General features: G+C 44.7%; 57 protein-coding genes and 1 other RNA gene (2 of these 58 only partly in view). 11 read left to right on the forward strand and 47 right to left on the reverse strand.

Annotation, left to right across the window (positions count from 1 at the left end):
- Both AB1K89_RS01155 and acnA read right to left on the reverse strand, forming a co-directional pair.
- On the reverse strand, window positions 1-600 hold the 5' portion of the coding sequence (locus AB1K89_RS01155; protein ID WP_413052994.1) for an S-layer homology domain-containing protein. It extends 1,632 nt beyond the left edge of the window; 600 of the gene's 2,232 nt are visible here — the first part of the coding sequence; its start codon is at window positions 598-600; the stop codon falls past the left edge of the window.
- Between the two features lie 174 nt (window positions 601-774).
- Complete coding sequence (gene acnA, locus AB1K89_RS01160) at window positions 775-3,489, reverse strand: aconitate hydratase AcnA (protein WP_413052995.1); 2,715 nt, start codon at window positions 3,487-3,489, stop codon at window positions 775-777.
- Window positions 3,490-3,768: 279 nt separating this feature from the next.
- On the opposite strand from acnA, the gene AB1K89_RS01165 reads away from it, so the two are divergent.
- Together AB1K89_RS01165 and AB1K89_RS01170 are read left to right on the forward strand one after the other, a co-directional pair.
- Window positions 3,769-4,314 (forward strand): cysteine hydrolase family protein, encoded by a 546-nt coding sequence (locus AB1K89_RS01165; RefSeq protein ID WP_413052996.1) that lies wholly within the window; start codon window positions 3,769-3,771, stop codon window positions 4,312-4,314.
- A 110-nt stretch (window positions 4,315-4,424) separates the two neighbouring features.
- The gene (locus tag AB1K89_RS01170) at window positions 4,425-4,679 is read left to right on the forward strand and encodes a GlsB/YeaQ/YmgE family stress response membrane protein (RefSeq protein ID WP_252503379.1); all 255 of its coding nucleotides are present in this window, start codon (window positions 4,425-4,427) and stop codon (window positions 4,677-4,679) included.
- A 51-nt stretch (window positions 4,680-4,730) separates the two neighbouring features.
- Here the strand turns inward: AB1K89_RS01170 and AB1K89_RS01175 are convergent, their stop codons facing one another.
- The 5 genes from AB1K89_RS01175 to AB1K89_RS01195 form a co-directional block, all read right to left on the reverse strand.
- Complete coding sequence (locus AB1K89_RS01175) at window positions 4,731-5,393, reverse strand: lytic transglycosylase domain-containing protein (protein ID WP_413052997.1); 663 nt, start codon at window positions 5,391-5,393, stop codon at window positions 4,731-4,733.
- A gap of 27 nt (window positions 5,394-5,420) precedes the next feature.
- Complete coding sequence (locus AB1K89_RS01180; RefSeq protein WP_413052998.1) at window positions 5,421-6,020, reverse strand: SCO family protein; 600 nt, start codon at window positions 6,018-6,020, stop codon at window positions 5,421-5,423.
- Window positions 6,021-6,129: 109 nt separating this feature from the next.
- On the reverse strand, window positions 6,130-6,258 hold the full coding sequence (locus AB1K89_RS01185) for a YvrJ family protein (protein ID WP_252503382.1): 129 nt from the start codon (window positions 6,256-6,258) through the stop codon (window positions 6,130-6,132).
- Between the two features lie 204 nt (window positions 6,259-6,462).
- Window positions 6,463-6,681, reverse strand: coding sequence for a DUF2922 domain-containing protein (locus AB1K89_RS01190; RefSeq protein ID WP_413052999.1), 219 nt, complete (start codon window positions 6,679-6,681; stop codon window positions 6,463-6,465).
- A 20-nt stretch (window positions 6,682-6,701) separates the two neighbouring features.
- The gene (locus AB1K89_RS01195) at window positions 6,702-6,920 is read right to left on the reverse strand and encodes a DUF1659 domain-containing protein (protein WP_413053000.1); all 219 of its coding nucleotides are present in this window, start codon (window positions 6,918-6,920) and stop codon (window positions 6,702-6,704) included.
- Between the two features lie 119 nt (window positions 6,921-7,039).
- Here AB1K89_RS01195 and AB1K89_RS01200 point away from each other — a divergent pair, with 119 nt between their 5' ends.
- Window positions 7,040-7,462, forward strand: a complete 423-nt coding sequence (locus AB1K89_RS01200) for a DUF2621 domain-containing protein (protein WP_252503385.1) — start codon at window positions 7,040-7,042, stop codon at window positions 7,460-7,462.
- A 24-nt stretch (window positions 7,463-7,486) separates the two neighbouring features.
- On the opposite strand, the gene AB1K89_RS01205 is transcribed toward AB1K89_RS01200, so the two are convergent.
- From AB1K89_RS01205 to AB1K89_RS01250, 10 genes are all read right to left on the reverse strand, one after another.
- A complete protein-coding gene (locus tag AB1K89_RS01205; protein WP_413053001.1) occupies window positions 7,487-8,011 on the reverse strand; it encodes a CcdC family protein in 525 nt (174 codons plus the stop codon).
- The gene (locus AB1K89_RS01210) at window positions 8,004-8,333 is read right to left on the reverse strand and encodes a thioredoxin family protein (protein WP_413053002.1); all 330 of its coding nucleotides are present in this window, start codon (window positions 8,331-8,333) and stop codon (window positions 8,004-8,006) included. Before AB1K89_RS01210 ends, AB1K89_RS01205 begins: the two co-directional genes overlap by 8 nt.
- A gap of 69 nt (window positions 8,334-8,402) precedes the next feature.
- Window positions 8,403-9,113 (reverse strand): cytochrome c biogenesis CcdA family protein, encoded by a 711-nt coding sequence (locus AB1K89_RS01215; protein ID WP_413053003.1) that lies wholly within the window; start codon window positions 9,111-9,113, stop codon window positions 8,403-8,405.
- Between the two features lie 323 nt (window positions 9,114-9,436).
- Entirely contained in the window at window positions 9,437-11,218 is a 1,782-nt protein-coding gene (locus tag AB1K89_RS01220) for an ABC transporter ATP-binding protein (RefSeq protein ID WP_413053426.1), read from the reverse strand.
- Window positions 11,219-11,223: 5 nt separating this feature from the next.
- Window positions 11,224-12,978, reverse strand: a complete 1,755-nt coding sequence (locus tag AB1K89_RS01225; RefSeq protein WP_413053004.1) for an ABC transporter ATP-binding protein — start codon at window positions 12,976-12,978, stop codon at window positions 11,224-11,226.
- A 74-nt stretch (window positions 12,979-13,052) separates the two neighbouring features.
- Window positions 13,053-13,385 (reverse strand): YolD-like family protein, encoded by a 333-nt coding sequence (locus AB1K89_RS01230; RefSeq protein ID WP_413053005.1) that lies wholly within the window; start codon window positions 13,383-13,385, stop codon window positions 13,053-13,055.
- Window positions 13,386-13,553: 168 nt separating this feature from the next.
- The gene (locus AB1K89_RS01235) at window positions 13,554-14,807 is read right to left on the reverse strand and encodes a Y-family DNA polymerase (RefSeq protein WP_413053006.1); all 1,254 of its coding nucleotides are present in this window, start codon (window positions 14,805-14,807) and stop codon (window positions 13,554-13,556) included.
- Window positions 14,808-14,993: 186 nt separating this feature from the next.
- Window positions 14,994-15,794, reverse strand: a complete 801-nt coding sequence (locus tag AB1K89_RS01240) for a DUF6612 family protein (RefSeq protein ID WP_413053007.1) — start codon at window positions 15,792-15,794, stop codon at window positions 14,994-14,996.
- 118 nt (window positions 15,795-15,912) lie between these two features.
- The gene (menC, locus tag AB1K89_RS01245) at window positions 15,913-17,025 is read right to left on the reverse strand and encodes an o-succinylbenzoate synthase (protein ID WP_413053008.1); all 1,113 of its coding nucleotides are present in this window, start codon (window positions 17,023-17,025) and stop codon (window positions 15,913-15,915) included.
- Between the two features lie 67 nt (window positions 17,026-17,092).
- Window positions 17,093-18,184, reverse strand: coding sequence for a branched-chain amino acid aminotransferase (locus AB1K89_RS01250; protein WP_413053009.1), 1,092 nt, complete (start codon window positions 18,182-18,184; stop codon window positions 17,093-17,095).
- A 90-nt stretch (window positions 18,185-18,274) separates the two neighbouring features.
- On the opposite strand from AB1K89_RS01250, the gene AB1K89_RS01255 reads away from it, so the two are divergent.
- From AB1K89_RS01255 to AB1K89_RS01265, 3 genes are all read left to right on the forward strand, one after another.
- Window positions 18,275-18,814 carry a transcription repressor NadR gene (locus AB1K89_RS01255; RefSeq protein ID WP_413053010.1) on the forward strand — a complete coding sequence of 180 codons (540 nt, stop codon included), beginning with the start codon at window positions 18,275-18,277 and terminating at the stop codon, window positions 18,812-18,814.
- 203 nt (window positions 18,815-19,017) lie between these two features.
- The gene (locus AB1K89_RS01260) at window positions 19,018-20,469 is read left to right on the forward strand and encodes a PQQ-dependent sugar dehydrogenase (protein ID WP_413053011.1); all 1,452 of its coding nucleotides are present in this window, start codon (window positions 19,018-19,020) and stop codon (window positions 20,467-20,469) included.
- Window positions 20,470-20,700: 231 nt separating this feature from the next.
- Window positions 20,701-21,093, forward strand: coding sequence for a YmaF family protein (locus AB1K89_RS01265; protein ID WP_413053012.1), 393 nt, complete (start codon window positions 20,701-20,703; stop codon window positions 21,091-21,093).
- Between the two features lie 56 nt (window positions 21,094-21,149).
- On the opposite strand, the gene AB1K89_RS01270 is transcribed toward AB1K89_RS01265, so the two are convergent.
- Complete coding sequence (locus tag AB1K89_RS01270) at window positions 21,150-21,794, reverse strand: HD domain-containing protein (protein WP_413053013.1); 645 nt, start codon at window positions 21,792-21,794, stop codon at window positions 21,150-21,152.
- A gap of 148 nt (window positions 21,795-21,942) precedes the next feature.
- Here AB1K89_RS01270 and AB1K89_RS01275 point away from each other — a divergent pair, with 148 nt between their 5' ends.
- Window positions 21,943-22,146, forward strand: coding sequence for a cold-shock protein (locus AB1K89_RS01275; RefSeq protein ID WP_252503398.1), 204 nt, complete (start codon window positions 21,943-21,945; stop codon window positions 22,144-22,146).
- 51 nt (window positions 22,147-22,197) lie between these two features.
- Here AB1K89_RS01275 and AB1K89_RS01280 read toward each other — a convergent pair whose 3' ends face one another.
- The gene (locus AB1K89_RS01280) at window positions 22,198-22,386 is read right to left on the reverse strand and encodes a zinc-finger domain-containing protein (protein WP_413053014.1); all 189 of its coding nucleotides are present in this window, start codon (window positions 22,384-22,386) and stop codon (window positions 22,198-22,200) included.
- Window positions 22,387-22,465: 79 nt separating this feature from the next.
- Here AB1K89_RS01280 and AB1K89_RS01285 point away from each other — a divergent pair, with 79 nt between their 5' ends.
- Window positions 22,466-22,876, forward strand: a complete 411-nt coding sequence (locus tag AB1K89_RS01285; RefSeq protein ID WP_413053015.1) for a ribonuclease HI family protein — start codon at window positions 22,466-22,468, stop codon at window positions 22,874-22,876.
- 22 nt (window positions 22,877-22,898) lie between these two features.
- On the opposite strand, the gene AB1K89_RS01290 is transcribed toward AB1K89_RS01285, so the two are convergent.
- From AB1K89_RS01290 to AB1K89_RS01335, 10 genes are all read right to left on the reverse strand, one after another.
- On the reverse strand, window positions 22,899-23,495 hold the full coding sequence (locus AB1K89_RS01290; protein WP_413053427.1) for a metallophosphoesterase family protein: 597 nt from the start codon (window positions 23,493-23,495) through the stop codon (window positions 22,899-22,901).
- 24 nt (window positions 23,496-23,519) lie between these two features.
- Window positions 23,520-24,341 (reverse strand): sulfurtransferase, encoded by an 822-nt coding sequence (locus tag AB1K89_RS01295; RefSeq protein WP_413053016.1) that lies wholly within the window; start codon window positions 24,339-24,341, stop codon window positions 23,520-23,522.
- A 1-nt stretch (window position 24,342) separates the two neighbouring features.
- Complete coding sequence (locus AB1K89_RS01300) at window positions 24,343-27,945, reverse strand: dynamin family protein (protein WP_413053017.1); 3,603 nt, start codon at window positions 27,943-27,945, stop codon at window positions 24,343-24,345.
- Between the two features lie 141 nt (window positions 27,946-28,086).
- A complete protein-coding gene (locus AB1K89_RS01305; protein WP_413053018.1) occupies window positions 28,087-30,003 on the reverse strand; it encodes an ATP-dependent DNA helicase in 1,917 nt (638 codons plus the stop codon).
- A gap of 69 nt (window positions 30,004-30,072) precedes the next feature.
- Entirely contained in the window at window positions 30,073-31,200 is a 1,128-nt protein-coding gene (locus AB1K89_RS01310; RefSeq protein ID WP_413053019.1) for a THUMP domain-containing class I SAM-dependent RNA methyltransferase, read from the reverse strand.
- A gap of 418 nt (window positions 31,201-31,618) precedes the next feature.
- An RNA gene (rnpB, locus tag AB1K89_RS01315) (RNase P RNA component class B) lies at window positions 31,619-32,014 on the reverse strand.
- 79 nt (window positions 32,015-32,093) lie between these two features.
- On the reverse strand, window positions 32,094-32,390 hold the full coding sequence (gene gpsB, locus AB1K89_RS01320; RefSeq protein ID WP_252503406.1) for a cell division regulator GpsB: 297 nt from the start codon (window positions 32,388-32,390) through the stop codon (window positions 32,094-32,096).
- Between the two features lie 98 nt (window positions 32,391-32,488).
- Window positions 32,489-33,754, reverse strand: coding sequence for a ribonuclease H-like domain-containing protein (locus AB1K89_RS01325; RefSeq protein WP_413053020.1), 1,266 nt, complete (start codon window positions 33,752-33,754; stop codon window positions 32,489-32,491).
- Entirely contained in the window at window positions 33,744-36,023 is a 2,280-nt protein-coding gene (locus AB1K89_RS01330) for a DEAD/DEAH box helicase (RefSeq protein WP_413053021.1), read from the reverse strand. Before AB1K89_RS01330 ends, AB1K89_RS01325 begins: the two co-directional genes overlap by 11 nt.
- On the reverse strand, window positions 36,020-36,391 hold the full coding sequence (locus AB1K89_RS01335) for a YppE family protein (protein ID WP_413053022.1): 372 nt from the start codon (window positions 36,389-36,391) through the stop codon (window positions 36,020-36,022). Before AB1K89_RS01335 ends, AB1K89_RS01330 begins: the two co-directional genes overlap by 4 nt.
- Window positions 36,392-36,564: 173 nt before the next feature.
- Here AB1K89_RS01335 and recU point away from each other — a divergent pair, with 173 nt between their 5' ends.
- Complete coding sequence (recU, locus tag AB1K89_RS01340; RefSeq protein ID WP_413053023.1) at window positions 36,565-37,203, forward strand: Holliday junction resolvase RecU; 639 nt, start codon at window positions 36,565-36,567, stop codon at window positions 37,201-37,203.
- Window positions 37,200-39,860: a PBP1A family penicillin-binding protein gene (locus tag AB1K89_RS01345; protein ID WP_413053024.1), complete on the forward strand. Its 2,661-nt coding sequence runs from the start codon at window positions 37,200-37,202 to the stop codon at window positions 39,858-39,860. The genes recU and AB1K89_RS01345 overlap by 4 nt, the downstream gene beginning before the upstream one ends.
- Window positions 39,861-39,923: 63 nt before the next feature.
- On the opposite strand, the gene AB1K89_RS01350 is transcribed toward AB1K89_RS01345, so the two are convergent.
- The 15 genes from AB1K89_RS01350 to AB1K89_RS01420 all read right to left on the reverse strand — a co-directional run bounded on the left by AB1K89_RS01350 (window position 39,924) and on the right by AB1K89_RS01420 (window position 54,489).
- The gene (locus AB1K89_RS01350; protein WP_413053025.1) at window positions 39,924-40,262 is read right to left on the reverse strand and encodes a YpoC family protein; all 339 of its coding nucleotides are present in this window, start codon (window positions 40,260-40,262) and stop codon (window positions 39,924-39,926) included.
- Entirely contained in the window at window positions 40,255-40,905 is a 651-nt protein-coding gene (gene nth, locus AB1K89_RS01355) for an endonuclease III (RefSeq protein WP_413053026.1), read from the reverse strand. The genes AB1K89_RS01350 and nth overlap by 8 nt, the downstream gene beginning before the upstream one ends.
- A gap of 10 nt (window positions 40,906-40,915) precedes the next feature.
- Complete coding sequence (locus AB1K89_RS01360) at window positions 40,916-41,623, reverse strand: DnaD domain-containing protein (protein WP_413053027.1); 708 nt, start codon at window positions 41,621-41,623, stop codon at window positions 40,916-40,918.
- A 34-nt stretch (window positions 41,624-41,657) separates the two neighbouring features.
- Window positions 41,658-42,953, reverse strand: coding sequence for an asparagine--tRNA ligase (asnS, locus tag AB1K89_RS01365; protein ID WP_413053028.1), 1,296 nt, complete (start codon window positions 42,951-42,953; stop codon window positions 41,658-41,660).
- A 23-nt stretch (window positions 42,954-42,976) separates the two neighbouring features.
- Window positions 42,977-44,194 (reverse strand): pyridoxal phosphate-dependent aminotransferase, encoded by a 1,218-nt coding sequence (locus tag AB1K89_RS01370; protein ID WP_413053428.1) that lies wholly within the window; start codon window positions 44,192-44,194, stop codon window positions 42,977-42,979.
- Window positions 44,195-44,219: 25 nt separating this feature from the next.
- The gene (locus tag AB1K89_RS01375; RefSeq protein WP_413053029.1) at window positions 44,220-44,699 is read right to left on the reverse strand and encodes a cell wall elongation regulator TseB-like domain-containing protein; all 480 of its coding nucleotides are present in this window, start codon (window positions 44,697-44,699) and stop codon (window positions 44,220-44,222) included.
- Window positions 44,700-44,768: 69 nt separating this feature from the next.
- Entirely contained in the window at window positions 44,769-47,546 is a 2,778-nt protein-coding gene (gene dinG, locus AB1K89_RS01380; protein WP_413053030.1) for an ATP-dependent DNA helicase DinG, read from the reverse strand.
- A gap of 137 nt (window positions 47,547-47,683) precedes the next feature.
- Window positions 47,684-48,064, reverse strand: a complete 381-nt coding sequence (panD, locus tag AB1K89_RS01385) for an aspartate 1-decarboxylase (RefSeq protein WP_413053031.1) — start codon at window positions 48,062-48,064, stop codon at window positions 47,684-47,686.
- On the reverse strand, window positions 48,039-48,917 hold the full coding sequence (gene panC, locus AB1K89_RS01390; RefSeq protein WP_413053429.1) for a pantoate--beta-alanine ligase: 879 nt from the start codon (window positions 48,915-48,917) through the stop codon (window positions 48,039-48,041). Before panC ends, panD begins: the two co-directional genes overlap by 26 nt.
- Before the next feature lie 10 nt (window positions 48,918-48,927).
- Complete coding sequence (panB, locus tag AB1K89_RS01395; RefSeq protein ID WP_413053032.1) at window positions 48,928-49,773, reverse strand: 3-methyl-2-oxobutanoate hydroxymethyltransferase; 846 nt, start codon at window positions 49,771-49,773, stop codon at window positions 48,928-48,930.
- 238 nt (window positions 49,774-50,011) lie between these two features.
- On the reverse strand, window positions 50,012-50,995 hold the full coding sequence (locus AB1K89_RS01400; protein ID WP_413053033.1) for a biotin--[acetyl-CoA-carboxylase] ligase: 984 nt from the start codon (window positions 50,993-50,995) through the stop codon (window positions 50,012-50,014).
- Complete coding sequence (locus AB1K89_RS01405) at window positions 50,973-52,163, reverse strand: CCA tRNA nucleotidyltransferase (RefSeq protein WP_413053034.1); 1,191 nt, start codon at window positions 52,161-52,163, stop codon at window positions 50,973-50,975. Before AB1K89_RS01405 ends, AB1K89_RS01400 begins: the two co-directional genes overlap by 23 nt.
- The gene (bshA, locus tag AB1K89_RS01410; protein ID WP_413053035.1) at window positions 52,160-53,293 is read right to left on the reverse strand and encodes an N-acetyl-alpha-D-glucosaminyl L-malate synthase BshA; all 1,134 of its coding nucleotides are present in this window, start codon (window positions 53,291-53,293) and stop codon (window positions 52,160-52,162) included. The genes AB1K89_RS01405 and bshA overlap by 4 nt, the downstream gene beginning before the upstream one ends.
- Before the next feature lie 24 nt (window positions 53,294-53,317).
- Window positions 53,318-54,118 carry a 4-hydroxy-tetrahydrodipicolinate reductase gene (gene dapB, locus AB1K89_RS01415; protein WP_413053036.1) on the reverse strand — a complete coding sequence of 267 codons (801 nt, stop codon included), beginning with the start codon at window positions 54,116-54,118 and terminating at the stop codon, window positions 53,318-53,320.
- On the reverse strand, window positions 54,118-54,489 hold the full coding sequence (locus AB1K89_RS01420) for a nucleotide pyrophosphohydrolase (protein ID WP_413053037.1): 372 nt from the start codon (window positions 54,487-54,489) through the stop codon (window positions 54,118-54,120). Before AB1K89_RS01420 ends, dapB begins: the two co-directional genes overlap by 1 nt.
- A gap of 175 nt (window positions 54,490-54,664) precedes the next feature.
- Between AB1K89_RS01420 and AB1K89_RS01425 the strand changes: the two genes are divergently transcribed.
- A complete protein-coding gene (locus tag AB1K89_RS01425; RefSeq protein WP_252503425.1) occupies window positions 54,665-55,537 on the forward strand; it encodes a YitT family protein in 873 nt (290 codons plus the stop codon).
- 104 nt (window positions 55,538-55,641) lie between these two features.
- Here the strand turns inward: AB1K89_RS01425 and AB1K89_RS01430 are convergent, their stop codons facing one another.
- The 3 genes from AB1K89_RS01430 to AB1K89_RS01440 all read right to left on the reverse strand — a co-directional run.
- The gene (locus AB1K89_RS01430; protein ID WP_413053430.1) at window positions 55,642-56,283 is read right to left on the reverse strand and encodes a zinc metallopeptidase; all 642 of its coding nucleotides are present in this window, start codon (window positions 56,281-56,283) and stop codon (window positions 55,642-55,644) included.
- Window positions 56,284-56,390: 107 nt separating this feature from the next.
- Entirely contained in the window at window positions 56,391-56,990 is a 600-nt protein-coding gene (lhaT, locus tag AB1K89_RS01435) for a lipoprotein heptaprenylglyceryl N-acetyltransferase LhaT (RefSeq protein WP_413053038.1), read from the reverse strand.
- Between the two features lie 120 nt (window positions 56,991-57,110).
- Window positions 57,111-57,671: the 3' portion of a menaquinol-cytochrome c reductase cytochrome b/c subunit gene (locus AB1K89_RS01440; protein WP_413053039.1), read on the reverse strand. The gene runs 201 nt beyond the window's last position; 561 of the gene's 762 nt are visible here — the last part of the coding sequence; the start codon falls outside the window, past its right edge; it ends in the stop codon at window positions 57,111-57,113.

Raw genomic sequence — 57,671 nt, forward strand, 5'->3', positions numbered from 1 at the left:
AACGGATACTTCCATTCTTTGATCGGCGATGGAAATTTTGTTTTCCGTACGTGTGTATGAAAATGAGTAGCGTACCGGCTCTGTTAAGATCTGTTGCGGATAATAGTTGAACGTATCCGTTTCTAACTGATACTCTTTTCCGTCAAGAAATTTCTTCATGAAATCTTCTGCTATTTTTCTTGCTTCCTCTTTTGATACTTTTGCAGGGAATAAAGCATCCGTGACGTTAGGAGGCTGATAGGAGAAGTACTCAATGTCCAATTCCTCGCCGACAAACCCTATATTCCCATCTACCCGCTTGCCATTAATGGTTTTGGTGAAATATAGATCATGCCGTACCGTTTCGTCCTCTGGGAAAATATGCGCACTGCTCATTTGAAAATCACTGTTCGTCAAGAAATCAAATTGATTGGGGAACATCTTCCGAAACTTATTGATCAATTGATCTTTCGTGATGGCAGTATCAGTGGAAGCGACTTGGATTCGTACTTTTTCTGGTTGTCCATTCTCTGAAGTTGAAGCATTGACCATTGATGAAAACATACCAAAAGACAAAACAGAAGAGGTGACAATCAAACCTAGTTTTTTTATTTTCGCCAAAATAATCCTCCTAAAATTCATATATTTGTACGTTTGTAAGCAATCTTTAGATTATATGATTGTCCGTCGGAGAATAGAACGAGACGAAGTTTCATAGCAATGAAGAGCATCTTGAGTAAAGATTAATACACAAAAAAAAACGCCCGATTTTCTCGGGCGCCTTTGTTGTTTCTATTAGTTGTTTTTCATTTTATCACGAAGAACCATTTGAAGGATTCCGCCGTGACGGTAGTAGTCGACTTCTACATCAGAGTCGAAACGTGCCAACACGTCGAACTCTTTGACGGAGCCGTCTTTTGCAGTTGCTGTCACTTTTAGGATATCGCGTGGTTTTACGCCTTCCGCGATGTTTACGCTAATTTCCTCTTCTCCTGTAAGGCCAAGTGTTTCTGCACTTTCGCCATTCAAGAATTGAAGTGGAAGAACACCCATCATGACAAGGTTTGAACGGTGAATACGCTCGTAGCTTTCAGCGATGACTGTTTTGATACCTAGTAGTGATGTACCTTTAGCAGCCCAGTCACGTGAAGAGCCCATACCGTAGTCTTTACCTGCAAGGATTACAAGGCCTGTTCCATCTTCCTGATAACGCATAGCTGCGTCATAGATCGGGCAGATTTCTTTTGTCGGCCAGTACGTTGTATAGCCGCCTTCAGTGCCTTTCGCAATTTGGTTACGGATACGGATATTCGCAAACGTACCGCGCATCATCACTTCATGGTTACCACGACGGGAACCGTAAGAGTTGAAGTAACGTGGCTCTACGCCGTGTTCACGCAAGTATTTACCAGCTGGCGTATCTTTACCGATGGCACCTGCAGGAGAAATATGGTCCGTTGTGATCGAATCGCCGAATTTACCGATGACGCGAAGTCCTGAAAGAGCTTGAATATCAGCAGGCTCTTTGGATAGACCTTCGAAGAACGGCGGGTTTTGAATATATGTCGAGTTTTCATCGAAATCGTACAACGAATCGTCTGTCGTTTCAATTGCATTCCACGCTTCGTTTTCTGTGAATACACGAGCATATTCTTTACGGAATAGATCAGGTGTTACTGTCGCTTTTACGACTTCCTTCACTTCTTCCGAAGATGGCCAGATATCTTTGAAGTACACATCTGTACCGTCTTTCGCTTTACCAATTGGATCTTTCTCGAAGTCGATATCGACAGTTCCAGCTAGCGCATAAGCGACGACAAGTGGCGGTGAAGCCAAGTAGTTTGCTTTTACGAGCGGATGGATACGTCCTTCGAAGTTACGGTTACCGGATAGTACTGATGAAACTAACAGGTCGTTTGCAGTAATCGTTTTTTCGATTTCTGGAAGAAGCGGACCGGAGTTTCCGATACATGTTGTACAACCGTAACCGACTGTGTTGAATCCGATTTGATCCAAGTATTTTGAGAGACCGGAGTCTTCTAGGTATCCTGTTACGACTTTTGAACCCGGCGCCAGTGACGTTTTCACGTATGCAGGAGGTGTAAGCCCCTTTTCGACAGCTTTCTTAGCAACAAGACCTGCCCCTAACATAACGTAAGGGTTGGACGTGTTTGTACAAGAAGTGATCGCTGCAATCGCAAGGTCCCCTGTTTTCATACCGACTGTACGGCCATCTGCGAACTCGACTGTTGCTTTCTTTTCGAATTCTTTGGGCGTCAAACCGAATCCTTGGTTCCCTTCAGGAGCAACAACGGATTCCTTGAATGAACGTTGCAACTCTGAAAGTGGAATCAAGTCTTGAGGACGTTTCGGCCCAGCAAGGTTCGCTTCAATTTTCGTAAGATCGATTTCAATTACTTCTGTGTATGTCGGATCTTCTTTATCCGTAGTGAAGAACATGTCGTTCTCTTCAAGATATTTCTTGACGACTTGGATGTGATCTTCATCACGGCCAGTTAAGCGCATGTAATCTAGCGACTCTTCGTCGACCGGGAAGAATCCGCAAGTAGCACCGTATTCAGGTGCCATGTTCGCGATTGTTGCACGGTCCGCAAGAGGTAATTTGGAAACTCCAGGTCCGAAGAACTCGACAAATTTACCGACTACGCCATGCGCACGAAGTGTTTGTGTCACTTTAAGGGCAAGGTCAGTCGCTGTCGTTCCATTTGGAAGTTCTCCAACGAGTTTTACACCGATAACTTCAGGAATCGGGAAATATGAAGGCTGCCCAAGCATTCCAGCTTCGGCTTCGATACCGCCAACGCCCCATCCTAGGACACCGATCCCATTGATCATCGTCGTATGGGAGTCAGTACCGACAAGTGTATCAGGATATGTTTCAAAAGTGCCGTCTTCGTTTTCCACTTCATGGACAACAGCAGCAAGGTACTCAAGGTTTACTTGGTGAACGATACCTGTCGCAGGAGGGACAGCACGGTAGTTATCATAAGCTTTTTGTGCCCAGCTCAGGAATTGATAACGCTCAGCGTTACGTTCGAATTCAAGTTCCATGTTAAGGCGGAGTGCATCCGGTGTACCGTAGCGGTCAACTTGTACGGAGTGGTCGATAACGAGATCTACCGGGATTTCGGGATTGATTTTATTTGGATCGCCGCCCATTTCAGCCATTGCTGAACGAAGCGATGCAAGGTCAACGACAACTGGTACTCCAGTGAAGTCTTGCAGGATGACACGGGAAGGTTTGAAAGGAACTTCTGCGTCCTTATCTGCATCCTTGCCCCATTTTGCCAAGTTTTCAACGTGTTCATCTTTGATCACATAACCGTCATGTTGGCGCAAGACGGACTCTAGTAGCACTCTAACTGAGTAAGGTAGTTTGGAAATATTCGCAATGCCTGCTTCTTCGAGGGCTTTAAGACGATAATAGTTATACGTCTTGCCATTCAATTCGAATGATTGGCGGCTATTGTGCAAATTGCTTTTTGCCATTGTTATTCCTCCTTTATCTATTGAAAAGGTTGTGTGTAAGCGTTTCTCTACTCCATCATAGTACAGCTTTGTTGATAAGTAAAATACATATAAATTATAGTCTTTCATAAGAAAACATGATGACCATATGTATGAAGGCATATAGAGTCCGCTCATTGCCAAGTATATTCTGAAAGACTTGTTCGTGCAAAGTTTTAGATTCAAATGTTAGTATTCTACTGAATTTTTTCTATATATGTGGCATGATGGGTAGGAAGATATGTAAAGGGAGTGGGATTGTTGAAAAAAGCATTGTTAGTAATCGATTACACATATGATTTCGTTGCGGAGGATGGTGCTCTGACTTGCGGTCAACCCGGCATAGACCTCGAAACGTATATCGTCGACTTGACGAAAGAATTTTTGAATCAAGGCGATCTTATCATTATGCCTGTCGACCTGCATGAAAAAAACGATCCGTATCATCCAGAAACGAAGATGTTTCCTCCCCATAACATTAAAGGGACTCCAGGACGGGATTTATATGGCACACTTCAAACTTTATATGAAGAGAACGAGGATCAGATTGTTTGGATGGATAAAACGCGTTTTAGCGCCTTTGCAGGAACTGACCTTGAATTACAGCTGCGCGCACGTGGGATAACTGAAGTGCATCTTGTCGGCGTCTGTACGGACATCTGCATTCTTCATACATCGGTCGATGCATATAATCGGGGCTTTGATATCGTCATCCATGAAAAAGGTGTGGCGAGCTTCGATCCGGCCGGCCACGAATGGGCACTGCGACATTTTGAAAAGACGCTAGGAGCCAAAGTCATCCGCTAATTATGATTTTTTTTAGTAATTCTATTGCGATATATGTTTAAGGTATGGAAAAAACGGATATCCAAATACTACATAAGCAATTATGAATTACTAAAAAGGAGATGGAGTAAATGAGTTTTATTTGGTTTCTAATTATCGGAGGAATTATCGGTTGGCTCGCAGGCCTTATTTTAGGAAAAGACATTCCAGGCGGAATCATCGGTAATATCATTGCAGGTATTGTCGGTGCATGGATCGGTGGAATGTTGCTCGGATCGTGGGGTCCTAAAGTTTCAGACTTCTACATCCTTCCTGCATTGCTCGGTGCGATTATTCTAGTGTTTATTGTGAGCTTGATTATGAAGTCGATGCGCAGAGCTACTTAATTGTAAAAAGGTAACAAAAAGCGTCAAGGGATTTTTCCCTTGACGCTTTTTTTATTCGTTTTCGAGTCTTTGATTTTCAAATTCATTGAAGAACCACAAGACATCTTCGACATATTTGTCGCTATGGTTATAATGGAAAATCGCTTTTTCAATTTCCCCGTCGGCCGCCCCACTTTTGGACAAATAATGCGCGGCACTAAATATGGCATCTTCAATGTCAAAAGGATCGGCAATTCCATCCCCGTTTGCATCAACGCCATACCCGCCATATTTTCGAATGATCGCGGGATCGGTCTTGTCCTTATCCGGTATATTTCCTTTTCCAAGCCCTTCACAGCCCGGATATCCCCAACCTACGAATGTGCAAGGCATGAACTGCATATGCCCTTCCGCACCTGCAGGGGACAACAAAGGATCCATCGTTGAAAAACGGGTTTCAATCCGATGATGGGCGGCGAGAAGAGTCCAAGGTATATTGTACTCCTCTGCAGCCGCTTTATAGACCGGAATATACTTTTCAGGAATGACCAATGCAGTGTGCCTATCCTGAAACTCGAGCAAAGTGCTTGCGGATTTCTTAATGAGTTCGGGATTTTGGATGCCTGTCCAAATGATTGCCGATAAGGTGAAGGTGGTTACAGCGACGGGGATCAGCAAAACGATCATGAATATTTTCGTTTTAATCGATAATCCCTTTTTCTTCTTCTTTTTCACTGCACCACCCTTTTCCGTTCTTTCTCGTTACGATTTAGGCTCTTCTTTGATGAGCGCTTTCATATCACTTACAATTTCCTCGTATGGCACGTCTTCCGCACCATTATACGTCTTTACGGACACTCCATCTTTATTGACCAAGCTGAATGCAACCCCGTGGGTGACTTGGTCTACCCCTGGCGTTTTGCTGACGAATGTCTTGAAAGAGCTGATTGCCAATTTTTCAATCGCTTCTTGGCTATACCCCGTCAACATTTCCCATTTGGTTTGATCGACAGGATCGAATGTATCCAAGTATTCTTGCAAAGCTTCGGGCGTATCATTTTTAGGATCTACGCTGAATGAGACAATTTTATAATCTTCGACGCCTTCGTCATGCAGCATCTTCTGAAGATCTGCCATATTAGCCATCATCGGCAGACAAACGGTTTCACAATTCGTGAAGACAAACTGGGCAATCCAGACAGTTCCCTTCAATTCGTCGAGAGATACTTGCTTATGATGCTGATTCGTGAACTCGAACGGGGCAATCTTATACTTATGATCCGCTTTGAATCCGCCCATTGAACATGCGCTCAATAGTAGCATAAGTATCATGACGGATGATAAAAATAATTTTTTACGCATATACAGACTCCTCCACTTTCCATACTTACTTTATCATAGAGGATGGTTTGTTATCAAACAACCGCATGGCCTAATCGTTCTTGTCCAAACATTGACGTTTCAGTGAAGTTCATTTCACATTTAATGAAACGAGCGCTTTGTGAATTGCTTCCAGTTTCGTCTCAAGCCGGTGCAACAGGTAGAATGATACAAAGATCGGAAAACCGATCTGCTGTATGAAATCCAGCCATTGTTCCATTTTGAAACCCTCCTTTCTTATAAAGCGCAGGGCGCCTGCCTAGAGGCGACAGGCATAAGGCGAAGATGCGAAGTGGTGCCCTTTGCCACACAGCATCTTTGACTTATGACCCCGAGCCTCTGGCGTCCGGAGCTAGATTGATAATGTAACTAAATATGAACTTGAAAAGCCCCCAGTCCGGGACTGGGAGCCAACTGCACATTATTATTCGTTTACTAGTTCGGTGACATTCCGTTCGATGATCCGGGCGCTTTTGACCGATTCAAGCGGGGAGCCATCCACTTCAAACACACCTGAATTGATGATTTGCTGCATGGCAGCTTCCACCTCTGACGGCGTCAACCCGTCTTTCGGTTCGTCCACTGTAAGCGACGTCTGCTTCCCTTTGGCTGTCGTGAAGCTCAATTGTAATGTCTTCGCCATTCTTTATTCCCCCTTTTCCATTAGTTCATAATGTCTGCTGTTTCCACTTTCTCCGCTCCGATAAATGGATATGCGGAGAGCTGCGCCAATTGTGAAAGAGCATCATACAGATTTTCCGCAGTTGCGCCTGCTGCCAGATTACGATAGGTTTTTGACTTGCGGATCATTTTCCCGTCATCTGTCCTACCACCGTCGAAATAGACTCTTCCGACTGCATGTCTAAATTCGATTGTCGCCATTTGCTTTCCCCTCCTTTCACCCTCTATATAGACTAGGAAAGAGAGAAAGGATACTTTGTCCGTGTATTTTTTTGAAAATGCTCTTATAATGGGGAGTAGAATGGAAGAGGTGAAGATAGTTGCAAGACTTGTTTATATGGTTCATCATTTTTTGGTGTGTCGTCCTGATCGGGCTTTTCGGAATCGGGGGCTTCTTCATGTTCCGCAAATTCCTAAAAGTGTTTCCGAAGGCAGACGGCAAATCGACGCTTGACTGGGAAGAACATTATGTAAATGAATCCCTTCATCTCTGGAATGAGGAAGCGAAAAGTTTATTGAATGAACTCGTCAGCCCCGTTCCGGAATTATTCCGTGACGTCGCCAAACAGAAAATCGCCGCTAAAATCGGTCAGATTGCGTTGGAGGACCGCGCTAAGACAATTGGCTTTGATCATATTATCCGCGGTTATATTGTCGCCACCCCAAAACGCGATCATAAATTTTTACGAAGGAAATTGGATTCCATGGAAATCGATCTCACTCCTTACGAGCATTTATTTTAAGACTCAAAAAAGCCTCCTTTTGAATTAGGAGGCTTTTTCAATGCGATTTTTCAGTTTGAAATATTTCACAAGCATTCCGATGCGCCATGGCACGATCATGCCGAATGCCAATATCCAGAACATGCCGCCTAGCTCACCAACGTCGATGGAGCTACTTAAAATCAATTTTGCAATAAAACGTACAATGAGTAGACCGAAGAGGATGATCAGGAAAGCTCTCGACTTTTTGACGTAAAGCTTTTCATCCTTCTCCTCAAAGTTCGTCGTTTTAATTAATACAATTGAAAACAATAGTCCGACACAGAGAGATTCGATGACTTGAGGTAATGGCACCCTGAATTCTTCAAACAGAAACATGAGCGCACCTGTCGACATGAACAGCGGTGGCAAGATGATTTTTTTGGGCGAAATCGGCCTTTTTGCCGCTTTCGTACGCACAATGAACGCCAACGTCCCCATGAATAGAAACAGCAGCGTTGAACCGATAATCAAGTAAACGGAAGGGATTTCATTGAAAATGTAATCAATGATTTCCTGAAGTTTAAGCATGCTCGTCCCCCCACTCCACCAATTCATCCAACCGGTACTTCAGCTGTTCGATCTGAACAAATCTGGCAAACCTGGCCGTTTCCTTTTCTTTATGGAATAGAAGAACGACGGGGGCGGTGAATAAAGCGAGCTGTCCCGCCATTTCAGGGACTTGCGCCGCATTCACTTTATAAAATGGGATTGGATATTGTTCTTGCAAGCTGGCCACTTGCGGATAAAGCCCTTCGCAGACGGAACAATGATCCGTTTTTACAAACAATAATAGCTGTGGCTCACTCGCCGATATATCCAACCATTGTTTAAAAGATCCGATCTCTTCCATCGGCAGTTCCTCCACTTCAAAATCAATTATGCCTCCAAGCAAAATGCTCGGAGGCCTCGGTAGTCGTTGTTAAAACCCTTGGAAATCCCCGAATATCGGGCTTAATAAGCTTGTTAGATAGACAATGCCATCAAAGAATAGCAACAATCCGAAGGCAATCATAATATAACCGCCGACTTTCATGATTAGATTGCTGTTTCTGCGAATCCAGCCAAGCCTTGTAATGAAAAATGACAAGACGAAAAATGGAATCGCAAAACCGAGCACATACATCATCATATACAACATGCTGGATCCTGGATTTGCTGCTGCGAGCCCGATAATCGCACCGATGATCGGTCCCATGCAAGGTTGCCATCCTGCAGAGAAGGCGAGCCCGATTAAAGCTGTCCCTAAATAACCGGCGGGACGATTTTTAAATTGCAGTCGATGCTCTTTCATTAAAAACTTCGGTGTAAATAGACCGATGACCATAAGTCCGAACGAGACAATGAAAATGGCCCCGATTTGTCTGAGTAGATCCTTGTATTGAATGAAGAAATTGCCAACAAAAGATGTACTGAATCCTAAAAAGACGAATACGACCGAAAAACCGATTAAAAAGAAAATTGTATGGAGCATGCCATTCCGATTCATCCGTTTCGAATCAGACTTCAGCTCTTCAATCGACATGCCGGTAATGTAAGATATGAATGCTGGATACAATGGCAGGACGCAAGGTGAAATGAAACTGAGAAAACCTGCGCCAAATGCTAGAAAAATATTTAAATCAGTTGCCATCATTCTCTCCCCTTCATGTTTCTTTCCCCATCGTATCAAATCCGAAGCCGAATTTCGCTCATTTTGACTGTGAACAGTTTTTGAACAAAGAAAAGCGGAGGGTGGCGGTTAGTTGCGACAGGCGCTGGAGAGCTTGAACAAAAGGCGTTTTTTGCCTTTTGCTTCAAGACCGAAGCGACCCGAGCAAATCGAACTACGAAGGGTTCGATTTGCCGTATTTCTGCGGTTTTTGCAGAAATTAAGGCATCCTTTCAGCACCCGGAGCTAGACAAAACAAATAAACCGGCTCGCCTCCGCAAGAGATGCGTTGGCGAACCGGTTCGTTACATGGCGTCTTCCACGAGACCGTTTTGCAGTTGGTACATCATATAGTAAAGCCCTCTTTGCGCCAGTAATTGCTGGTGGTTTCCGCGTTCGACGATTTCGCCTTGGTGGAGGACGAGGATGAGCTCCGCGTCCTGAATTGTGCTCAACCGATGGGCAATGGCAATTGTCGTACGACCCCTCCGCATTTTTTCCAAGCTTGCTTGGATGGCAACTTCCGTTTCCGTGTCAATGTTTGCAGTCGCTTCATCCAACACAAGGATTTTCGGGTTTGTCGCAATTGTGCGGGCGAATGCGACAAGTTGGCGCTGTCCGCTTGAGAACGTTGATCCCCGCTCAGTCACTTTCTGTGAATATTTATCCGGCAGCTTTTCAATGAACTCATTCGCTTGGACGAATTCTGCTGCGGCCCGAACTTCTTCCGAGGACATACCTTCATTATGCAGACGAATGTTGCTCTCAATATCCCCATAGAAAAGGAATGGATCCTGAAGGACAAGGCCGACTTTCTTCCGTAATTCCGCTTTCGGCAAATCTTTCAAGGAGACTCCATCAATGAAGATCTCTCCTTTGTCATATTCATAGAACCTCATGAGCAAGTTGATGATGGAACTTTTTCCGCTTCCCGTATGACCGACCAATGCAACCGTTTCGCCGGCATTCGCAGTGAAGGAGATGTTTTTCAATACATCATTTTTACCGTCGTATGAAAACGTCACATTCCGGAACTCAATTGTTCCTTCATGGATTTTCTTATGCTCTGTTTCCTGTTGTGCAGGCTCCATATCCGGATCATCCATCAATTTGAATACACGCGATGCCGATACGAGTGCCTGTTGGAAGATGGACATCCGCTGCATTACTTGTTGGACCGGTTGGAATAGACGGCCGATCAACGTGGTGAATGCATAGATGATCCCTACTTCTACTGCACTGTCCAATGACATGAATCCGAAATAGCCAAGGACGAAAACGATGGCGAACGCATATAACAAATCGATGAATGGTCCTAATAGCACACTATCGAATTTGATGTTCCGCATTCCTGCACGATAATGTCCTTCATTTATGTCATCGAATTCCTTCGACAACCGCTCCTCTTGCCGGAAGGCCTGGATCATGCCCATGCCTGATAGTGATTCTGCAATCTTGGCATTCAATTGGCTCAGTCGCTCACGGATGTCCTGATAGAAATCAGCGCTGTATCGACGATAGACAACGATGATCGCCATAAACAACGGCAAGAGCACCATGGAAACAATCGATAGTTTAACATCAAGTGAAAAGAGCGCAATATAGACGCCGATAATGACGAAAATCGCTTGCAGAAAAGTGACGACGACGCTGACGAACATTTCCTTGATCGATTCCGTGTCATTCGTCACACGCGATACGATGCTTCCAGCCGGGGTCCTATCAAAATACCGCATACCGAGTCCTTGGACCTTCGTGAAGACATCAATCCTCATTTGTTGAATGACTTTTAAGGCGATGTCCTGGAAACGGAGTTGTTGGAAATAGGACACAACGACAATGAAGATTTGCAGCCCGATATACACGAGGGCGAGCGTCATTACTTCGTTTTTCGGGAAGTGAAGCGGCGTCAAATAATTATCGATGAATGATTGGATGATGAGTGGTCCGACAATGCTTCCCGTAATCGTCAAAACTAGGAAGAACAATGCGATCGAGATACTCGCTTTATGCGGGATTGCATAGCGCATTAACCGCTTGAACACTTTCCATTGGTCCTTCGCTGTCAATTTTGGCTGTTTTTCCATCTGCATCATTCTTCCCCTCCTTGCTCGACAAGCACTTCCAATTGCTGCAAGTCATACATTTCTTTATACCTTCCATCCAAAGCAATTAATTCTTCATGCGTACCCGCCTCAACAATCGTTCCTTCATGCATGACGATTATTTTATGGGCATGTTGGATGGCGCTTAGTCTGTGTGACGTAATGATCGTCGTCTCGCCTGTTCGTGTCTGCTTTAGCGACTCAAGGATTGCTTCTTCAGTTTTGGCATCGACAGCTGACAATGAATCGTCCAGAATAAGCAATTCAGGTTGCATAATCAGCGCACGTGCAATGGACACCCGTTGCTTCTGGCCGCCGGACAATGAAACGCCCCGTTCTCCTACGACTGTCTCATAGCCTTCCTCAAATCCTGTAATATCGTCGTGGATATGTGCAAGCCTTGCCGCCTCGTAAATCCTTTCCCGATCGATTTTCGGATTCGTGAAGGCGATATTTTCTGCAATCGTCGTTGAAAATAGGAAATGGTCCTGTGGAACGTATCCAATTGATTCGCGCAAACGTTGTTGCTTGTATTGATTGATCGGGTGCCCGCCGTAGACGATGCTTCCCTTATAGCCTTCAAACTCCCTTAGTAATAGCTTCAAGATTGCCGTTTTACCGGAACCGGTCTTCCCGACAATTCCAAGCGTCTCCCCCCGCTTCAAAGTGAAATGGACGTCGTAGAGCGCCGGACTTTCATCGTCCGGGAATTTGAATTCTTCGATATCGAAGAACAGATCCCCTTCCGGACGGCGATCAATTGCTCCTGTGACGTCTTTAATATCAGGATCAATCGACAACAGCTCCATAATACGGCTATACGAAGCGTTCCCGCGTTCCACAATGTTGAATAGGAATCCGAAAGCGAGCATTGGCCAGACAAGCAACCCTAGGTATGTACTGAACGCAACCATGTCACCGATGGACATTTCCTCTGCAATGATGAATTTTGTTCCAAAGTAGAAGGATAGAATATAAGATACCGCAAATATGCCTGTGATGGTCGGATCAAAAAGCGCATCGACTTTTGCCACTCTCATATTTTTCGCAACGACATCTGTTGAAAGATCCGTGAAATCTTCAATATCTTCCTTTTCCTGACCGAATGTTTTGATTACTTTGATGCCAGAAATGCTTTCCTGCGTCTTATCGTTCAGATTGGAGAACGCCTCCTGCGCAAAGCGGAAACGCCGGCGCAGCAATCTTCCATAGTAGCTTGTCAAGAAAATCATGAATGGAAACGGAATAAGTGCAATGACTGTCAATTTCCAGTTGATTGTTAATGCCATCGTCAAAATGACGAATCCGCCCGTTGAAATGGAATCGACGAGCGTCAATATCCCCATTCCTGCCGTCTGTTGTACGGCATTGATGTCGTTTGTCGCATGGGCCATTAAATCCCCGACACGCCTCTTTTGATAAAAAGAAGGTGACATCCTTGTAAAATGATTGAATAATTTCTCACGCATCGTCCTTGATAAAAGAACTGCGGAGCCGAAAATCATGACACGCCAATAATAGCGGGACACGTACATTAAAATTCCGGCAAGCCCCAGGATGATGAGCCACTTCGTCAGCTCGGAAGCTGACAATGTGGCTTCCGTAATATCATCGACGATCAAGCCGATGATTTTCGGAGGAAGCAATTGCAATAAGGAGACGAACACAAGCGCTGCGACACCGAGTCCATATTGTTTCTTCCTTTGTTTAAAAAACCAGCCAAGCTGCAGTAAGACTTTCAAAGTAATCCCCCTTTTTCTCTATCTTTGAATAGTCTATCAAAAGTCTGAACAATAGAAAAGGTACGAAACTCAAATTATTCGGATTCTGAAATACTTTTCAGGTCGACAAACAGAATCCGATGTGTTTCACCATTCTCGGAAAAGAGGTGAAGCATCCCTTCTAACGTATCAATTTTTCGGATATGCCCTTTCACCTCCGCCACTGTTTCATCGTCCCAATAGTGCACGAAAATCTGTAAATTCTTTTCTGCGGCTTCATGGATCTGATAGTTCCATTGTTCGAGTTGCTGTTCATCGGGCTGTTGCCTTGTCGGCAGCCCATCTTCCTTCTGCCATTCCCGTAGCTGTGCGACATGTTCCGGCAGCATCATCGCCGTCCATTTGATACGTCCACGGTCACGGATCATCTGATCATCTCCCTTTGCAAAACTGTTGATTTCCGTTCCAGGCGGACGCTTTCCGCGGGCGAGCGGAGAGCCTCCTCAGTCGCTTCGCTCCCTCCGGGGTCTCCCCTGTCTCGCTTTCCCGCTGGAGTCGCCGCCTTCCACTCCAATCAACGGAGCTTACTGTAACATTTATTTGTAATGTCCCCCAATCAACTTTGACCGATGGACGGCTGTTCCTGCGTTTGTGTAGGAAACTGCTCGCAATACAGCGGTGGAACCGTATTTTTTCCGCAATGAATCCATCGTCTCCCCAAGTTGGCGGTTGCGCCACTTATGCTCATCGAAAAAGCTGAGTTGCATGGCATATTCGTTTTCCAAATTCGCCAGACTAATGGCGATGCGCCGCACCGGACGGCCGTCGTGGAATTCGTCGAGCAGCTTTGTGCAGAGCCGATAAATAGTCATCGTGTCATTCGTTGCTTCATGCATTGAACGGGAGCGTCCGAAGCCTCCTCCGAGTGAATTCTTCGAGTATCCGATCGACAGATGGACTGTCCGCCCCGCTTTGCCCGCTTCCCTCGCCCGCAATGCGACGTCTTCACACATTTCAAGGATGACCGCGAGGATGTCTTCTCGCTTCGTGTAATCGCGGTATAGGATCTGCCCTTTACCGTAGCTGATTTGCCCTTCGACAAGCGGCGCCCCAAGGTCGGACAAGTCGATGCCATGTGCATGATGATACAACTGGTTGCCCATGATGCCGAATTTCGTTTCAAGCCGTTCGAGGGGCGTGCGGGCTAAATCACCTACTGAGAAGATCCCCATATTGTTCAACGTCCTTTCGAGCCGGCTGCCGATGCCCCACATCCGGCTAAGTGGCGCGACCGGCCATAGCCTCGAAGGTATATCGGCATACGTCCAGCGGGCAAAGCCGGTCTTTTTTGCATCCAAGTCAAGGGCCAGCTTCGCCATGAGCATATTCGGTCCCATGCCGCAGGCGGATCTGAGCTGGAATTGGCTGACAAGCTCATCTTGGATTCTCTCGACCGTTTTTTCAGGGGGACCCCATAGACGTTCCGTTCCTCCTAAGTCAATGAAGCTTTCATCGACGGAATACACATGGATTGCCTCCTTCGGCACGTAGCGGTTCAAATTGCGCGCGATTTCCATGGAAACATCGATATAAAACTGCATTTTCGGTTCAATAAGCCGTATGGACGGGTCATCAGGAATTTCATATAGCCGCATTCCCGTCTGCACGCCGAATTCCTTTTTCAAGGCGGGAGAAGCAGCCAGGACGATGCCTCCTTTCCGTTCTTTATTGCCGATGATGGCGATTGGCGTATCCATGACATCCAATCCTTCCATTGCAGCCGCACAACTGGCGTAAAAACTCCTCATATCCAGGCATACAATTTTCCGGTCCGGCAAATTCTCGTACATAGCGTGTATCCCTCCGTAAAGAACACTTGTTCTATACAGTATACCCGGAACGAATGTTCATATTCAATGGTCCTTATTGCCAATTGGCCATAATGGAAAGTGGACTGCCACGGAATAGTCTTTTAGCCCCGTTTTTTGCAAATAAAAAAAGCATCCATCCTGTTAAAGGATAGATGCCTCTGCAGTTCATTCCGCTGCCATATTACTAACTTCCTTTGGCAACTTGAAGTCTTCGATGTCGTTGAAATAGCTATATGTAGCATTCAGCTTTTGGCGGGCCCGATAAGAGTTCCCTCCGCTGTAGTTTCTCATATCCAATGACATTTTGAAGCTAGTCACATAAGAAGTGCTTTTATTGATGGTGATGACCAATTCCATTTTGTCGACGATGCTGAAGCCGTCCTCACGCGGACCGGCATCCGGGAAAAGCTCCTTGAACCGCTTGAAACCATCGCGATTCAAAGTTAAATTCAATGCATATCCGTATTCGATCGGCTCCAAAACAAATTCGTCTTCGAACTCTTTGAACTTGGACAAGTCAAGAATCGGATAGGTTTCCGAAACTAATGTGCCGAATAATTCTTCAATCGAACCAGACGGTAATTCTTCCCATTCGCCTTTGCGGTCGTCAGTGACAAACACTTGATCTCCCACTTGGTACAAATCCATATTATATGCTTTCACGCCACGCGGAAGGACTTTTGATTGGACATGCACTTTAGCAGGATTAAGGAAAGCCTCGACTTGCATATCGTATTTCATGCCAGCTTTCTCGGGATTTTCAATATCGCCGTCATAGACGGTCACCGCGTAATCATCAAACACAATATGAGAACGGACAGCTTTTAATGATGTGTCCATCGCCTCTTGGGATTTGTCCAATAAATCTCCGGCTGTCATTTTCTTTTGAGCCCCTCCCGAATTGGTGCAAGCAGCCAAAAGAAAAACGAGCGAACCAATCGCAAGGGCACTAACTATTTTTTTCACATGTAAACTTCCTCTCTTCAAAACCTACGTTCATTTTACTGGAAGATGCATACTTCATCAATCCATTAGACGGATATTTCGCAAGAGAAGTTGCATTGCACCGAAAATCGGAAATGTTTCAATCTCCCCGAAAATGCCATATGTCTGTCGTGAATTCCGCAATGGTGCGGAGATCTGGCATAAAACCGATACCCGGAGTAGTCGGAACTGTTATATATCCATCTTCCACAATCACTTCGGGCTCAATAATATCCTTTTCCCAATAATGGGACGAGCCCGCTGTATCTCCTGGAAGGATGAAGTTCGGGAGCGATGTCAATGCAATATTATGGGCGCGCCCTATTCCCGCCTCCAGCATGCCGCCACACCAGACAGGAACACCTCTCTCCATGCAATAATCATGGATTCGCTTCGCTTCGGACAAGCCGCCGACTCTCCCTATTTTCACATTAATGACTTTCGTGCTTCCGAGCTCGACCGCTTTCCGCACGTCTTCCAATGAATGGATGCTTTCATCGAGGCAGATCGGCGTCTTCAATTGTTTTTGCAATACGGCGTGATCAACAATATCATCATGTGCAAGCGGCTGCTCAATCATTAGAAGGTCGAACTCGTCCAACTGCTTCAATAAATCGATATCATCTAGTGAATAAGCTGAATTTGCATCCGCCATAAGAGGTACGTCCGGAAAAGCAGACCTCAATCCTCGGAGAACGTCAATATCAGCTCCTGGCTTGATTTTCACTTTGACCCGCTTATAGCCTTCCTCCAAATACCTTTGCACTTTATCGATCAAACTCGCAAGATCCTTTTGAATCCCGATACTGATGCCGACTTCGATTCTCTGACGTTGACCGCCTAACGCTTCAGCCAATGGAATCCCTTTCCGTTTTGCGAACAGGTCCCAGACGGCGCATTCAAGGGCGGCTTTCGCCATATTGTTTCCGCGTATCGGCGCAAAGAGGGGGCCAGTGTCATCAGGATGTCCAATTTCCTTTCCAAGCAGCAGAGGGATAAGGAAATCACGGAGCATATGCAAGTTCGTTTCCACAGTTTCTTCCGTATACCATGGGGCATCGAAAGCGACCGATTCTCCCCAGCCTATGTTCCCCAGCTCATCATGAACTTCCAGCAACAGAAATTGCTTATCCTGCATCGTACCAAAACTTGTTGAAAAAGGTTCCCTCATTCTCATTTTCATCTTACGGATCGTCACTTCTGTAATTTGCAAAATGGATTCCCCTTTCTTTTACATATACGCGTAAAAAACACCCTGCCGTAGCGACAGGATGTCTGCATTATTTACCTACTGTTTCAACATCCACTGTCATCCGCCATCCAAACGGGTCTTCCGCTCTTCCAGTCTGGATGCCTGTCATCGTATCATAGATCCTTTGTGACAGTTCTCCAATCTCCCCATTATTAATGGTGATTTTCTTTTCATTCCAATAAAGTTCCCCAATTGGAGAGATGACCGCTGCAGTACCCGTGCCGAACGCTTCCTCCAATATTCCGGACTGGTAAGCCTCGTAAAGCTCCTCCATGGAAATCTTTCGTTCTGTAATAGGAATGTCCCAGTGCTGCAGCAATTCAATGACGGATTTCCGTGTGATTCCCTCTAAAATGCTTCCATTAAGCTCGGGTGTGACAACTTCCCCGTTCAATTTGAAGAAGACGTTCATCGCACCGACTTCCTCGATGTATCGGTGTTCCTTCCCATCGAGCCACAGTACTTGTGAATAGCCTTTCGCTTCCGCCACTTCCTGCGCTTTCATTGCACCTGCGTAGTTGCCTGCCGTTTTCGCACTGCCTGTCCCACCTGTTACGGCACGGACGAATTCGGATTCGACCGCTATCTTGACGGGGTTGATGCCTTCCTTGTAGTAGGCGCCGACTGGCGAAAGAATGATCATGAAACGATATGTTTTTGAAGGAGCGACCCCTAAATACGGCTGCGTCGCAAAAATGAAAGGCCGGATGTAAAGGGATGTCCCTTCAATATTCGGAATCCAACTCTTATCGACTTGGATGAGCTTCCGAAGGCCGGAAAGAGCGAGTTCCTCATCGAACGCCGGGATGCAGAGCCTTTCATTTGAACGATTCAATCTTTTCATATTCTCCTCAGGTCTGAAAAGAAGCACTTCCTCATCTTCCGTCACATACGCCTTCAACCCTTCGAACACTGTTTGACCGTAGTGGAATACCATTGCCGCAGGATCGAGCATGATCGGCTCATACGGAACAATCTTCGGATCATGCCAGCCTTGCTCCTCTGAATAATCCATTGTAAACATATGGTCAGTAAAAATAGTGCCGAACGAAAGTTGATCAAATGCCGGCTTCGTTTTCGGGTTTAAGGTCTTTTCAACATGGACTGCTAAATTCGTCATCGTAAATCCCCCTTTTACTATGTATTTTTTCATTATACACGAAACAGTGGAAACAGATATGGTAAAATGGATGAAATGGAGGGATGACTTTTGACTGGAACTGAGAAGATGCCCGGGGAAGAACGCCGGCAGTTGATACTCGAAACATTGCAGAAAGCCGACAACCCGATGACAGGCAAAGAGCTTGGAGAACTGACGAATGTCAGCCGCCAAGTCATCGTCGGAGATATCACTTTATTGAAAGCGAAGAATGAACCTATACTTGCGACAAGTCAAGGGTACATATATATGCACGCGTCGGCAGGTCCTGAGAGAATTGAAAAAGTGCTCGTCTGCCACCATACACCCGAGCAAACGGAGGAAGAGTTGAATATCCTCGTCGATCATGGGTTGACTGTGAAAGATGTAAAAATAGAGCACCCTGTCTACGGTGACTTAAGCGCCTCCATCATGGTGGCAAACCGTCTGGAAGTGAAGGAATTCATGAGGCGGGTCAATGAAGCCAATGCAGCGTACCTGTCCAATCTAGCTGAAGGAGGCATCCATCTCCACACAGTCATCGCTGATGAACAACATCAAATCGACAATGCCGAAATCGCATTGAAGAAAGCGGGCATCCTCGTCGACTGACGGATAGTAATCGAAAGAAAATTTCATAACAAGTTTTATCGTACCTACATCATCTTTCAGCAGATGATGTTTTTTTGTTGTTAATGAAATTCGATTGTTCTCTAACCTATCCTCAACTTATCTCGCTGGGAATTTGGTGCTAATGGAACAAAACTAATCATATTCTTAACATAGAAAACAATAAAAAAGGAGTGTAAAGGTTGTTGAGAAAAGTCAAGGTTGGCTTACGGCCCATCGTAAACAACATAAATTTACCTACCGTTATGAAAACAGCAGTGCTTCCGGGTGACTCTATTGAAAGATTATTTATTGCAACCCAGATAGGAGAAATCTTTTACATAGGAAACGGAGAGGTAAGAACTTTTTTAGATATTCGCCCGCGAATCTTAAAACTTGGTGTTTCTGGTGGTGGATATGATGAACGGGGATTATTAGGTCTAGCGTTTCATCCCGGTTTTTATTATAACGGTCTTTTTTATCTTCATTATTCAGTAGCCGGATCACAAGGTCCAGGCGCTCTTCCTCAAACAGAAGCTGAAAGACCGGCTCAAGGTGGTCTTCCCGAATTTTTTAAGCCTAACCCGTGTGACCCCAGCACTTTAAACTTAAAGTGGCTAAATAGGGAAACGCAATATGATCATATTGATACAGTTGAAGAATGGACTTTACAATTGAATGGTCAACCTCAAAAACGACGGACATTGCTCAATTTAAGAAGACCATTTTTTAATCATGACGGTGTTAATAGCTTAAATTTTTCACCTGAAACAGGAAGACTTGTTTTAACAACCGGAGATGGCGGATCAGGTTATGATCCATTTAATCTAAGTCAGAACAATATGGAAATAGCTGGTAAAATAATTGAAATTGATGTAGATAGGAATACATTTATTCAAAATCCACCGGTAGTTACACGTTTTACTGAACTTCCCGCAACTATTCAGGAAACACTTACGGTCATTGCCAAAGGGGTTCGAAATATACCAGGCATTTCATTTCAACGGTTTTATAATCAATATATTAAATATGTAGGAATTGTCGGGCAGGATTTAGTAGAGTCGATTTTTTCATTCGTTCAATATAAACCAATACCGGTTACACAGCTTATTCAAGCTTCTTTAATGAAATCTCAGCCTGACCAAGAAGGATTTATTAACTTTGGCTGGCGTGGGTGGGAAGGAGCTTTTCCTACTTCGATCATAAGGAGCTGCTCTGCAAATCCGACTCTTGATGAGAAAACAATGGCCTATTTCAATGATGCAGTAAAAACTTCATCAAGACGTCTTCAACCGTTAACAAGTTATTTTCATCAAGATCCCCGACCAGACAAGTTTGGAGGAACTGCACTTACGGGAGTGCAAGCCTATATGGGGAATGGAATCACTGATTTAACGGGAAGCGTACTGTTTACCGATATTGCCCGAGATGAGGGAACTCTTCCTGGTAGAGGGGTTTTAGCTTATACGAGGGTAAGAGCAGATGGTAAACAAAATGATTTTAGTGTTATTCAGACTGATTATAATTTTGGGTCTCAATCGGCTTATTATGTTAGTTTAGGAGCGAATATAGATCAAACAAGACTATATTTAGGGGTTTATGGCTCAATGAATGTGACTGATTTTAACAAAGGTACTGTTTTTGAAATTGTCCAGTGATTAATGGAATCGAATAAAACAAAAAAGAGAGCAATCGGGCTCCCTTTTTTGTTTGTTTTTTCGGTTATTTAAAAGCTGAACACCTTGATTTTATGAATTAATAAACGAAACGGGACTGAAAGTCTGTCCAAATGACATCTAAATGAAATTAGATCCCTATATACCACTTTATCGACATAAGCTCCAACTCCCATACATATAGTATTGAAAAAGCAAAAAGGAGTTAAATTTTTGGAAATACCGGTTTCCGGATTCATGTATCATTCAGATGATTCTAATCCTACGCATTCCCATCAGCTTTTTATTACTCGATGGGATGGAAGACCCGTTCCTGCTCATGTCCACGAATTTAAGGGTGTCACTTCTTTTGAAGAAGGACATACGCACAGATATGCCGGACTTACTGAACCAGCCCCAAGTGGTGTACCCCACACTCATAGATACTTTACATTTACATCTATCGATGATAGACATCAACACGAGATTCATGGAGTTACAAGTCCGGCTATTAACCTTCCTAATGGTGGCCATTATCATGAATTTAGTGGTTTTACTACTGTAAGTGAGAGTGTTACTACTAATCCCCATAGACACAGTTATAGCGGACGAACAAGTTTAACATAGCGTTTTCTGACTCAAACCCTTTGGACCTCCAAGGGGTTTTACTCTTTACTATCAGCTTATTTTCCTTTTCCATCAAACCCGGTTTCGGTCTTGAATTGTTCCAAGAAAGCAAGCATGAAGGCATGACGCTCCTCTGCAAGACGCTTTCCTTCCTCGGTCACCATCAAATCCTTCAATAAAAGCAACTTCTCATGAAAATGCGTGACGGTAGACGTGTTTTTGGATCGGTATTCATCCTCGGACATGTTAGTTCTCGTGATTTCGTCCGTATCATAGAGTTTTCTTCCTCTCGCCCCTCCAAAAGCGAAAGCGCGGGCGATGCCGATAGCGCCAATAGCATCGAGGCGATCCGCATCCCTGACAATTGCACCTTCAATGGAGACGATTTCTTCTTCGTTTCCGCCATTAAATGATACGCTCTTAATTGTTTCCGAAACGTTCATCTCCATTTCATCGTCTGCACCTGCGGAACGCAGCACTTCCATAGCGGACACGTTGCCACCCTCTTTATACTTTGGATCGTCGATATCATGCAGCAGGACGGCAAGCTTAATGATCACCATATCTGCGTTAGGCATTGTCCGTGCAATCTCCTCTGCATTTTTCATCACCCGTAAAATATGGTCATAATCATGGCTGGCGTCGAACTTCCTATAAATATTGACCACCTGGTCCGTTACGTTTTGCACTATCGTTTCCATAGCATCCACCTTTTTCTTATAATCATATTAAAAATCAATTCGACAGAAAATTTAGGCATGACATTGACGTATATTGTCGATTCATGTATAGTTAATGCATCCATGTTAATAATGGGAAAGACATTGAAATGCCGAGGGAGGAATAAACATGTACCAAGGTAAAGTAAAATGGTTCAGCAATGAAAAAGGATATGGTTTCATTGAAACGGATAACGGTGAAGATGTGTTTGTCCACTATACTGGCATTATGTCAGAAGGATTCAAGACGTTGGATGAAGGCCAATCCGTATCCTTTGAAATCGTAGAAGGTAACCGCGGACCCCAAGCGGCAAATGTCTTGACTATAACATGAATGATGAATGACAAACATGCAATATCCCGCCGAGGAAATCCTGGCGGGATATTATTTTGTCAATTTATTCATTTCATTTCCTAAAAATTGAAGCTGTTCCCCAATCGTGCACGTTCGGATGCAAAACTGATGCGCCCCTGTTTTTCCGATATCCTTCACTTGTTGCCTTTTCACAAAACATCCTTCACAATACGTATCAAGCACTTCATTGATTTCATTCATGACTGTCAATTTATCCATAGCAACCTCCAAGTCAGGTCATTCATTCATTTTAATATGGTTTTCTGCGGGTTGCAACAAACAGAAGGAGAGATGGAATATGATCGAATTATACGTAGATGGCGCAAGTGCCGGTAACCCAGGCAAAAGCGGCATCGGAATATACATCAAAGGGGAAGGCAAAATCGTCAAATTATCCGAACCGATCGAGCCGACAAACAATCATACAGCCGAATTTCTAGCCCTTCTTCGCGGAGTGGAAGAAGCCGCAAAACTGACGACCGGAATCGTTTCAGCCCGTTCGGATTCAAAAGCTGTCGTCTCGGCTGTAGAAAATGAATTTGTGAAAAACGAAGTACATAAGGAATATTTGAATAAAATCTTATCCATTGCTGAAACGTTCGATTTCTTTTTCATTAAATGGATACCGGACACCGAAAATCGAGCTGCTGATGCACTCGCCCGGGAAGCAATCCATAAACAGGTGGATAAGGATCATGGCGGGAAATAATGAGAAGCATTCGCTCCACCCCTTACTTCGCTTTCATGAATGTTACAGTGTTCTCCATGTTGTCATAATGCACCCATTCCTTGTCGGAAACGACAGCCCCGACATTGACAAGAGTCTGGCCGCCTCTCACATCATAAGGATGATCGAAAAGGACGGCCTCCTCTTCCCTGCCGTTGCGCAATAAGCCAGAACGATGGCTATGGCCGTAAAACGTCAGGCCATTAGACACATCTGCCTCCAGTAACGACCAAGGTTCGCCGCCCCACTTCCACTGATGGCCATGAATCACTTCAGCCACACCCAATTCAATTTTCTCCGGCATCACCGAAAGCATTTTGAGCAATGGATCATCTGTTTCCGTAATGAGCAATATCCGCTCTTCCTGGTTCCCTTTCACCGACGGGAAATTGAGCAGCTCATCAAAACCCTCTGGTAAAATCATCACTTCTTCAAGTGTGCTATATGTTCGCTCATTCACATATCGCTTGCTAATCGTGCATTCGAACAAATCCCCTGTCCCGATCAAAACGGCCTCTGGTGCTCGTTCTTTAATATGGGACAGGACATCCTCCAAATCCCCTTTGGAGGAATGTATATCCCCTATAATTGCAAATTGCATTTCCAAAGCACCTCCGCCTTCGTTTTAGCCTTTTTCTACTTCAATGACTTCCCTTGAAATCCAGTCACTGTAACTTCCTACATATAGTTTGACGTTGTTATAGCCATTCTGCTTTAGCATCGCAAATAACGGGGCGGCCGTAACACCACTGCCACAATACACAACGACTTCATCATCATGCTGCACTACTTGTGAAAGTTGCTGACCTACGTCAGCGTCCAAGTTGAAAGAGCCATCCTTCTTCAACCGTTCCCAGTCGAAATTCAATGCGCCCGGAATATGACCGGCAATCGGATCGATCGGTTCGACTTCACCGCGATACCGTTCAGCTGAACGCGCATCGAGCAACACATTGCCGGTTTTCCCTTCAACCGTCTGTTCGATGAATTCACGAGGAGCAAAAATCGTTTCATCCCAGACAGGATCGACCGAGGATCGGTTAGGAACTTCCGCTTTTCCGGAGATAGGGACACCCATTTCTGTCAACGCCCTAAAACCTTCCGATATAATGAATGAATTTTTAAATCCGCCATATTGAAGGATCCACCAGGCTCTTGCAGCAAAAGGGCTGCCGCCGTCGTCATAGATAAGGATCCGGTCATCGAGTTCAAGACCGCTTTTTCGGAATAGCTCCGTCAACGTCTGCTTATCGGGCAGTGGATGCCTTCCCGTATTTTTAGTCATGTCGGAAAGATCATCCTCAAGATCCCAGTACAATGCCCCTTTAATATGCCCCTCTTCGAAATTTTTTCTCCCCGCATCGCTCTCTTGCAATGAAAGACGGGCATCAATCCATTTTACATCGTGGATCTCCACATCTTTAATCGACTTGAACACTTCACTCATTTCAACCCATCCCCTTCAGTTGGATTTTCTTATGAATCGCGCGCCATTCATCCAATTGCTCCGTATCTTTCAAGATGGATCGTTCCGATTCAATCTGCTTAAGGCTTTGATTCAGTAAATGGAGACATAGCCCTTCCGCTTCCGCCTCAATCCACTGCTCCGCCCAAAACTCGATACGTTCCTTCTCCTTGCCCAAATAGATCGAAGCATCTTCTTTCAACCGTTCTTCTAACCGGTTTTTCAATACGAGACGCTCGCCTTTTTCAAAAAACGACTTCTGGTTTTTGAATGAACGGTTGACATCTTTATAGACTGCGGGATTTTCAAAAGGCGCGGCGAACGACAGCATTTCTGCATCTTCCGCTTCGTACGGGGAAGGTGAAATGGAACTGTCCTTTTCGGAAAGGAACCGCATCTCTGACCTCTCCCGCTCTTTCATTAATTTAATCATGAAGTTCAGCATACGTAAATTGGTCACTTTCAATTCTTGTGTCAAGTCAAATCCTACCATCTGCACCGTTTCAGTGAGCGCCATAGTTAACGCTCTTTCAGCGGGGTGATTGGCAAACGTCGACGGACTGTAGCCTTCCTTGAAGAAGTCCCCAAAACGAAGGAAAACACGCTGTAAAATGTAATAGACCAATTCATTCAATTCATTGCTGGAGGCCTTCCGGATCACTTCTCCAAAACCATTTGCATAACGTGCGCGAACTTCTTGCTCAAATCGGTCGAGCTCCACCATACGTTCCGCCTTGCGAGACCTGTTCACTTCCGCACGCTCAATCAATATCGCAAGCCGATTGACAGCTTTAACCGCCTCTTCTTCCAAAGCTTGGACGGCAAGACCTTTCAAATCGTCCTTCAAGAAATGACCAAAATGCTGCTCAAAAGCTTCCATCGCGGCATCCTGACAATCATCCAGCTTCGCTTCCAATGCTTGCAAGCTTGAAATTCCGTGTACACGAGGATGACGGATTCCGAAAGCTGCCAGTTCCTGTTCAACGAAAGAAAGAACTGTTTCCGCTTCATCTGCATTATTTGCCAAATCGATCGCATTCACGATAAAGAACATCTTATCCAATTCAAATGCATCTTTCACACGACCGAGTTGAATGAGGAATTCGCGATCGGCTCGCGCGAATGCGTGATTATAATATGTGATGAAGAGGATTGCATCCGCATTCCTAATATAATCGAAAGCGACATCGGTATGCCTTGCATTGATGGAGTCTGCCCCTGGCGTATCGACGAGTGTTATCCCTTGCCTCGTCAACGGACAGTCGATATACAAATCGATGGAATCGACGAAGCAGCTTCGCTCCTCCTCCGCCACGAACCGAGTAAATTCAGTTTGATCGACATTTATGACAGAACCTAATTTATCTCTATAAACCGGGTAGCCCGTCTCAAATGCGCGGATGAATGTTTTATGGATATGCAAGCTTTCATCTTCAAGCTCTTTTCCTAAGACTGCTTCGGCTTTATCGAACGCTTCTTCCAATGTTAAGATCGGCAACCCGAGCGCTTCGAATGAAAATGCAACATCTTCAGTCATCTGATTGATTGTTTTTAAATGAACATCCGCTGTCCTGTCCTCTTTGCCAGAAACAAGTGGCCTGATCCGATTAATGGCGGCTGTCGTCGGATTCGGTGAAACCGGCAACACGCGGTCACCGATCAAAGCATTGGAGAAGGACGATTTCCCAGCACTGAACGCCCCGAATAAGGCGACGGTGAATTCCTGATGGGAAAGACGGTCAGCCTTGTTCCGCAAATAATCGGCCGTCTCCGAAAAACCCGGGATATCCATCACCGACTGCGCAATATGAAGCGCCTTGTCAATAACACTCCCCTCATCTGGTACGTCGGAAGTCATTTCTACTGTATTTGCCAGTTCCTGCTGGACGACTTTGTGCACCGTTTCGTTTTCCGCAGTCTCCAACTTATCAAGTTCTACCGTTTCTATTTCCGCTTTCTTCTCCCATTGCTGGAGCAACAATTCGCTGGAAGTTTTTAAACTTGCAGTTGGAGCAACAAGACTATTGGTGAAGTCGGCTCGTTTTTGATCTATTTCATTCACTTGTGCAATGGCTGCCAACTTTTGTTCAAGCGATTGTATCGCTTGAAGCAGCGGCTCTGATTGTTCATTGCCCGCAGATGTTGCGATTGCCGACATTTCTTGTTTCCAATCGTCCGTCAATCTCCGGAAAACTTGCTGGATTGCAGTCTTCATCTGCTCCGTCATATTCAATACAGTTTCACCCGTAACGACATCCGAAACATTCAACTGCTTGTCGATTTCCTCAAACGGAACGGACATATCCATTTCGTCAATCGTAATCGACCGTTCATCAGTCATCAAACCTGCTTCTGTAAGCGTCTTTTTCATAAGAGCTTTTAAATGCACTTCAATCTGTGTATGTATTAGTTTCGATAAGTTTTTAGCTAAGGAATTCTTTCGCTTCGCTTTTTCCTCTGCAGTCTTCTTTGCACCGAATAATAACCCGACTTTGAATCGCGGGGATTTCGACTCCAAATAGTCCTTCAATAGCTCACGCGTTTCAAAAGGGCTGATCGATGCATTGCGCAGCAAATCATTCCGCTCCCTTTCAAAAGTCGCGTAAAACTCATCCCCTGACAAAAGAGAGGCCCGCTTCTTCAGCTCATCTAATTCCAAAGAAAGTTCTTCGAATGCATTCCACTCATCTTCTGAGACAATCTCGGAATATGCCGATTTACAGTCAGCCCGCTCACTTTCTAGAAATTCCATATGCTCTTCCTTCAATTTCAAAAGGGATTGCTCGGCGTTATCCAAGAAATGATCCTTCCAATTCACAATTGAACCTTCGACGATACTTTTCACCTTTTCAAAATCATTGAATGGAAGGTCATCAGATTTTAAAGATGTGTAGAAGATCCCTTTCGGTTCAACACCCCAAAGTTTGAAAGAATCTTCAACCGATTTTTTGAATTGCTCAAAAGACAATTCACTTTCCCGGTGCTTGTCAATTTGGTTAATAATCAAATAAACATTGGAGTTATAACGCAAAAGTTCTTTCGTGAACTTAAAATTCAATTCCGATTGGACGTGGTTGTAGTCCATCGTGTAAAAAACGAAATCGGCTAAATGAAGTGCCGATTCTGTCGATAAGCGATGAGCATCATCCGTCGAATCGACCCCTGGTGTATCCATGACTGTTATCGCTTCTGGCAAGTTGGACGCGGGATGACCAATTTCAATTAGGGAAATTTCTGCGCCATCCTTACTGAAGGACTTGATCGCATCAAAGAAACGATGGCCCTTGTATTTGACGAGTGAGCCGTCCGTCCGATGGATGATCGCAAATTCCTCAGCCGTCTTCTTTACTTTGACAATATTGGCGCTCGTCGGAATTGGACTGGAAGGCAAAAGGTCCTCCCCTGTCAACGCATTGATCATCGAGGATTTGCCAGCCGAGAAATGACCTGCGAATCCGATCACAAACTCTTCATCCATTAATTTTCGTGCTAATGAAGCTGCTTTCTTAACACGTTCCTCATCGTGATTCTTGTTAAATAAATGACCGTAAATAGCTGTTCGTTCTAAAATATCATTAGTAAACATAATATTCGATCCTTCCTAACATTCTCTATCTACTATACCATTTTTCGTAACTGATGGACCTTGATTGAAAATTCGGAGTTTATATATGCAAAAAGCTGTCTTTAATCAAGTTTCCTCGATAAGAAAGACAGCTTTTATTACTTATTTCTTGACGAATGTCTGTAGATCCACCGGGAATATCCCAGCAATGACATCTTTCATTTTTTGTTCTTCACCTTCTAAAAGAATATGCACGGTCCCGGAATCTTCCGACGTCCGAATGAGGCGTCCAGCGCCTTGCCTTAGACGTAACAACATGAATGGTAAATCCACTTCCTCGAACGGTTTTTCCGCGTGCTTCCTCCGCGCATCGAATAAAGGATCTTTCGGTGGAAACGGCAAATCATAAATGATGACCCGGGTCAGTGCGTCTTGCGGAATATCGAGTCCTTCCCATAGATGATAGGAGCACAAGACGGAAATTTCCTTCTGCTGGAACTCGCGGACAATCGAAGATAATTCCCGTTCCCCTTCAAACGCAATTCCCTTTCTTTGCTCTTCATTCAACGCTGATTGGAACCGTTTCATCGACTGTTCAGATTTGAATAGCAACAATGTTTGTTGCCCATCCTTCAGCAAGTCGAGCACATATTTAGGCTTCTCCCCTTCATCCATATCAGCTGCAATAACTTCCATCTTTTCCTCATAATCGAAAGGTGATTCAACTGAAAATGAGAGGAAATCATCGATGCCGAGACTATCCAAAATATATGAAAAATCCTGTCCGACCGAAAGTGTAGCCGATGAAAAAACAATCGGTATATTGGATGAAAACAGCTTTTCTTGTAATATATCCGTGACGAGACGCGGCATGATGATGAGCGTCATCCCATCTTTATTAACTTCCAGCCAGTCGACCGCATCATTTTCGGACACGAATAATTCCATAGAATAAATATATTGCTCCAAGTATTCTTCGACCATTTTCAAGTCATATTCCGGAATGATATATAATTCACCTTCAAACACGAACTCTTCCAGCAAAGCGGTTGAAATCGAGATCGCTTCCCTTCCGACTGAAAGGATTTCCCCGTTTTTCCGAATTGCTTTCCGTTCATCTCCGCTTTCCTTTGTTGCCGACTGTAGAAGACGGAAGAAATGTTCATGGATGTCAATTAAGCGTTCCATCAATTGCAGGGTCTCTTCCCTGACACCGTCAACCATGACCCGTTCCAGCAGATTAAGCAACGTATTATCTTGAACTTCATACGTAAGTGCGCGTTGGGCGGAATACTCCAGCAGATGCCCTTCATCGAAAACGATCATAGACACATCAGGAAGAAGTGGCAACTGACCTTGACGCTTCCTCGATTCCTTCGTCCAAATATGTTCCATATAAAAATCATGTGAGCAAATGATCAGATCCGCTGCTTCGCGATAATGATTCCGATGGATTGTCTGTCCGCATCTATTTCGAATATCGCACGCCGCGCATTGTTGAACAGGATGGAAATTCATTGTTTTCCATTGCTCGTCGTTCAAGTGAGGATAGTCCGAACGTTCCCCATACGGGAAGATCGATTGCAACGACACATTTCCACGGACAAAATCAGGCAAACCGGTTTGCACATTCTCCGCAAAGTCTTCTATCGATGCATCTACCGCTTCATCTAATCTCTTCAAACATAAGTATTGATCCCTCGCTTTGGCGAGACGGACGTCAATATCGATTTGCAATGCATCACTGATTTTGCGAATATCGCCTTCTTCTTTCACAAGCTGATCAATTAACGTTTCATCTGCACAGGAAATAAGGGCAGGTTTTCCCGTATACCTCGCATAAGCTATGGCCGGCAATAAATAGGCGATCGTCTTCCCGGTTCCGACTCCTGCTTCTGCCAAGAGAACTTTCTTCTCTTTTAGCGCTTGTTCAATTTGAAATGCCATATAGATTTGTTCGTCTCTGCATTCGAATCCCTTTTCAGTCAAATCGTCATATAATGTATCGCCAATCCAATCATTCAACGATTCATAGAATGATTTTTCCTTTGTTAATGAAAATGGCATTTTCCTTTTCATTTGCGCTCCCCTTTCCTTTTCGCACATGGAAACGGAAGAGGCAGGACCTCTTCCGTTTCATCTGACCGCTTATTTTCGTTGACCCCAATATTGATAAAAGTCTGTTCGAATAAATCCGTTGAACAGCTTGCGCTTCTTCGTAGCTTTCTTGCCGTACATTGTTTCGAAGTTTTCCAATGAAGAGAGCATGTATACGGACCATGATGGATACCTATCCATTATATGACCGATCACACCGGCAAGTTCCTCAGCTTCCTCAATTTCACCTAATCGTTCCCCATAAGGAGGATTGCCGACTAATACACCATTCAAACCTTCGACAGCTAAATCCTTGACGTCACGCTGCTCAAAGCGGATTAAATCCATGAAGCCGGCTTCGACTGCGTTTTGTTGGGCAATTTTGATCATACGAGGATCCACATCGAATCCTGTAATATCAAGCGGTTGATCATATTTCGCAATGTCTTCAGCTTCTTCCCTCACGCGGTCCCAAATCGCCTGATCGATCCAAGGCCATTGCTCACTGCTGAAATCACGGTTATACCCCGGCGCGATTTGCTGCCCGATCATAGCTGCTTCGATCGCAATTGTTCCCGATCCACAAAACGGATCGACGAACGGTCTATCGGGATTCCAGCGTGTCAATTTGACGAGAGCCGCCGCCATAGTCTCTTTAAGCGGAGCATCCCCTTGTCCGACACGATAGCCTCGCTTGTGCAAACCAGCGCCGCTCGAATCGATTGTCAATGTGACTTTATCTTTCAATATGGATACTTCGAGCTTGAATAAAGGACCCGTTTCATCTAAAAAGCCGATCCGGTTATATGCAGATTTCATACGTTCCACGATTGCTTTCTTGACGATTGCCTGGCAATCGGGTGTGCTGTACAACGTTGATTTTACCGATTTTCCTGCGACAGGGAATTTCGCATCTACAGGCAAATATTGCTCCCACGGAAGGGATTTTGTCTGTTCAAATAGCTCATCGAATGTTGTTGCTGTGAATTCACCGACGATGATGCGGACACGATCTGCGACACGAAGCCACATGTTTGTTTTGGCAATTGCTGTTTCATCGCCTTCAAAGTAGATCTTTCCGTTCTCTGTTTTCGTCTGGAAGCCGAGTTCTTTCACTTCATCCGCAACGATCGATTCAAGCCCCATGGCAGATGTGGCGACCAATTTATAGTTTGTCATGCATTTCCAACTCCAATTCTGAGTTCAATACCATTGCTGTGGTGAACAAAAATGTAACAGGATTTCCGCTACAGACGGACGCTTTCCGCGGGCGGTCCGTGAGCCAATCGAACAGCGAAGGGTTCGATTTGCCGTATTTCTGCGTATTTTGCAGAAATTAAGGCATCCTGCTCCCAACGCTTTGCTTTTGCTCGCAAAAGCCGTTCTTCGTTACGGCTTTCGCAGGAGTCGCCGTCTTCCGCTCCAATCCAAATCAACAAATTGCCACCCAGCAAAGTATAGAATTTACCTTAATCAATCCGTTTATGTAGTCTTTCTGATTATAATACAATTTATATCCTCAATAACGAAGAAATAACGAAGAAATGCTCTCCAAACGAGAAGGAGAGCACTGATTGTTATGTAGAACCATCGTAAATTCGATAAGCCATGTTTTGTTCCCGTGTACTCAAACGGCTTGCGCCTCGTACTTAGGGTGGTAATCATCTATCTACAGACTCATCTCAAGAAGTCGTCTGTCCCTTCATCGGTTCAATTCCTTCAGAAGAGTGCCCCTACCATAATTTGGGTTTCTCGCTCGTGGGGTTTACCGCGTTCCATCTGAGCCGTTTCCGGATCAGCTACGTCACTGTGGCACTTTTCAGGGGACCTCATCCATATGTGCAAGCACACTTAGGATTTATCCCCGCCGTCAATGCGCATTGCGCAAAGCCCCGGCTTATTTTTTCGCCGAGCACGAACACTACGGTCATCTCAGAACCGTGCGAGCATGGACTTTCCTCTACAACTGATGTTGCAGCGATTACCTGAATTCACGCTATGGTTACAATAGTATACTGCAATTTTCGACAAAAATCAACGTTTTTCTCTGTGAAGCCAAAGAATCTGCTTATTTATTCGTGATCGTACAATTTGCTTCCGAATACGTGCTTCTCCAAATTCGAAATCCTTTTTAATAGATCAAAGTTCGTCGTATTGGCGTTAGTAGCCATTGGACGTTTAGCTGTTGATGCAAGTTCATCCTTCAGCTTTTCATTTTCCATACGTAATTCAGAAATTGTTTTTTTGAAAGCTTCATAATCCTGAATGACTTGATCCAGGAAAAGATCCACATCTTCTTGATTATATCCTCGTAAACCAGTTTTGAACTCTTTTTCAAGAATTGTTTTAGAATCAAGTTTTATTTCCATGAAATGACGCCCTTCCATCAATGTTTACATGTCGCAAGTATAGCATATTTTGTACAACCTTGTCTTTCTATTTCCGCTAATAAGGAGGATTTTGTCGGTTAGTGCGCTTCCCCGGGAAATAGCTTTTTCGTTAATCTTATTTCCCTATGAGTAAATTCATTTCCCATCCGGATTTTAAATCGGTTCGTCATATCCGGATCATGTCGCAAGTGACAGATCGCTGCCTTTGTGTAATGAAGTGCTTTTGCCGGATCTTTCATTTTATGCTCGAACAGCTTCGCCAATTCTTCGTAGGCGATGACTCTTTCCCTTCCCGTCAAACTATGTGCGGCAATTTCAAATGATTCGATGGCTTCGATTTGACGCCCTTCCTTTTTCAGGAGAAATCCGATGTGAAAATGTGCCTTCGGTTCTTCTGTTCCGTATTCCGCTATGACATCCATAAGAACATCTTTGCTTCGGCTAAACGATTTCAGATCCGTATACCATTTTCCGATATTCGTTTTCGCATTCGCGGAAGAAAGTGAGTCATCTCGCAACAGAAGGTCTGTTGAACGAATATATAAGGTGACGAGGGAAAGGATATCCCATTCATTATGAAGAAGGACTTTCATCAATAATTCGGCGCGGCCATTTTTCACCGCATCTTGATAGATGATCGGCGCCATATGGCCGGGAATATCGCCTTCACGGAAGAACCCTAGCTGTTCTTCTTCGACTGCCGTCAATTTGAATGTGTCCATTTCATTTTTCCAAATCCTTTTCGAGCCATGCAGCAAGTCGATTTCAGTATGCTTCAGCAACTGGGGAAGTACATTTCTATTCATCGTCCATCTCGTCTGCACTTGTGGCATATCGAAGCTTTTACCGTTGTACATGACAATCGACATCGGTGTTTTCCATAGATCTGTAGCATAAAGGAATGCGGCTTCATGATCCGGACCCGGCAACACATATTGTGTCAATGTGAATGTTTCTTCCGTATATTCAATGAAGCCCATAAGGAAGATGAGTGTGCCTGCGCCTTTCAAGCCAGTCGTCTCCGTATCGAAAAAGACGAGCGGTCGTGAAAAGTCGGGCGCGAGAGGATGTGGTTCCTGGGATTCACGCCATCTTTCCACTGTGCCCAACAATCCGGAAAGCGCAAACTTCCCATGTTGGTGTTGTGGTTCATAGACGACAGTCCGTTTATAGACGACTCCGTATTCGTTTTCCTCTTTTGTCAACCCCGCCGCTAACCATCTCTTCTCATAAGGAGGAGGTGGAGGCGTTTGGCGTTTCGGTGCATCGGCTTTCACTTCGGCTATAGGGGCTTTCTTTTTCAGCAGTTTCTTCATTGCCATCATTTTAGCTTCATACGACATCGGTCTTCCCCCTAGTGAGAGCATGTAGAAGGGAAATGACATCCCGTTTCATTCGAATCCCTTCTTCCTGCGCGCCTATACAGACCGGACATCCGTTTTCACAATGGCATCCCCGGACGTGCTCTGCCGCCTTTTTCAGCAGTTCATCCCAACGGCCAAAGATCTTTTCACTTAAGCCGATGCCTCCGGGATAACTATCGTAAATGAAAATTGTCGGTTTACCCGTATGGATTGCCTTCACTTGAGGGACGACATGGATATCCGACCGATCACAACGTACAAATAAGGGGATGAACGATTGGATTGCGTAGGCAGCGCCTGTCAACGCATCCGTTAAATCGGACTCCTTCCATCCGTCCGGTGCATCGAATGAATACCAAGTGGATGATGTATGGAGTTCCTCAGCAGGCAGCGAAATTGGACCGGATCCGATGTTGTCATGCGTATCAAAACGGATTTTCTTGAAAATAGTAGGAATGGCCAATACAGCAATATCTCCGTACGCTGCGGCCGCTTCACCCAACTGTCTGTTTTCGTCTTCGCTGATCACTTTCAATTCAACGGCCAAGTTGGCATCCGTATAATAATCGACATCAACTTCGGTCACATATGCCTTTTTCTCTTCCCAATCTAGCATCTCGACTTGATATTGCTTTCCTTGATGGATATAAATCGCCTCTTCGTGCAGCAAAGTCATTGCACTATAGCGGTCCATTTCCCCGATTACGACGGTCCCTTTAGGAATCGTCTTATCGATAATCACGACATTTTCCTGCGAAGCTGAGCGTAGACTGATTTCGCTAGCTGGGAATCGGTCCGTCATCCAATGCCATTTATCCGATGTCTTCACGAGCACCCCTTCGGCTTCCAAAAAGGCGAGCAGCTCCTGGACTTCGAATTCCCCGTATGTTTCTGTCATCGTGAACGGCAATTCAAATGATGCGCATTTCAGATGATCCATAAGGATGAGCATGTTGTCAGGATGGATTCTCGCTTCTTCAGGAGTTTGACCAAGTAAGTATTCAGGATGCTGGATAATGTATTGGTCAAGTGCCATTGATTGAGCGACGTAGATGATCAAAGCGTCATCCTGCCTTCTTCCCGCTCTTCCTGCCTGTTGGTAGGCGCTCGCGATGTTTCCCGGGTAGCCTGTCATGATGCAAGCTTGCAACTGCCCGATATCGATGCCGAGCTCTAGCGCATTTGTGCTCACTACAGTCTTTATTTCCCCGTCGCGCAGCCTTTTTTCGATTTTTCTCCGTTCGGAAGGCAAGTAGCCGCCCCTGTAACCCATAATCGTCTGATCGAACAGTTTTTTCTTCGTCAATTCCTTCATATAAGTGACAAGCATTTCAACGCGCACCCTGCTCTTTGCGAAAATAATCGTTTGAATTCCTTCTCTGTACAAAAACGATGCAATATCCCTTACTTCGAGAATGGCACTGCGGCGGATGCCGAACGTTTTATGGACGACCGGCGGATTGTAGAAAATGAAATGCTTGACTCCCGAAGGAGCTCCATTTTTGGATATGAGGCGCATCGGTGTGTTTGTCAACGCCTCGGCAAGCTCTTTCGGGTTGGCGATTGTTGCCGATGTGCAAATGAAAGTCGGATTGCATCCATAATAATTGCAAATGCGCTTTAACCTTCTTAATACATGTGCAACATGGCTTCCGAACACCCCTTTATACGTATGCAACTCGTCTATGATGATATACTTCAAATTTTCGAATAGAGAAACCCATTTTGTATGGTGTGGCAAAATGCCGGAATGCAACATATCGGGGTTCGTCAAAACGATATGGCCTGATTTCCGCACTTTCGTACGCAGTCCGGGCGCTGTATCTCCGTCATATGTGTAACTGAGAATCGTCTCCCCGCTCGCCTCGATTAGTTCATGCAAGTCTGCCAGTTGGTCTTGAGCAAGAGCTTTTGTCGGAAACAGATAAAGCGCGCGTGAAGCGTCATCCTCCAAAATGCTTTGCAAGACAGGCAAGTGATAGCATAATGATTTACCTGAAGCGGTAGGCGTCACCGCCGTAATCGAATTGCCGGAAGATGCCAGATCGAATGCTTCGCGCTGATGACTGTATAAGCGTTCAATTCCTTTTTCCGAGAGCGCCTTTACGATGGATGGATGAAGCTGTTCCGGAAACATTGCGTATTCAGCCGATTTCCCCTCCATCTTTTCATAGTGACGAATATTAGTAGATAGCTCAGGATCTGCTAAAAAACGATCCACTGTTTCCCGGACGCTTGTCTTCTTCATCCTTCCTCCCCTCCCTTACGCTGCAATTCGTCTAGAACCGTTCGTAATGTGTACGTCGCGGAATTGATGGAAAGGACAAATCGTTTCTTTCCTGTCTTCGGGTAAAAAGATTGGACAATAAATTGTTTCATCGATTCGTTCAATGATTCAATTTGATGTAAATGAACATATTTCGGTCTTTCTTCTCGAATCAACGTTCGGATCTCCTCTGTCCATTCATCCAGTAATTTATGATTTGTATCTGCATAAGGTTTCACTTCTGTAAAAAAATCGGGCTCCCTATCTAATTCACGCATTGCTGGGAGTCTTTCCAAGCACTCTTCACAAACAGATAGGAGCCGTTCTGTTTTTTCTATTAAGCTTAACAAGTGATCTCTTCCTTTCCGAAGTCTCTCCTATAGTTTATCAAAAACTGCAGGTGGACACCAATCCCTAACGAACGTGCATTCTTCAAAACTATTTGGACAATATTTCCGCGGAACTTTTAGAGTCATAATGCGTCTACTCATTATGGTATGATAGGAAATGCGAGGTGGTAGGAATGACAATCCGATATCCAAACGGAAAAAAGTATGTTCCGGTACAACGCTCTGCCAGAGTGGATAATAAAAATCTTTCGTTCAGCAACCGGGGAAAAACATTAGAGGACGAATTGAACGAAACGAATGAATATTATTTGTCCCACAATAAAGCCGTCATCCATAAGAAGCCGGTCCCTATCCAAATCGTACACGTGAAATATCCAGCCAGAAGCGCAGCCGTCATAACCGAAGCATATTTCCAATCTCCTTCTACAACTGACTATAATGGAGTTTGGAAAGGGAAATATATTGATTTTGAAGCAAAGGAGACGAAGAATACGACTTCCTTTCCGTTGCAAAATATTCATGAGCATCAGGTCGATCATATGAAAAAAGTAACCGAGCAGGCAGGCATCGCTTTTCTGTTGGTGAAATTCACCGTTCTCGACCGATATTTCATCGTTCCCTACGAGTACTTTGAAAAAAAGTGGGAAAGAATGATAGCAGGAGGAAGGAAATCTATTACACTCTCCGAAATGGAAGAGATATCCATAGAGATAAACGCAGGTTACCATCCTAGGCTCGACTATTTATCGGCTTTGGACATTCTGTTGAATAAACCTGAATTAGATACGATTGAAAGGCAGGAAAACGTATGAGTGATCAAACAAAATCCCGAGCAGCCCGACGCCAGCAGTTGGAGGCGGAACGGAAGCACCGGAAGAATAAAAATAAGAAGAATGGCAGCAATATTTTCAAGAAAATAATTCTTAGTGTAGTTGCCCTAGGCTTTGCGATATTAGTCGGCGGAGCAGGATTATTCGCTTACTATGCGAGCAGTGCTCCAGCACTTGATGAAAGTTTATTGAAGGATCCGCTTACGTCCGATATTGTCGACCGCGACGGAAATGTGTTCATGAAATTCGGTGCCGAAAAACGGGAGTTCGTCCCTTTCGAAGATATACCGAAAGAGATGGAAGCTGCCGTCCTTGCGACAGAGGACGTCCGATTCTACAAACACCATGGAATGGACTTTTGGAGACTTGGCGGTGCTGTTTTAGCTAACTTCCAAAGCGGCTTCGGTTCACAGGGTGCTTCCACTCTTACACAGCAAGTCATTAAGAACTCTTTCCTATCACATGAAAAGACATTGAAGCGGAAAGCGCAAGAAGCATGGCTCGCCTTTAAACTTGAGAGAGAGTATTCAAAGGAACAGATTTTCGAAATGTATTTCAATAAAATCCTTATGTCCGGCAACATATACGGAATCGGAACAGCTGCAAGAGAATTCTATGGCAAGGATTTGGATGAGCTTGAGTTACATGAAATGGCGTTGTTGGCTGGAATGCCTCAATCCCCTAACGGATATAATCCTTTCAAGAATCCAGAGCGGGCCGAAAAACGTCGGAATACCGTACTGACTCTAATGTACAAACATAAAAAAATAACGAAGGAACAGATGGAAGAGGCAAAAGCCATCCCGGTAACGGAAACACTCCTTCCCGAAAATCAACGCGAACAAAATAAGGATTCAAAATATCTAGCTTATGTTGACATTGTATTGGATGAATTGGAAGCGGCTGGAATGATGGACGTCCTATCAGAAGGTGTGACCATTCAGACAGCTCTAGACCCGGCAGCACAGCAATCCGTCGAAAAGGCGATTAACTCGCCGATCTATGAGTCTGATGAAATGCAGGCAGGGATGACTGTTCTGAATACGAAAACTGGGGAAATCGTCGCAATCGGCGGAGGACGAAACTTTACCGGTCGGAATCTAAACTTCGCTTCAGGTGACAACCGTAGACAGCCTGGTTCGGTCATTAAACCGATCTTGTCTTATGGTCCTATTATCGAACATGAGAGCTGGTCAACCGCACATATCGTAAAAGACGAACCATACAAATACAAAGGAACAGATCTATCAATCCGAAACGTTGACGGTAAATACCAGGGCCCGATTTCAATAAGGGAAGCATTATACCGGTCTAGGAATATTCCAGCAGTCAAAGTTTTTGAAGAAGTCGGAACGAAAAAGGCGAGTGATTTCGCAGGCAAACTTGGTCTTAAGTATAAAGAATTATATTCCTCGGATGCACTCGGAGGAGGAAAAAATGAGTTTTCGACAATTGAAATGGCAGGCGCCTATGCTCCTTTCGGCAACGGAGGTATTTATACAAAGCCGCATGCTGTTAAGAAAATCATTTTCCGTGATGGGAAAACCGAGCGCAACTTGGCACCAGACCCTGTCACGGTCATGAAAGATTCGACTGCTTATATGGTGACTGATATTTTACGAGACGTCACCACATTAGGGACAGGAAAGAATGCGCACGTATCCGGATTGGATATGGCCGGAAAGACAGGTACGACAAACTATTCGTCAGATACAAAAAACAAACACGGCATGAAGAATACAGATGTGCCGGATAGTTGGTTCACCGGTTATACGACGGAATATACAATTTCCGCATGGGGCGGCTACAAAAACTATACGACACCGATTACAACATATGACCGCGGTCGCTATGTGCCGCAAATCCTTTTCAGAACAGTCATGACTGATCTCGTGGCCGGAAAAAATACGCCGCGGTTCAAAAAGCCAAGTTCTGTTGAAGAGGCGGTCATCGTCAAGGGTTCCAATCCAGCAATTCTGGCAAGCAATTCAACGCCTGATGCGCTTAAGAGCACTGAACTGTTCGTAAGAGGAACGGTTCCGACAGAAATGGATGAAGAGGTAATTACTGAACTGCAAGCGCCAGGCGGCTTGTCTGCACAATATAATCCAGAGACGAACTCGGTCTCATTGAATTGGTCATACGACAATCCAGATGAATTTAATCTTCCGGAACCTGTGCAATTCGATGTATCCGTGGCAGTGGATGGCAGCGAACCACAAAGTATGACAAAGACTTCCGAGCATGCCGTGACGTTCTCTGGAGTTGAATTGGGTCGTACGTACGTCTTCTATGTGACAGCCGTTTCCGGGGAAATCAAAAGTAGTCCAGCTTCCACTTCCCTGCTGATTGAAGGGCAGACTGAAGATGACCCTGGCATGCAAGACGATAGTGAAAATGAAAATAATAACGGAAATAATGACGGCAACAATGGAAATAACAATGGAAACTGGAACAATGGCAACAATGGAAATAACGGTAACAACGGAAATAACAATAACGGCAATAATAATGGCAACTCCGGAGACTCCGATAATACTGGAGACGGTTCCGGCACTCCGGGTGATGAAACGAGCGACCCTGGAACTGGCGGAGATGAAGGTTCCGATGACGGAACTGACGACGGCAGGAACAGATGATCACATAATATAAAATAGCCGGAAGGGATTTAACCAATCCCTTCCGGCTGTTTTATTTTACTTTTATTTTTTCATTGCCAATCGGCTTACCGCTTTTTTCATCGCCTCTGTATACAGTGCATCCAACTGAACGTATGCAAAATGCCCAGTTATCTTACTTCGGATGAATTGTAGCCGCTCTTTCCCATTCAATGGTTCAATTAATGATGTTTTATCTCTATGCACAGAAGAAGCTGCAGGCAAAAATGCACTTAGCATTGCAGAATAATTATCAATGGCCTTTTCCATCATTTTGATTGCCCGAGGATCCTTTTGCTCATAGGCCTCCTCAATTCTTTCTCTCATGGCTAACCAATTGTTCCAGAAAAAATAAAGCGTTTCCTTCTCGTCCGAATTATGCAATGCCTTTCATCCGTTTCTTCCCTTCCCTGCACAGCGGGAGGAGCGGACATTCACCGCATGCTGGATTTTGGGCTTTGCAATGATACCTTCCAAAGAAAATGATTTGATGGTGCGTATCCGTCCATTTTTCCCTAGGCGTCCATCGCATGATTTTCTCTTCCACCATGAGAGGAGAATCTTTCCAACGATTCATGCCTAGTCGTTTGGCAACACGCTCAACGTGTGTATCGACAGCCAATGCCGGGATGCCGAACGCATTGGAAACGACGACATTTGCAGTTTTCCTTCCAACACCGGGAAGTGTCGTGAGCAAATCCCGATCAGCCGGCACTTCTCCATCAAAATTCTCAATGAGGAGGGCACATAACGCTTGAATGTTTTTCGCCTTATTCCGATACAAACCGATTGAACGGATATCATTTTGCAGTTCCTCAATATCGACTTCCAAATAGTCTTCGGGTGTTTTATATTTCTGGAACAAATTCGCGGTTACACGGTTCACAAGCACATCCGTACATTGAGCGGAGAGCAATGTGGCGACGAGCAGCTCAAAAGCGTTTTCGTGCACCAGCTCACAATGAGCATCCGGAAACATCTCCCCGAATTGTTCGAGACAATATTCCCATTGTTTCTTCGTCAACATATGCAATCACCTATTCCCGTTCTTCCAGCCAATTATAAAAAGGAACTTTCTTTACGACAGTTTCCTGATTTTGAACTGGACGCATCATTGATGTCCTGAACGACCTGGATTGCTTTTCCACGTCATTCAACGTTCTCACTCTTTTCTTCTTCCATTCAAACAGAATCCGATCAATATAACGCAAGCTAAGTTTTTGGGCAAGTACGGCCTCTTTCAATGCCGCCTTGATAATCTGGACAGCATGTCCATCCTCATCCAGCCACATTGTAATCGTTTCGCATTCCATCGGAGATAAGAGACGGCCGAATTCCTGCTCGAACAACGTGAAGATTTCACCTTCTTCATCCTTGTCCTTCTTTTCTTCCTTTACATTCTTTTCAGCTAACACGATATTCACAAGCCTGTTCCATAATGGCTGCATCGAAAACTGTTCGAATAGTACTCCATTTTCATCCTGGCCCTGTTGGATCTCCAATAATCCACGTTGCATGAAACGTTGTAGGATTTCGGACACTTCATTCTCGGTTAGATGCATGCGTGCAGCTAGATCGGATGGTGTAGGGAATTGCGAACCACCCGCCTGAAATGCACACATATGAAGCAGAAGTACTGCATCTACATCTTTTATATCCAACGCTTTATAGTGCTGAAAAAAGAGCTGGGGAATGGTGACATTCCCCTGCTCAATCCAAATACGGAGCCGTTCTTCATCTTGCATGCCGAACACCTCACTATTAATAAATCTGTTTACCTTAAGGATATAGACGGTTCAAGAGACGTGGGAACGGAATCGTTTCCCGTACGTGTTCCACTCCGGAAATCCACGCCACTGTCCGTTCCAACCCTAGCCCGAAGCCAGAATGTGGAACAGCGCCGTATTTACTTAACTCCAAATACCATTCATAAGCTGATTCATCCAGATTATGCTCTTGGATGCGTTGCTTCATCAATTCATAATCATAAATACGTTCTGAACCGCCGATAATTTCCCCATAGCCTTCCGGAGCGATTAAATCAGCGCAAAGGACTACATCGTCGCGATCTGGGTGCGGCTGCATATAGAATGATTTAATATCTTTCGGATAATTTGTAATGAAGACAGGCATATCAAAGCTTTCGGCAATCGCAGTTTCATGCGGCGCCCCGAAATCATCGCCCCATTCGATATCATCAAAGCCTTTTTCGTGTAGGAACTTGATTGCGTCATCATAAGTGATGCGCGGGAATGGCGCCTGGATTTTTTCAAGTTTCGATACATCCCTGCCAAGCCGCTCGAGTTCCAATGGGCAGTTTTGCAATACGGACTGGACGATATGCGAAACATATTGCTCTTGGATTTCCAAGCTTTCCTCGTGTTGCACGAATGCCATTTCAGGTTCGATCATCCAGAATTCGATCAGATGGCGGCGTGTTTTCGATTTTTCCGCACGGAACGTCGGTCCGAAAGAAAACACTTTCCCAAGTGCCATTGCGGCTGCTTCCAAATAGAGCTGCCCGGATTGGGATAAATAAGCGTCCTCATCGAAGTATTTCGTATGGAAAAGTTCCGTAGTTCCTTCAGGCGAAGAGCCCGTCAAAATAGGAGGATCAATTTTAACAAAACCGTTCATATGGAAGAATTCATATGTGGAACGGATGATTTCATCCCGAATTTTCATGATGGCATGCTGTTTGCGAGAGCGTAGCCATAAATGACGGTTATCCATCAAAAACTCAGTTCCATGCTCCTTTGGTGTAATCGGGTAATCAACTGCTTCGTGAATAATTTCAACATCTTTCACTTGCAGTTCGACGCCGAATGAAGAGCGTTCATCTTCCGTCACTTCTGCTGTGACATAAAGCGACGATTCCTGGTGGATTGATTTCGCTTTAGCGAAAATTTCTTCTCCTACAACATCTTTGACGACAACTCCTTGGACAAAACCTGAACCATCTCGAAGTTGTAGGAAAGCGATCTTGCCGCTTGATCTTTTATTCGATAGCCATGCTCCGATCCGGACAGTTTCGCCTACGTGATCAGGCATTTCGTGAATCATGATTGTTTTCATGTAAGTACCTCCGTCAGTGACTATTATTCTTTCCAGTTTGCTTCTACATATGACCGGATGCGTCTTACCGCTTCCTCCAACAGGTCGATCGATGTCGCATATGACAATCGGATCGTTTCAGGTGAACCGAAGCCGGACCCCGGTATGACCGCCACTTTTGCTTCTGTCAAAAGCGCAGATGCGAAGTCATCCACATTTGTAAAACCAGTTTTCTCCATTGCCTCTGTAACTTCCGGCAACAAATAGAAAGCTCCTTGCGGTTTCACGACTGTAAAGCCAGGAATAGCTGCGAGCTGAGGGTAAATACGCTCGAGTCTAGACTCAAAATCCAACCTCATGTTTTCCACTGCATCTTGAGGACCATTATACGCTTCAATCGTAGCGTATTGTGAAGTTGTAGTCGGATTGGATGTGGAATGGCTCGCCAAATTCGTCATCGCGCTGACAACTTCCGAATCACCTGCGATATATCCGATCCTCCATCCAGTCATTGAATGGGATTTGGACACTCCATTAATAATGAACGTCCGCTTTTTCGCATCATCAGAAAGCTGAGCAATCGAAACGTGCTTCTCTCCACCGTAAATCAGTTTTTCGTAGATTTCATCCGAAATGACCCAAATATCCTTTTCTTGACAAACTTCTGCAATTTGTTGAAGTTCATCGTTAGAATAGATCATGCCTGTCGGATTTCCTGGAGAATTGATAATGACCGCTTTCGTTTTAGACGTAATTGCATTGCGGATTTGATCAGCAGTCACCTTGAACTGGGATTCTGATGTGGCTTCGACGAATACAGGAACACCTTCAGCAAGCTTCACTTGTTCAGGATAACTTACCCAATATGGAGTCGGAATGATAACTTCATCGCCCGGGTCAAGCAGAACTTGGAACAGTGTATATAAGACATGCTTCGCACCGATTCCGATCATGATTTCCTTCCTGGAGTACTCCAATTGCTGATCCTTTTTCAATTTGGCAATGACAGCATCCTTTAATGCGGGAAGCCCTCCGGATGGGGTGTATTTCGTCTTGCCTTCTATCATGGATTTGTAAGCCGCTTCCAAAATGTTTTCAGGCGTATTGTAATCGGGCTCACCTGCACCTAATCCGATGACGTCGATGCCCGACTCCTTCATCTCTTTCGCTTTCGCCGTAATGGCAAGGGTTGTGGATGGTGATAACGTACTCACTCTTGCTGCTAATTTCTTTGTCAACTGAATCTCTCCCTTTTGTCCCATCATCTATCGAACGGAACCTCTTCTTTTAGAGGTTTAAAATCCGTTTCCACCATTCTCCGTTTTCAAAAAAGACATACACATAATTTAATTTACCATTGTCACTTTTAAATGCGACTTCCCATACAGGATGGCCATCTTCCAAGCCAAGGGCCACATGAAGGATTTTCTCCACTGAAAGCTCTGCTTTAACTGTCTCGATTGCAGCCTGAGCTCCAATGCCATCTTTCATTGCCACTTCATCGAGGATCTCTCCTGTTTTCCCTTCAATGAAAACCGCTTTCTCATTGCCTTCGCCATCTTTGCCAAAAACGGTCACCATCGAAACGGTCCCATTGTAAATGTCTGTGCGTTCAACGGATGTCAACGCACCAGACTTCAACGCACCCGACTCCGCTTTCTGTCGAGCGTCCGAAAATGGTTCATTGGCATTATAAAAAACGATGACAGTAATGATAAGTGATAATGCTAAAAGGAAAGCTGCGATGAATTTGACCCAATTCATCATTAGTCTCACTTCCTATACACAAAACTGCAATTTGGAAATGCTTTACGCATCCCACTTTCTATTGAATTCCTATTTATTATAACAATCTTCGAGCTCATTCACCATATGTTCCAATGACACTTTCTGAACCGGGACAGCAGGCAATGCATCCAAAAAACGTTTCCCATATGATTTTGTATCGATCCGTCTATCCAATATGATGAAGAAGCCCCTGTCTCCCGACGAACGAATCAATCGTCCGAACCCTTGCCTGAACCTCAAAATTGCTTCCGGCAAGGACAAATCGGTAAAAGGATTCGATCCACTAGCGGCAAGTCTAGCAGCTCTCGCCTTGAAGACGACTTCATCAGGCGATGAAAATGGCAGTCTGACTATAATGACAGCAGACAATGCCTCACCTGGAACATCGACGCCTTCCCAGAAGCTGTTTGTGCCAAACAGTATCGATTTGCCGAACTGACGGAACGATTTCAATAGTTTCATCCGGCTACCTGAGCTGACCCCTTGCGCAATGAGGGCATAGTCATTCAATAATTCACTTTCCAAAATCAGCTCATACGTTTTGCGGAGCATATCTTGTGAAGTAAACAGGACGAACAGTCTGCCACCTGTCGCAATTACAGTTTGGACTACAGCGTCCGCTACCGCTTCGATGTAGTCGCTCTGCGATACATGTTGGATGGATGGCATATCTTCGACAATGAATATCCCCGCATTGTCGTAAAAATGGGCTGGGGCATCGAATGTCAAAAGGGGTATATCATCCGCAATCCCTAGCTGCCTCGCAACAAACCGTTCATCCTGATTGATCGTCATCGTCGCCGACGTCCAGATGATTCCGATCTTTTCATTTTTTAGGCTTGAAATGAATTCCTTCGTAATTACCGAACCTTCGACGGGGCTTTTAACGACATTCAAGCTGCCGGGCAAACTCCGTTTATCCTTTTCAATCCAAACGGTGAAATTTTCCGTTTCGTCGTCCAAGAATATTTCAACCCATTCTCCGGCTTTTATTTTTAATTCTCTCAGCCAATAATCCCATTCGGATAAAAACGCCTGTTCTTTCAACGACATTTTTTCTCTAAAAGGCTCCAAACGTGAACTGACTGTTTGGATGGATTGTATATATTCATTCATTTTTTCAGCCATTTGCGAAAACAGAGTGTCATTGCCGGCTAATTCCTCGAGACCGAAAATCACCCGGTTCCCTTGCTGACCACCGCTAGCTTTTGGTCGATGGTTCGACATCACTGATGCGACGGCGTCAAATACATTCGTGAATTGCTCAAAGGAGACTGCAAGCTTTCCGAACACCTGATTCCCATAGTTGCAATACTTCTTATGAAGTTTCATGATCTGATGTAGAAGTTGACCTTCTGCATCAGAGCCAAGCTGCCCCATGACATACTTCCAATTCATATAGGAAAGGACTGTCTCCTTGGAATTGGCAGCTGTGTGAATGAATTGATGAGCTTCGTCAATGATCAGGCCAGAAAAGTTATTCAATGTCCTTTGTGCACGAGTAGAATCTGACAAAAGCATCGAATGGTTCGTAATGATGAGATTGGAATGGCTGCAAGCGTCCATCACCCTTTGATGGTAATCCGCTATTTTTTCATCATCCTTCATTTGATTGTTCCGTTTGCGAATTCTGTCGATGAATAACTGTCCTCCGCCGGAGACATTCAGTTCATTGACATCGCCGGTTTCCGTATCGGTCAGCCAGACAAGGATCTGCATGATTGTAAATGTTTCATCATACGATTCGTCCGTAATCCTCAATAATTCCTCAAACTTGCCTAGCGAAATATACTGCTCCCTCCCTTTCAGGACGGTTGCAGTGCATTCGATGCCAAGCATTTTCCGGATACGCTCCACTTCATCTTCCAAAATCTTATCGACGAGATGATTAGTGAACGTACTGATGACGACTGGCTTTCCCGTTTGAAAGGAATGGATGGCTGCCGGCAACAAATAACCGACCGTCTTCCCTACACCTGTTGGGACTTCGGCAACTGCCTCAGAGTGTAACGACAAAGTTTCCCATACAGCATCCATGTAAGCCAATTGGGGTTTCCGATACTCGAAGGATGGATAGCCTTTCTTCAACAGGGCGATTTTTTCGTCTTCCATAACCGGGTATTGACAACGTCCCGTCACGACTCCCGTTAGTTTCTTCACATTACGGTATGGAATTCCCCTGAATAAAGGAAGTTTCACACTTCCTTTGGATGTTCTGACATGCTTCAGCGCTTCATAAATAAGCGTCGAAATGTCGGAGCGCAACGAGAATGATCGTCTATGCAACAAGTTCAACGTCTCTTCCGGCAAAGTCCAAAGTTTGGACAAGCCAGTCAGCAATAAATTCGCAGTCGCTTCTGCATCATCATCCGCCCTATGTGCAGCAGGAAGTTCTATATCCAAGTCCTCCGCCAAATCTTGTAGACGATAGCTTGAGGAGGATGGGAACAGAATTTTGGATAACTCGACAGTGTCAATCTTCTTTCCAGACCAACCGGCCACTTTGCATCGCTTAAATTCACTTTGCAAAAACGACAGGTCAAAATCAGTATTATGCGCAACAAATACAGTCCCCTGCAACATATCGGAGACTTCTTGTGCAATCTCTTCAAATGTTGGCGCGGACAGCACTTCTTCATCCGTAATTGCGGTCAATTGTTGGATGAAAACGGGTATTTCACGTTTCGGATTCACAAATCGGGCATACTTGTGCGTTATCGTTCCATTTTCAATGAAAACGATTGCGATTTGTATAATCCGGTCCCCTCTTGAAGGGGAATGTCCAGTCGTCTCCAAGTCAACGACTGCATATGTACTGTTATCCATTCAATCATCAACTTCCTGTAATGAATACTACAGCAGATTGTATCATATTCCGCAGCTCGATTGCTCAATTAGGTGTCGATGATAGTAAAAAATGCTGATGAAGGAAAATTCCATTCCTCCATCAGCGTATTATCGAATCAAGCAATGATGCCGGGTGCTTCTTTGATCACTTCTTTGATCCTATTCTTATCATCCATGAGGAGTACTGTCGGTTGATGGCCACGGGCCTCTTCTTCCGATACATAGACATATGAAATGATGATGACAATATCACCTTTTTGAACTAATCTCGCTGCGGCTCCATTGACACAAACGACCCCGCTGCCCCGCTCTCCTGCAATAATATATGTTTCAAAACGAGCCCCATTATTGTTATTGACAATATGGACCTTTTCATTTGGAAGCATACCCGCCGCATCCAGCAAGTCGCTATCGATCGTAATGCTTCCTACATAATTCAAATTCGCTTCCGTCACAGTGGCGCGGTGTAATTTACTGTTCATCATCATTCGAAACATGTGTACCACCCTTTGTTGACATAATAATATTATCTATTAACCTAGTTGTAGAAAACTTTACTGCACACGCTAAAATCACGTCCCGTGTATTTTCTGTTACAAGCCCTAACTCGGGATAGGTTAGCATATTCACATAATCGATCTTCCCTGAACTATTGGAGACGATCTGTTCCGAAACTTCCCGTTCAATAGTCTCCGGGTGGGCTCCATCGGCGAACATGCTTGCACCGAATTGCAATGCCCGGTATATCACAGGCGCTTCTGAACGCTCTGAATCTGTCAAATTCACATTGCGTGAGCTTTTCGCCAGTCCGTCTTCTTCTCTCACAATGGGAACACGCACAATCGCTGTCCGCAAATTGAAGTCCCGGACAAACGTTTCGATAATGGCCAGTTGCTGAGCATCTTTCAAACCGAAATACGAACGGTCGGGATCGACAATATTGAATAATTTTAAAACGACCTTGAGCACGCCATCGAAATGTCCAGGCCTAGCAGCACCACATAGTTCATGCGCCTGTTTTCCCGGCAATATACGAATGCCGCCGTCGGCTGGATACATCTCTTCGACTGATGGGATAAACACAATATCGACTCCCGCTTCTCTTGCCAGACGAATATCCCTTTCCCGATCCCGTGGATAAGATTCGAAATCCTCGCCGGGACCGAACTGAGCCGGATTGACAAAGATACTCATGACAACGATGTCATTTTGTTCCTTTGCATGCTTCACAAGGGATAAATGCCCTTCATGCAAATAGCCCATCGTAGGGACAAAGCCGACTGTCGTATCCTTCCGTTCATTTCGATTCAGTATCTGTTGGAGTTCTTCTATTGTTTCAATCACTTGGATGTTAGTACTCTCAACGTACATCGTTCATTCCTCCGTATAGTGCAACCAATTCATCTTCCTTCATAGCAAAACGATGAGCTTCACTTGGAAATTCACCTATTTTGACTGACACCGCATACCTTTTCAGACCATCGCGGATTTCGGTTCCGATATCCGCGTACGCTTCAACGAATTTAGGAATATGGTGGTTTCCGTATTTAACCGTGTCATGGAAGACGAGCACTTGGCCGTCCGTCTCTGCCCCAGCCCCAATTCCGATTGTCGGGATGGCGATCGCTTTTGAAACTTGTTCCGCCAACTGATAAGGGATACATTCGAGTACGACCATGCATGCGCCTGCCGCTTCGCAAGCGATAGCGTCCTGAATAAGTTGTTCCGCAGCCTCCGCTGTCTTCCCTTGAACTTTGTATCCCCCTACTACGGCAGCCGACTGAGGAAGGAGTCCAAGATGTGCAACGACCGGAATCCCTGTCTCCGTCAATAGACGGATGGCATCGATCACCCTTCCGCCTCCTTCGAGTTTCAAAGCGTTTGCCCCCGTCTCCTGATATATCCGAACAGCGGATTCCAGCGTCCTATCAGCAGAACCATGGTAAGAAGCGAAAGGCATGTCTACAACGACGAACGTGTCCTTTGCCCCCCTTCTTACCGCTTTTCCATGATGGATCATGTCATCGACGGTGACAGAAGCTGTCGAGTCATAACCTAATACGACCATGCCGAGCGAGTCTCCGACGAGAAGCACATCGATGCCTGCTTCCTCTGCCAGTTGTGCAGTTGGATGGTCATAGGCGGTCAACATTACGACCTTTTCCCCTTGGCGTTTCATCTTCGTGAAATCCGTACTGCTTTTCATCCGTATCCTCTCCTTTTTGATTATCAAAAATGGAGCAAACCGAAAATTAAAAACCCTCCGGCCGAAAAAGGGCAGAAGGATTGTGTAATTACGATTTTTGGTTTCCTCCGTCCCTGTCTTTTACAAGATCAAGGCAGAACTTATTGGGTTTTCGATCAAACAATAGCTTTGAAGGTGCAATTCCGATTGATACTGCCCTTCGCCATTACTATAGCAAATCAAGGAAGATTTGTATAGTTCATTCTTTTATAAATATATCCGCGGAATAAATCCCTCTCACCGAACCATCATCGAGCCGGAGCTCCAAAAGCCCCTCCTCTGAAATACCTAAAGCGGTGCCTTCGATTGTTTCATTTAACATGACTGCGCGAATCCGCTTGCCTGCTGTATTTGAATAGCCTTCCCATAGCAGTTTAATTGGACCAAATCCATGTTTTTCATACATACTCGTATACAACTCGATAAAACCGAGAATTTCAGCTATGAGTTTCGCGCGATCGATCTGCCTACCGCATGCAATCTTCAATGAGGTAGCAATCTCTTGCAGTTCCTCTGGAAAATCTTCTTCATCCTGGTTGACATTCATGCCGATTCCGAGAATGATCGCCTTTATCCGATCCGGCTCGGATTGAAGCTCGGTCAGTATGCCAGTCACTTTCTTACCGTGAAGCAAAATATCATTCGGCCATTTGATCGAAGCTTCTATACCAGCGACGTTTTCAATCGCCCTAACGATTGCGACTGCAGCAACGAGTGTCATTTGAGGCGCTTGCTGAGGCATTAAGGACGGCCGGACGATTAAACTCATCCAGATTCCCTTTTGAGCAGCCGAATTCCATGGACGGGACAGTCTTCCCTTTCCGGCTGTCTGCTCCTCCGACACGATAAGCGTACCATCGGGCGCCCCAGCTTGCGCAGCATCATGTGCAATGTTTTGGGTCGAACCGCAGCTTACGTGATAATCGATCGTCCTGCCATAAGTCTTCGTCTGTAAATGCTTCTGGATATTGGCGGAGTTCACACGGTCCGGCGATGCGATGAGCACATACCCCTTTTTTCTAATTGAAGCGATTTCGTAGCCGTCCTCTTCAAATTCTTTTATATACTTCCAAATAGCCGTTCGGGAAAGTCCGAATTCATCCGCAAACTCCTGACCTGAAATCGGTTCTCCTTGAGCTTCAAAAAGTCTTTTTAGCAATTCATCCTTGACGTTCATATTCATTAAGAAACCATTCCTTTATCTTTTCAGCATCATTCGGGCAATGACGATGCAGCACCGAATATTCAATCTTGTTCATCCATTCTCCAACCCATCTGCCGCCTCTTTGGCCTGTCCATGCCATCAAGTCCTTCCCATCAGCTTTCAGATCGTCTTTGGAGCGGATCGGCAACTGTTTTTGAAGTTGCGCCATTTCCTCAACGCTGATTCCAAGTTCAGACGGATGACTAGCATGCCAAACTTTTTCGGCAGTTAGAAGCACTTCAAGCGTGAACCGGTAATAATCATCAATCGTGAATCGAGTGGATTGTCTTCTGTCAAATGCCATTTTTACATCCGTCAGAAAAGCCTTCTCACGGTTGGAAAGTTTATATGCCCTTGCGAGATCCGCTGGTGAAAATTGACCGGCAAGCATTAATGCCGACCAACCTTGATCCGCTGTTTCGAAAGGTGCACAAGCGGATAGGAATTGGACGTCATTTGGAAAAAGTGGCAAATGCTCCGCTAAGCGTGTGTCTGCAATCGTTGCGAGCGCCTTGCCTGGATTCATCCCTTTCCATAACTTATCCATTTCAGCTTTGATCCGCTCGACAGAGACATGTATGATGCTTGAAGCGTTTTCTTCGATTGCCTGCAGCGTTCGTCCCTCAATTTCAAACCCTAGAACGGAAGAGAATCGTACTGCGCGAATCATCCGCAAAGCATCCTCATGGAATCTGTCAGCTGCGTTGCCCACTGCCCGGATTTTCCGGTTTTGAAGATCCTTCGTTCCTCCGAACGGGTCGATCAATTCACCGGAAAGAGTCAATGCTAACGCATTCATAGTAAAATCTCTGCGTTGTAGATCATCTTTCAATGACCTGACGAATTTCACTTCATCAGGCCTCCTATGATCTGTATATGTACTTTCCGTCCGGTACGTAGTCACTTCGATAGGTTCGCCATCCATCATGACCATCACTGTGCCGTGAGCAATTCCGACATCTATCGTATGAGTGAATACACACTTCACTTCTTCAGGCGTGGCAGACGTGGCGATATCGAAATCCGAAGCCTTTTTGCCAAGCAAATGATCTCGAACGGAACCACCTACAAAGACAGCCTCATACCCTGCTTCCTCTAATAGGCGAATGACTTTTCGACTCGGTGCTGTTCCGAATTCCAAAATCATTTTAAACCCGCCACTCTGTAGTACAACTCTTCGTATTGGAGAACGATGGAGGCTGAATTAAATTTATCGTCGACTGTCTGCAATGCATTTTGCCGGAAGCTCTCATGCAAGACCGGATCTTCAAGAAGCAACTTCGCTTTCTTTGCAGCAGTTTCAACGTCCCCAAGTCCAACGAGGAATCCATTCTTTCCGTCCTCAATCACTTCGGGAATACCGCCGATATCTGTCGCAATAGCAGGCACGCCACAAGCAAACCCTTCCAGAAGGACAAGCCCGAATGCCTCTTTTTCTGATAACAGGAACATAATATCACTGATTGCTAAGAGTTCCGGAAGGTCATCCCGTTTTCCTGTGAAGATGATATCCTTTTCCAAACCTTCTAGCCTTGCCTTATTCATCATTTCAATTTTTTCAGGTCCCGTCCCTACCAATAATAATTTCGAGTCGATATCTTTCCTAATAAGTTTGAAGCTGTCAATAATGTCAGCAATCCTTTTTACGCTTCGGAAGTTCGAAATATGAATAATGACCTTTTCATCTTCCCGGATCCCCAGTTTGCTTTTTAAGGAACCTGGATCCACCGGCCTGTACTTTTCCTCATCGATGAAATTATAAATCGTCAGTATTTCTTTTTCAGGTTCAATTAACGATAGCGTATCTTGCCGGAGTGATTCGGAAACGGCGGTCGTCATATTCGATTTATCGATTCCATAGCGGACTGTGTTTTTCAAGGCGGGATCATGGCCAAGAATTGTCACATCAGTCCCGTGTAATGTCGTAATCACGCCAATATGAGAATTCGCCATATCCTTGCCTAGAGCCGCAGAAATAGCGTGAGGAACTGCATAATGGACATGCAGTAAATCCAACTCTTCCTCTTCGATCACCCGAGCAATCCGATTCGCCAAAGCGATATCGTACGGTGGATATTTGAAAACGGCATAACCGTCAATCATCACTTCATGGAATTGAACATTTGGGTGACCGTCGGGAATACGGAAAGGCCTGCTCGACGTAATAAAATGCATTTCATGGCCCCTCTCTGCCATTTTCAACCCAAGCTCTGTCGCGACAACCCCGGACCCTCCCACTGTTGGATAACAAATTATACCGACTTTCAATTTTTTCATATACTGCACCTCTTCCACAAAACGTTAATCGATTATATTTTCCAATCCATATACTAGGTCTTCTCGACCGATCACTTCGCGTATCGCCATTATGATGCCTGGCATAAAGCTCTTCCGGTCAAATGAATCGTGTCGTAAAGTCAGCAATTCCCCTTCTCCTCCGAGCAGGACTTGCTGATGGGCAAGCAGACCAGGTAACCGCACGCTATGGATTTTCATCCCTTCGACGTCCGCTCCCCGCGCTCCTTCCATATGGACTTGCTCATCTGGGTGACCTTGAATATGCGATGGTCTGTTTTCCTTGATCATATCAGCAGTCTTTACAGCTGTGCCGGATGGAGCATCCAGTTTGCGGTCGTGATGCATTTCAATAATCTCCACATCCCCTAAATAGCGGGCTGCCTGTGCTGCAAATTTCATCATAAGAACTGCACCTATCGAGAAGTTAGGAGCAATGATTCCTCCGATTCGAGTCGATTCCACCAATTCAGTTATTGCCTCCAACTCTTGTTTCGTCAGTCCGGACGTGCCGACTACAGGATGAACGCCAAGTGACAACGCAGCCTTCACATTATTGAAGACAGCATCCGGATCAGTCACATCCAAAAGAACTGCCGGCTTGTGCTCTGCGAAAAGCTTGGAAAGCGATGTATAAACAGGGATTCCCTGATTGTTTTCATTTATTGCACCATTATGTAAATGCAGGCCATCGTATTTATAATCAAGCGCAGCAACAACTTCTGCGTCATTTGCTGCTTCTATCGCTTCTATCGCTGTAGATCCCATTCTTCCACGGGCCCCTGCGATGGCTACTTTTATTTTCATCAAAATTCCTCCTTCTTCGTCCAGCGGTCTGCGTCGCGATCTTTAAATTTAGTCATGACGCCCTTCAATGCATCCTCTAGACTGATTCCTTGTGAATTTGCGAAGCAGATGAGGACAAACAGCAAATCACCTGTTTCCTCTTCCAGCGATTTGATCTCTTCGCTATCTTTTTTCTTTTTCATGCCATAGACGTGCTGCACTTCCCTCGAAAGTTCACCAAGCTCTTCCGTTAACCTGGCCAGCATTTCCATTGGAGGGAAATAGCCTTCCTCAAAACCCGATATGTATGCATGGACTTCATCTTGCATGTTTTTCATCGTTTTAGCTTGTTCCAATTTGCTTCCGTCCCCTTCATTTGTTATCGTATTCATTCATAGGACTATTGTCAAAAAAACATTAACAAAAGCGGAGGGCGCCTGCCTAGAGGCGACAGGCATAAGACAAAGATGCGGCGTGGCGAATTTTGCCACAGAGCAGCTTTGACTTATGACCCGAGCCTCTGGCGCCCGGAGTCTAGACGTTAAAATAGAGAAAGGTGGTCATCATTTGTTACGCGGAATAAAATTCAAAAATATCTTCTTTATTATCCTAGGCGCCGCCATTTTCAGTTTCGGTCTTGTACATTTTAATATTCAGCACGAACTGGCGGAAGGCGGATTTACCGGTATCACGCTTATCCTCTTGTTTGCCTTCAACTGGGACCCAGCCATTATGAACCTATTGTTGAACATTCCGATGTTCATCATCGGTTGGAAGCTGTTAGGAAGAAAGGTTTTCATCTACACGATTATTGGTACCGTCGCTGTATCCGTCTTCCTGAAAATCTTTATGAAATACCAGTTCAACATCCACTTGGAAGGCGATATGTTCCTTGTAGCCCTGTTCGCAGGGGTTTTCATCGGTATTGGGCTTGGCATCATATTCCGATATGGTGGAACAACTGGCGGTGTAGATATTATCGCACGTTTGGCGCATAAGTACATAGGCTGGAGCATGGGAAAGACAATGTTTATGTTTGACGCGTTCGTTATTTTGCTATCGTGGGCGGTCTACTTGGATCATCGGTCTATGATGTATACCTTGGTCGCACTTTTCGTTGGTGCTCGTGTCATCGATTTCGTTCAAGAAGGTGCATATGCAGCAAGAGGAGCTTTCATCATTTCGGAAGCCCAAGATGAGATCGCTTCAACGATTACATTGGAAATGGATCGGGGCGTCACTGTTTTCAGGGGATATGGTCATTTTACAAAATCGGATCGAGAAATATTATACTGCGTAGTCGGTAAAAATGAAATGATGCGTTTGAAAAATATTGTTACGTCAATTGATCCGCATGCTTTTGTGTCTGTTACGGATGTGCACGATGTGTTAGGTGAAGGATTCACACTCGATGACCAGAAACGGCCTTTGGATCATTAACTAAATAACCGGATTTCCGCTTCAATCCTAATGTGAAGTCCATTCATCATGAATTAAAAAATAAACATAGTAAAAACCCGACCATTTGCGGTCGGGTTTTAGTTTTAGTCTCTGCTTGTAAAAATAAGTAGAAGACGAAGTAATTCCATTACGGCAACCGCTGTGGCAGCAACATACGTCATTGCAGCAGCGCTCAACACTTTTTTCGCATGCGGCTCTTCTTCGTTCCGAATGATACCCAGCTCAACAATATGATTCATCGCACGCGTGGATGCATTGAACTCTACAGGCAGCGTTACGATTTGGAATAAAACGCCCACTGCCATCAAGGCAATTCCTATTCCAAGCATGAAGTTCATACTTGATGCAAGAATACCGATTATGATGAAAATCCATGAAGCGTTCGATGTAATGTTTGCTACAGGTGCCAATCGATGGCGGAAACGCAAGAATGCATAAGCTTCAGCGTCTTGGATTGCGTGTCCAACCTCATGGGCTGCAATCGCTGTACCTGCAACTGAAGCTTCATGATAGTTTTGGGATGACAATGCTACAGTTTTGGTCAATGGGTTATAATGGTCACTCAAAAACCCTTTACTTTCAACGACTTTCACATCTTCCAAACCATTTCGGTCAAGGATGAGACGTGCTACTTGTGCACCTGTCATTCCTGATGTCGAACGGACTTTCACATATTTATTATACGTATTCTTTACTTTAAATTGGGCATACAACGGAAGCAACATGATAATAGCCAGATAAACGATAAACGACACTTAACCTTCCCCTCCCTTTTTCTATCTACTCCTATTTTATAATGCCTCAGAACTAACCGCAACTATTTGCTATGACACTATATAATTTCCCGTTTCTCCCTTTTCATCCATAAGACATATGCCAATGCGATACACGCAACGGAGAGCCAGAATGTAAAATAGCCGATCTGTTGCATATGTTTCATCAAGTCATAATAAATCGGCATTTGTTTAAATACATAATCGATTACATCATTGTGCAATGTCCATATTCCCGCAATGACGATATGTCTGAACTTAAATCGGTATAATGGACTGTAAAGGACCGCCTGCACTGCCATTGCGAAATGGGAGCCGATGAGCATCCATCCAACCCATCCAATGGAACCTGTTTCATACAGCGTGAGCAAATTCATGACAACCGCCCATAATCCGTATTTGACAAGTGTAATGAGAGCAAGCGCTTCAATCAATTTGAAATTCCTGCCAATTAACCAACCGATGATTGCGAGCGAGAAAAACAGGCTGGCTGTTGGGCTATCAGGGACAAAGATCCAATATATCGGCTCCGTCATCTCCAATTGCCACATATACCAATCATAGCCGTATACCGTTCCGAGTATGTTGATAAATAATAATATCCATAGAAATGATTTATGAGATAATAACAACCATATATGATTGACTATAGAATTCACGGCCATCTCTCCAAAAAGAAGTATGTCATTCAGCAGATTTTAAAAGCATTTATGTATAATAAGTTGTAAAAAAAAAGAGTCAGTCCCCTGACTCTTTTTTTAAAAAGAATTACTCTCTTGTTATTTTAAGCCTTCAAGGAATTCTGCTAGTTTTTGCAAGTCTTCCTCTGAACCATCCCACTGATTCGCAGGCATTGTACCGATACCGTTATGAGCGATATTTACAATTTCCTCAGCTGAAAGGCCAGTGTTACCTAACGCTGGTCCTAAGCCGCCTTGGAAAGCGTCACCATGACAGCCGATACATGAAGAACCCGCATATAGCTGATATCCTTCAGATTCTGGATCGAATTGGACTTCTTCAACAATTGCACCTTGTGCTTTCGCTTTTTCCCAGTCATGGTTCACAACTGATTCCCATGTCAAATAGAAGAGAGCTGCGAAAGATAGGAGCATGAAAGCAGTCGGTAAAGGGCGTTTGAATGGACGACGCTCTTTTGATGTATCCATGAATGGAACAAGCATTAAAGCTCCGATAGCCAAGCCTGGCATGATGATTGCTCCGATGACGTTATATGGTCCGGATGCGAATTCATATTTCAGCAATTGGTACATGGATAGGAAATACCAGTCTGGAACCGGTATGTATGTTGTATCCGTAGGATCTGCTTGACGTTCAAG

Origin of the sequence: Sporosarcina pasadenensis, assembly GCF_047228845.1 — a bacterium.
Classification (GTDB): Bacteria; Bacillota; Bacilli; order Bacillales_A; family Planococcaceae; genus Sporosarcina.

What these genes read in the sequence shown, in the direction of transcription:
- AB1K89_RS01370 (WP_413053428.1), bottom strand. Translation starts at nt 44,194, where the DNA reads ATGGGACAAAAGGGAGAGATTCAGTTGACAAAGAAATTAGCAGCAAGA.
- AB1K89_RS01215 (WP_413053003.1), bottom strand. Translation starts at nt 9,113, where the DNA reads ATGGCAACTGATTTAAATATTTTTCTAGCATTTGGCGCAGGTTTTCTC.
- AB1K89_RS01405 (WP_413053034.1), bottom strand. Translation starts at nt 52,163, where the DNA reads ATGATTTTGGAATTCGGAACAGCACCGAGTCGAAAAGTCATTCGCCTA.
- AB1K89_RS01295 (WP_413053016.1), bottom strand. Translation starts at nt 24,341, where the DNA reads ATGAGTGAAGTGTTCAAGTCGATTAAAGATGTGGAGATCCACGATGTA.
- dapB (WP_413053036.1), bottom strand. Translation starts at nt 54,118, where the DNA reads ATGAAAATAAAAGTAGCCATCGCAGGGGCCCGTGGAAGAATGGGATCT.
- AB1K89_RS01345 (WP_413053024.1), top strand. Translation starts at nt 37,200, where the DNA reads ATGAGTGATCAAACAAAATCCCGAGCAGCCCGACGCCAGCAGTTGGAG.
- AB1K89_RS01360 (WP_413053027.1), bottom strand. Translation starts at nt 41,623, where the DNA reads ATGCAAGATGAAGAACGGCTCCGTATTTGGATTGAGCAGGGGAATGTC.
- AB1K89_RS01290 (WP_413053427.1), bottom strand. Translation starts at nt 23,495, where the DNA reads ATGCAATTTGCAATTATAGGGGATATACATTCCTCCAAAGGGGATTTG.
- panB (WP_413053032.1), bottom strand. Translation starts at nt 49,773, where the DNA reads ATGAAAAGCAGTACGGATTTCACGAAGATGAAACGCCAAGGGGAAAAG.
- AB1K89_RS01205 (WP_413053001.1), bottom strand. Translation starts at nt 8,011, where the DNA reads ATGCTTAAACTTCAGGAAATCATTGATTACATTTTCAATGAAATCCCT.
- AB1K89_RS01285 (WP_413053015.1), top strand. Translation starts at nt 22,466, where the DNA reads ATGATCGAATTATACGTAGATGGCGCAAGTGCCGGTAACCCAGGCAAA.
- AB1K89_RS01375 (WP_413053029.1), bottom strand. Translation starts at nt 44,699, where the DNA reads ATGATGAATTGGGTCAAATTCATCGCAGCTTTCCTTTTAGCATTATCA.
- AB1K89_RS01180 (WP_413052998.1), bottom strand. Translation starts at nt 6,020, where the DNA reads ATGCGTAAAAAATTATTTTTATCATCCGTCATGATACTTATGCTACTA.
- AB1K89_RS01330 (WP_413053021.1), bottom strand. Translation starts at nt 36,023, where the DNA reads ATGAAGAAGACAAGCGTCCGGGAAACAGTGGATCGTTTTTTAGCAGAT.
- dinG (WP_413053030.1), bottom strand. Translation starts at nt 47,546, where the DNA reads ATGGATAACAGTACATATGCAGTCGTTGACTTGGAGACGACTGGACAT.
- AB1K89_RS01235 (WP_413053006.1), bottom strand. Translation starts at nt 14,807, where the DNA reads ATGTACGAGAATTTGCCGGACCGGAAAATTGTATGCCTGGATATGAGG.
- AB1K89_RS01310 (WP_413053019.1), bottom strand. Translation starts at nt 31,200, where the DNA reads ATGACAAACTATAAATTGGTCGCCACATCTGCCATGGGGCTTGAATCG.
- AB1K89_RS01400 (WP_413053033.1), bottom strand. Translation starts at nt 50,995, where the DNA reads ATGAATATGAACGTCAAGGATGAATTGCTAAAAAGACTTTTTGAAGCT.
- AB1K89_RS01170 (WP_252503379.1), top strand. Translation starts at nt 4,425, where the DNA reads ATGAGTTTTATTTGGTTTCTAATTATCGGAGGAATTATCGGTTGGCTC.
- AB1K89_RS01220 (WP_413053426.1), bottom strand. Translation starts at nt 11,218, where the DNA reads ATGGAAAAACAGCCAAAATTGACAGCGAAGGACCAATGGAAAGTGTTC.
- AB1K89_RS01280 (WP_413053014.1), bottom strand. Translation starts at nt 22,386, where the DNA reads ATGGATAAATTGACAGTCATGAATGAAATCAATGAAGTGCTTGATACG.
- AB1K89_RS01420 (WP_413053037.1), bottom strand. Translation starts at nt 54,489, where the DNA reads ATGAATACGATAACAAATGAAGGGGACGGAAGCAAATTGGAACAAGCT.
- asnS (WP_413053028.1), bottom strand. Translation starts at nt 42,953, where the DNA reads ATGAAAACAATCATGATTCACGAAATGCCTGATCACGTAGGCGAAACT.
- gpsB (WP_252503406.1), bottom strand. Translation starts at nt 32,390, where the DNA reads ATGGAAATAAAACTTGATTCTAAAACAATTCTTGAAAAAGAGTTCAAA.
- bshA (WP_413053035.1), bottom strand. Translation starts at nt 53,293, where the DNA reads ATGAAAAAATTGAAAGTCGGTATAATTTGTTATCCAACAGTGGGAGGG.
- AB1K89_RS01305 (WP_413053018.1), bottom strand. Translation starts at nt 30,003, where the DNA reads ATGAAAAGGAAAATGCCATTTTCATTAACAAAGGAAAAATCATTCTAT.
- acnA (WP_413052995.1), bottom strand. Translation starts at nt 3,489, where the DNA reads ATGGCAAAAAGCAATTTGCACAATAGCCGCCAATCATTCGAATTGAAT.
- AB1K89_RS01210 (WP_413053002.1), bottom strand. Translation starts at nt 8,333, where the DNA reads ATGGAAGAGATCGGATCTTTTAAACAATGGTTGGATATATCGGCGAGT.
- AB1K89_RS01325 (WP_413053020.1), bottom strand. Translation starts at nt 33,754, where the DNA reads ATGTCGTATGAAGCTAAAATGATGGCAATGAAGAAACTGCTGAAAAAG.
- AB1K89_RS01250 (WP_413053009.1), bottom strand. Translation starts at nt 18,184, where the DNA reads ATGACGAATTTAGCAGTCCATGTTGAAAAGACCTTAAACCCGAAAACG.
- AB1K89_RS01230 (WP_413053005.1), bottom strand. Translation starts at nt 13,385, where the DNA reads ATGATCCGTGACCGTGGACGTATCAAATGGACGGCGATGATGCTGCCG.
- panD (WP_413053031.1), bottom strand. Translation starts at nt 48,064, where the DNA reads ATGTTTCGAATGATGATGAACAGTAAATTACACCGCGCCACTGTGACG.
- AB1K89_RS01195 (WP_413053000.1), bottom strand. Translation starts at nt 6,920, where the DNA reads ATGGCGACAATCGAATTTAGACATGCAGTCGGAAGAGTCTATTTCGAC.
- AB1K89_RS01300 (WP_413053017.1), bottom strand. Translation starts at nt 27,945, where the DNA reads ATGTTTACTAATGATATTTTAGAACGAACAGCTATTTACGGTCATTTA.
- AB1K89_RS01275 (WP_252503398.1), top strand. Translation starts at nt 21,943, where the DNA reads ATGTACCAAGGTAAAGTAAAATGGTTCAGCAATGAAAAAGGATATGGT.
- nth (WP_413053026.1), bottom strand. Translation starts at nt 40,905, where the DNA reads ATGTTGACGAAGAAACAATGGGAATATTGTCTCGAACAATTCGGGGAG.
- AB1K89_RS01185 (WP_252503382.1), bottom strand. Translation starts at nt 6,258, where the DNA reads ATGGAACAATGGCTGGATTTCATACAGCAGATCGGTTTTCCGATCTTT.
- AB1K89_RS01190 (WP_413052999.1), bottom strand. Translation starts at nt 6,681, where the DNA reads ATGGCGAAGACATTACAATTGAGCTTCACGACAGCCAAAGGGAAGCAG.
- recU (WP_413053023.1), top strand. Translation starts at nt 36,565, where the DNA reads ATGACAATCCGATATCCAAACGGAAAAAAGTATGTTCCGGTACAACGC.
- AB1K89_RS01270 (WP_413053013.1), bottom strand. Translation starts at nt 21,794, where the DNA reads ATGGAAACGATAGTGCAAAACGTAACGGACCAGGTGGTCAATATTTAT.
- AB1K89_RS01430 (WP_413053430.1), bottom strand. Translation starts at nt 56,283, where the DNA reads ATGTTGCTTCCGTTGTATGCCCAATTTAAAGTAAAGAATACGTATAAT.